Source organism: Micromonospora sp. HK10 (assembly GCF_000982955.1).
GTDB lineage: Bacteria > Actinomycetota > Actinomycetes > Mycobacteriales > Micromonosporaceae > Micromonospora.
The window spans coordinates 1-49761 of record NZ_KQ058860.1 but is presented as its reverse complement, the minus strand read 5'-3'; the positions used below and the strand labels follow the sequence as shown (position 1 = coordinate 49761).

Here is a 49761-nt window from a genome sequence, read left to right as displayed (position 1 = left end):
ACGGGGAACCGGGGGACGGGGAGACGGGGGAGACGGGGGGTTGGAGAGAGAGACGGGTGCGCGAGGCGGCGTTGGTACCGGTACTGACCTGGGCGGGTAGGCTCGCCGGTCGGGCACCCGCAACCCGGGACCCGTCCGCCGTCCCGGCCCCGGGGCGGCACCACTCGGTCCGCGCCCGCACGACGGGCGCGGCGGCGAGGAAGTGCAGCCATGATCAGTGTTTTCGACCTCTTCAGCGTCGGCATCGGGCCGTCCAGCTCGCACACAGTAGGGCCGATGCGGGCCGCCCGGACCTTCGTGACCGGGCTCAAGGCCGACGGGTTGCTCGCCGACGTGGCGGGCGTACGGGCCGAACTCTTCGGTTCGCTCGGCGCCACCGGTCACGGGCACGGCAGCGACCGGGCGGTGCTGCTCGGGCTGGAGGGGGAGGCCCCGGAGACCGTCGACACGGACACCGTCGGGCCCCGGGTGCAGCGGATCCGGGCCGAGCGACGGCTCGGCCTGCTCGGCGTCCAGGAGATCGACTTCGACCCGGACCGGGATCTGGTGCTGCACCGGCGCCGCTCGCTGCCGTACCACCCGAACGGGATGACTTTCGTGGCGCTGGACGCGGCCGGGAATGAGGTCCGGGCCCGGACCTACTACTCGGTGGGCGGCGGGTTCGTGGTGGACGAGGCGGCCGCCGGGGCCGACCGGATCAAGCCGGACGCCACCCGGGTCCGGTACCCGTTCCTCACCGGCGCGGACCTGCTCCGGGTCACCGCCGAGACCGGGCTGCCGATCAGCGAGGTGATGCTCGCCAACGAACTCTCCTGGCGCAGCGAGGCCGACGTCCGGGCCGGGCTGCTGGAGATCTGGCGGGTGATGCGGGAATGCGTGGCGCGCGGCTGTGAGCGCGACGGCGTGCTGCCCGGCGGGCTCAAGGTTCGCCGTCGGGCCGCCGAACTGGGCCGGAGCCTGGCGGCCGAGGCGAACGCCAGCGACCCGCTGCGCGCGATGGACTGGGTCACCCTGTTCGCCCTCGCGGTCAACGAGGAGAACGCGGCCGGCGGCCGGGTGGTGACCGCCCCGACGAACGGCGCAGCCGGGATCATTCCGGCCGTGCTGCACTACTACACCCGCTTCGTGCCGGACGCCTCCGAGGAGGGGGTGGTCCGGTTCCTGCTGGCCGCCGGCGCCATCGGCGTGCTGTTCAAGGAGAACGCCTCGATCTCCGGGGCCGAGGTGGGCTGTCAGGGCGAGGTCGGCTCGGCCTGCTCGATGGCCGCCGCCGGGCTGGCCGAGGCGCTGGGCGGCACCCCCGAGCAGGTGGAGAACGCGGCCGAGATCGGCATGGAACACAACCTGGGGCTCACCTGCGACCCGGTCGGCGGCCTGGTGCAGATCCCGTGCATCGAGCGGAACGCGGTGGCCAGCATCAAGGCGATCACCGCGGCCCGGTTGGCGCTGCGCGGCGACGGGGTGCACCACGTGTCGCTGGACAAGGTCATCAAGACCATGCGGGAGACCGGCGCGGACATGAAGGTCAAGTACAAGGAGACGGCGCGGGGCGGGCTCGCGGTCAACGTGATCGAGTGCTGAACCCGAAGGGGTGACGCGGCGGGTACCAGCGCCGGCGCCGGGTGCCGGCGGCGAGGATGGGACGGTGACGACAGGAGTCGCCGCGCTCTGGTCGGCCCGCCACTCGTTGCGCATCCTGGTCCGGCGGGACCTCGCGGTGAAGTACCAGCAGTCCGTGCTGGGCTACCTCTGGTCGCTGATCGAGCCGCTCGGCATGGGCCTGATCTACTGGTTCGTCTTCGGCGTGCTCTACTCCGGCGCCACCCGCCGGCACCTGGGTGACGCGGCCGGGTCGTACCCGCTGTTCCTGACCACCGGCATCTTCGCCTGGATGTGGGCCAGCTCGGCGCTGACCGAGGCGACCAACGCGCTGACCGGGCAGGCCCGGCTGATCACCACGATGAACGTGCCCCGCCAGGTCTTTCCGATCGGCCGGGTCGCGGGCCGGTTCGCCGAGTACCTCGCCGGCCTGCCCATCCTGATCGCCATCGCGGCGGTCTACGCGGCGCACGGCGAGGTCCACCCCGGCTGGTCGCTGCTGGCCCTGCCGCTGGCCGTCGCGGTGCAGTTCGTCCTGCTGGTGGGGGTGGCGCTGCTGCTCTCCGCGGCCAACGTGCTGATGCGGGACATCGAGCGGTTCATGCGGCTGATCATCCGGCTGCTCTTCTACGCCACCCCGATCATCTACCCGTTCGCCCTGGTCCGGGACTCCGGCATGCCGGCCTGGGTCAAGTTCGGGTACGAGCTGAACCCGCTGGTCGGCATCTTCCAGCTGCACCACGCGATCTGGTACCCGGACGAGTTCCCGGACGCCCGGCTGCTCGCGGTGACCGTGCTGGGCAGCCTGCTCGTGCTGGCGCTCGGCTGGTGGTCGTTCCGCCGGCTGGAACCGGCCGTGCTGAAGGAACTCTGACGTGGCGGCGATCATCGAGGCGGACGGGCTCGGCATCCGGTTCGTCCGCAACCGGCGCCGCCAGCTGCGGTTGCGTGAGCTGCTGATCCGCCGGGGCGCGCGGGACGGCGGGGCGGGCGACTTCTGGCCGCTACGGGACGTGTCGTTCCGGATCGAGCCGGGTGAGACGGTGGGGGTGATCGGGCGCAACGGCACCGGCAAGAGCACGCTGCTGCGGCTGATCGCCGGTGTGCTGATCCCCGACGAGGGCCGGATCCGGGTCCGCGGCGACGTGGCCCCGCTGCTGGAACTCTCCGCCGGCTTCTCCAACGACCTCACCGGCCGGGAGAACCTTTACCTGGTCGGCGGCCTGCACGGCCTCTCCGCCGGCTACCTGCGGCGGCACTTCGACGAGATCGTCGGGTTCGCCGGGGAGCAGATCGAACGCTCCATCGACACCTCGGTCCGGCACTACTCCTCCGGCATGAAGGTGCGGCTGGGTTTCGCGGTGATCGCCCAACTGCCCCACCCGATCCTACTGATGGACGAGGTGACCGCGGTCGGGGACGCGGAGTTCCGCGCGAAGTGCTATGCGACCATCGAGCGACTCCTCGCGGAAGGGCGCACGCTGGTGCTGGTGTCACACAACGAAAAGGACCTTACCCGGTTCTGTCGTCGGGGGCTCTACCTCGACGCGGGACGGTTGACCGTCGACGGGACCATCGACGAGGCGCTGCGGGCGTACGCCGGCCGGGCCAAGCGGTGACGCTCGCGATCGTGCTCGCCGCGGGGGCCGCGGCGGGCCTGACCACCGACGCCGGGGAGCGCCTGGCCGACCGGCTCGCCGGGCAGTGGCGGGACGCCGGGGCCGCCGACGTCCGGGTGGTCACCGACCTGTCCGAGCTGGCCGCGCTGGTCACCGGCGCCACCGGCCCGGTGCTGGTCAGCGGGGCCGACCTGGTCGCGCACACGGCCGTACTCCGGCACCTGGCCACCAGCCCGGTCGGCCCGACGGTGGCCCTGGTGCTGACCGACCCGCCGGCGCCCGGGCAGGCCACGGTCCGGGAGGAACGTGGCCAGGTCGTGGGCGTCGACGAACCGGCGGCGACCGGCGTGTTCGGTGGCGCGCTCAGGGTGGGGCCCCAGGACCTGCCGGCCCTGGCGGCGGCGGCCGGCAGGACGGCGGGCGAGGGCGGCACGGCAGCGGCCGCCGCCGGCACGGCGGCGGGTGAGGGCGGCACCGTGGACCGGCTCTTCGCCGCACTCGCGGCCGCCGGCACGCTGACCTTCGCCCACCGGGTACGCCTGCTCGTGGCGCACCGGGTCGGCACGGAGGCGGAGCTGCGGGCGGCCGGGGCGGCGGTGGCCGGGGTCGACGAGGACCGGGCGGAGCTGCGCCTGTCGGTGAAGGAACGGGACGACTTCTTCACCACCTTCTTCGTCAGCACCTGGTCCCCGTACGTGACGAAGGCCGCCGCCCGGCTGCGGTTGAGCCCGACCGTGGTGACCATGTTCTCGGTGGCCTTCGCGGTGGCCGCCGCGCTGCTCTTCGCGGCCGGTGGGCGACCCGCCCTGGTCGCCGGCGGGATCCTGCTCTACCTGGGCTTCGTGCTGGACTGCGTGGACGGGCAGGTGGCCCGCTACACCCGGCACTTCAGCGCCTGGGGTGGCTGGCTGGACACCATGGCGGACCGGGCCAAGGAGTACGTCGTCTACGCCGGCCTCGGCTACGGCGCCACGCACGCCGGCTTCCGCTACGGCTGGGCGCTGGCGATCGCGGCGATGACCCTGCAGACCGTGCGGCACATGACCGACGCCTGGTACGGCGTGCTGCACGACGAGGCGGCCCGGCGACCGCGCCCGGTGGCGGGAGAGTCCGACGGCATCGGCGGGAAGCTGAACGCGGCCTCGACGAAGGTGCAGGCGGACACCGGCTCGGTGTCGTACTGGCTGAAGCGGACGGTGGTCTTCCCGATCGGTGAGCGGTGGGCGCTGATCGCGCTGGCCGCCGCGTTCTTCGGCCCGCTGGTGGCGCTCTGTGCGGTGCTGGTCTGGGGCACGCTGGCGTTCGCGTACACCGGGGCGTTGCGGACCCTGCGCGCCTGGTGGATGAAGGTGCCGGTGCTGACCACGGTCGACGTGGCCCTGCACCGGGACGACGGGCCGCTGGTGCGGCGGTTCGCGGCGGTCCTGCCCGCGGGCCTGACCCGCGTCCTGCTGCGCGCCGCCCGCCCGGGGGTGGGCGTGCTGTGGCTGACCGTGCTGCCGGCGTTGGCGCCGCTGGCGTTGCTGCTGCTCGCCTGGCGGTGGGGCGCGGACACGCCCCGCTGGCTGGTGGGGGTGGCCGTGCTGGTCTGGCTGCTGGCCGCGCTGGGCGTGCGGGTCACGCCGGACGGGCCGCTGGACTGGCTGGTTCCCGCCGTCCTGCGGGCCGGGGAGTACCTGTTCGCGATCGCCGTCGGGGTGCTCGGCGGCGCGCCGGCCTGGCTGATCTTCGGGTACGTCTTCGTGTTGACCCTGCACCACTACGATCTGACCGCCCGGTTGGAGAAGCGGCAGGCCGCGCCGCCGCTGCACGCCGCCTCGCTGGGCTGGGAGGGGCGTTCCATCCTGCTGGCCGCTGCGGCAAACGCCGGAATCGTGAGCATTGCTCTGGCTACACTCGGTGCGTACCTTCTCGTGGTTTTTGTCGCGAGCGTGGCCCTCGCCTGGGTGGTCCTGCCGGCCCGCGCCCGCCGGACGCCGGCCCCGGTGCGCGGGGGTGAGCGCTTGCCGGGCTGACGGAGGGCCGGCCGGGATGACTCTGCTCAGCTTCGTCGTACCGGCCTACCGGGTGCAGGGCTACCTGCGGGAGTGCCTGGACTCGATCCTGGAGCAGCCCTACCGCGACCTCGAGGTGATCGGCATCGACGACGCCTCGCCGGACGGCAGCGGCGAGATCCTGCTCGAGTACGCGGACCGCGACCCCCGGGTCCGCCCGGTCCGCCTCGCCGAGAACGCCGGCCTCGGTCCGGCCCGCAACATCGGGCTGGACCGGGCCGTCGGCGAGTACGTCTGGTTCGTCGACGGGGACGACTGGCTGGTCCCCGGCTGCCTGCCGCACGTCGCCGACCGGCTGGTGGCGACCCGCCCGGACGTGCTGATCGTCGACCACGTCCGGGCCCACTGGAACAACACCGGCACCCGCAGCGCGCTGCGCGACGTCTTCCCCGAACCGGTGGGCGAGGAGACGTTCCGGCTGCGGGACCGGCCGGAGGCGGTCCGGCTGCTGCACACCGCCTGGAACCGGGTCCTGCGCCGGGAGTTCCTCCTCGACCGCGGGCTGCGCTTCGCACCGGGCTGGTACGAGGACGTCTCGTTCAGCTATCCGGCGCTGATGGCGGCCGACCGGATCGGGGTGCTCGACCGGGTCTGTGTCAACTACCGGCAGCGCCGTACCGGGGCGATCACCCGGACCCGGGGCGACCGGCACTTCGAGGTCTTCGCCCAGTGGCACCGGGTGTTCCGGCTGATGGACCGGTGGGGGCCGGCGGTCGCCCCGCTGCGCCCGGCCGTCTTCGAGCGGATGATCTGGCACTACCTGACGGTGCTGGGCAACGGCGAACGGATCGCCGCCGGGCTGCGGCCGGCGTTCTTCGCCCAGATCCACGCCGACCACGTCCGGTTCCGGCCGCCCGGGGGATATCCGGTGCCGGCCGGCGTGGAAGGGCTGAAGCACCGGCTGGTGGCGGCCGGGCGGTGGCGGACGTTCAGCGCGCTCCGCGACGCCAACCAGGTGGCCGAGACGGCCGCGCGGGTGGCCCGCCGGGCCCGGCGCCGGGTGCTGCCGAAGGCGCGGCGGGCCGCCCGCCGGGCCCGTGACGCGGCGCTGCGCGAGTACTACCGGGCCGAACTGCACCGGCCGCTGGACCCGAGCCTGGCCGTCTACGCCGCGTACTGGTACCGGGGGTACTCCTGCAACCCGGCCGCGATCTACGCGGCGGCCCGCCGGCTCGCGCCGCAGGTGCGCGGGGTGTGGATCGTGCGGCGGGACCGGGTGGCCAGCCTGCCGCCGGGCGTGGAGTACGTGGTGGCCGGCAGCCCGGGCTACTACCGGGTGCTGGCCCGGGCCCGGTGGCTGGTCAACAACGTCAACTTCCCGGACTTCGTGCGCAAGCGGCCCGGTTCGGTGCACCTGCAGACCCACCACGGCACCCCGGTCAAGGTGATGGGGCTGGACCAGCAGCGGTATCCGGTCGGCGCGATGGGGATGAACTTCGGGAAGCTGCTGCACCGGGTGGACCGCTGGGACTACAGCGTCAGCGCGAACAGCTTCTCCACCCAGATGTGGGAGCGGGCGTACCCGGCCGGGTACACCTCCCTGGAGGTGGGCTACCCCCGCAACGACCGGCTCGCCCTGGCCACCCCGCAGGAGTGCCGCCAGGTCCGCGCGGAGCTGGGCCTCGGCCCCGACGAGTACGTGGTGCTCTACGCCCCGACGCACCGGGAGCACCTGCCCGGCTGGCGGCCGCCGTTCGATCCGGACCGGATGCTGGACGCGCTCGGCCCGTCCGGCCGGCTGTTGATGCGCAGCCACTACTTCCACGACCGGGACCGGCGGCCTCGTGGCCCGGCGGCGGCCGGCGGGGTGCTCGACGTGAGCGGTCACGACTCGGTGGAGGACCTCTACCTCGCGGCCGACGTGCTGGTCACGGACTATTCGTCGGCGATGTTCGACTACGCCGTGCTGGACCGGCCGATCGTGGTGTACGCCCCGGACTGGGACGCCTACCGGGTGGCCCGGGGGGTCTACTTCGACCTGCTGGCCGAGCCGCCCGGGGCGGTGGCCCTGGACTTCCCGGCCCTGCTCGACGTCTTCCGCTCCGGCGCGGTACGCGGCCCGGCGGCCGAGGCGGCCCGGGAGCGGTTCCGGGTCCGGTTCTGCGCGCTGGACGACGGTCACGCGGCGGAGCGGGTGGTCCGGCGGGTCTTCCTCGGCGAGCTCGCCTGAACGGAGGTTACCGACCGGTCACCTTACTCATCGGTACAGACCGATTCCCTGTAATCGGTCTGTCACGGGGGGAACATGGAACGTTTACCCGATGTGCTGATCCGATGATCCTGGTCACAGTCATCTCCGGGTTCAGCCGAGCACTGGGGAGGAGACGGTGACCACCGTCGCGCTCAAGGATGTCACCAAGGTCTTCCAGGACGGAACGGTCGCGGTCGACACCATCAATCTGGACGTCAATGACGGCGAGTTCATGGTGCTGCTGGGCCCTTCGGGTTGCGGCAAGTCCACCGTGTTGCGAATGGTGGCCGGGTTGGAGGACCCCACCACCGGAGCGGTGATGCTCGACGGTGAGGTCGCCAACGACCTCCCGCCACGGGACCGGCGGATCGCCATGGTCTTCCAGGACTTCGCGCTGTACCCGCACATGACGGTCGGCGACAACATCGGCTTTCCGCTGCGGCTCGCCGGCATCGAACCGAACCCGCGCGGGGAGCGGATCCACGACGTGGCGAGCGCGCTCGGCATCGGCGACGTGCTCGGCCGCAAGCCCAGCCAGCTCTCCGGCGGCCAGCGGCAGCGGGTGGCCATGGGCCGGGCGATAGTACGCCGGCCCGGACTGTTCCTGATGGACGAGCCGCTCTCCAACCTGGACAGCGGTCTCCGCGCCGAGCTGCGCGCCGAGATCTCCGGCCTCACCCGCGAGCTGGGCGTCACCACCATCTACGTCACCCACGACCAGGCCGAGGCGCTGACCATGGCCGACCGGGTCGCCATCATGCGCAAGGGCGTGCTCCAGGACGTCGGCACCCCCACCCAGGTGTACGGCCGGCCGGCGACCCTGTACGTCGCCGCGTTCCTCGGCAGCCCCCGGATGAACCTGTTGGAGGCCTCGGTCTACGTCCACCTCGACCGGTACATCGCGCTGAACCTCGGGGAGCAGTCGCTCTACCTGCCCTGGGACGACATCCGGAGCCGGGCGGTCGCGCACTACCACGGCGAGCGGATCGTGGTCGGCATGCGGGCCGAGGCGCTCACCCCGGTCGCCCCGGACACCCCGGGTGACGTACTCCAGGGCCGGATCCGCTACCTGGAGCATCACGGCCACGAGTCGCTGGCCTTCCTCGACATCGGCGCCACGGCCATCGTGGTGGACGAGATGGGCACCCCGGTGGAGAACAACCTGCCCGGCCAGCGCGGCCTGCGCCGGTTCGGTCAGGTCATGCAGCGCCTCACCGGCCGGGCCGCCGAGGCGCCGGAGGTCGCCGCCCCGATCGGCGGCGGGAACCGGACCAGCGTGCTGCCCGACCCCGGCCGGCACCACCGCCGCCCGGCGGAGCTGGCCGTCCGGCTCGCCCCGTATCCGGCGGTGTCGGCGGGCCACCCGCTCTCCGTGCAGATCCGGATGGATGCGCTGCACTTCTTCGACGAGCGGGGTGACCGGATCGACGTCGGCTGGCGGTGATCTGCCCGTCTCATCCTGGGCTGGGCGGGCGGCGGTACGGGCCCCAGCCGACGAAGCGGGCGAACAGGTCGGCGGGGGCGGGCGCGTCGTCCGGGTTGAGCCGGTAGAGGTCGCGCGTCGCCTCGTAGAGCAGCCCACAGAGGTAGATCGACAAGCCGATCCGGTTGTCCTCGTATTCGCTGCGGAGCAGCAGGCGGGCCATCGGGCACGGCCACGGCCGGCCGCAGGCCCGGCAGCACCACATCGGACGCAGCGGCGTGTGCGGGGTGGCCTGCAACGGGTACGCGCGGGGGCGGTCCGCCGCCGGCCCGTCCGGCGGCTGCCCGAGCTGGTGACTGATCACGGGCACTCCTCGTGGTGGCCGCTTCCCGGGCGCTGCTGCGGGACGGACCAGCGACCGCCGTTGGCCCGCCACTGCTGCGCGGGGGTGAGGTTGCCGACCCGACCGGGGTCCATGGTCGGCAGCGGGCGGGTCGGCTGCCGCATCCACTCCGGCAGGTTGTCGCCCCGGACCCGTTGGGGCAGTGTCGCTGCCGACGCACCTCGGCAGCGAAACCAGCGCAGTCGCACGGCGTAACTCCTCTCGGCAACGGGAACCGGATGAGTTCGGCTCCACTGCGTGACAGTTTCGTCACCGCGCCGCTAGGGTCGGAAGGCGTTCCGCCCCCACCTTCCCGGCCGTCCGACCGGCCGACTTCCGTGTGCAGCCGTGTGCAGAGGTGTGCAGATGATCCGTGTGCCGTTGTGGGAACTCTTCGCCGGTGAGCTGCGCCGGCTGCGTACCGATGCGGGGTTGACCCAGGAGGCGCTCGGCGAGCGGGTGAGCTATTCAGCCTCGCTGGTGGCGGCGGTCGAGCAGTGCCGCCGCGCGCCGCGCGCCGAGTTCACCGAGCGCTGCGACGAGGTGCTGAACGGCGGCGGCCTGCTCATCCGCATCCGGGACGCGCTGATGCAGGAGGCGCTCCTGCCGTGGTTCCGCGAGTGGGTGAGCATCGAGCAGGAGGCGATGGCGCTGCGCAGCTTCCAACCGCTTGTGGTCCCCGGTCTGTTACAGACCGAGGGGTATGCCCGCGCGCTCTACGAGGGAGCCGCGCAGTTCGTCGGCGAGGCGATCGAACAGCAGGTGGCCGCCCGGCTTGCCCGGCAGGCGGTGCTGGACGGCCCTACGCCACCGCAGCTCGTGGTGGTGCTCGACCACTCTGTGCTTAGCCGCCCGGTCGGTGGGCCGAAGGTGATGCGGGAACAGTTGACGCACCTGGTCGAGATGGGCCGGCGACCCCGGGTGCACCTGCACCTGGTGCCGGAGACGGTCGGTGCCTATCCCGGGCTCAACGGCGCGTTCGTGCTTGCCACCCCGCCGGACGGCGACGACCTGGGCTACCTGGACAACCAGCTGCACGGCACAGTCGTGGAGCGAACGGCCGACGTAAACTCGCTGCGGCAGACCTGGGAGTCCGTCCGTGCGGAGGCGATGCCGCACGGGGCGACCCTGGCGGCGATCTCGGAGGCGGCGAAGCGATGGAGTTGACCGGGGCGATCTGGCGCAAGAGCACCCGTAGCAGCGGCAATGGCGGGGACTGCGTCGAGGTGGCGGACAATGTGCCCGGCGTGGTGGGGGTGCGGGACAGCAAGGACCGGCAGGGGCCGGTGCTGACGTTCACACCGTCGAGTTGGGCGGCCTTCGTGGCGCACACCAAGCGCACCTGAGGCGTCAGTCTGCTCGCGTCGCCCAGACCGGCCGTCGGGGCTCGTCGTTGTGCACGACGATGTCGGCGTGCTCGGTCGGGCGGATCGTGGCGAGTGGTCGAGCAAGGCTTACGGTCGGTCACCTGGCCCGGTCGTCCTGGCAGCCTCGGTCGCGAGAACGACCGGCATGGCCGGATAGGGATCCCTGATCGGCTTGCGCTGCGCGCGGACCCGTTCCCGCACCGCCACCAGCGTGGGGCCGGCGACGTAGTGCCGTCCCCGCCGCTCACCGCGTGCTTCCAGCAGGCCCTGCTCGACAAGGTTGGCCAGATCCCGGGATGCGGTCCGGTCCTCGACGCCGGCGAGTTTGACGTACCCGGAACGACGGATGCGATAGCCCAGAACTGCCTCGTAGAGCAGGTCGGTCACCCGCTCGGGCAGTCTTTTGTCGGCAACGATCGCGTCCAACTCCGACCAGATGCCGGACGCCTCCTCGAAGCGGCGAGCGACGGTCTGCGCCTGCATGTGGTGGGCGCGCAGGTTGAACGACACCCAGAGGTGCGCCGAACCTTCGGGGTTCCAACGGCCACGTCCAGTAGCCGCCAGCACCCGGTAGTAGTCCTCGGTGTTGCTGCCCAGCCATTCCTCGATGCTGGAGAAGGCCGGCTCAACGATCGCACGGCGGGAGAGCACCAGCGTCTGAAGTGCGCGCGCCATCCGCCCGTTGCCGTCGCGGAACGGGTGGATCATCACCAGGTTCAGATGCGCCATGGCAGCTTTGACGAGCGGGGAGGTGGTGATGTCGGACCGTAGATCTTCGGTCAGTTCCTCCATGAGGTGAGGCACGTGTTCCGCGTCCGCGCCCTCGTACACGCGCTCATCGGTCCGCTCGTCGTGCACGTAGATGGGGCCCTTGCGATATTGCCCCGGGCTCTTGCCCAGATCGTGCGAGAGCATCATGTAGTGCATGCTGCGGATCACGGACGTCTCGAAGCGGAAGTGCGGATCCCCGGCGGTTTGGAGCACGTATCCCAGGGCCTGCCGATAGCCCCGGATCTCGGCGAAGGTCCGGTCGTCGGCGCTCAGCGGCTCCTCGCCGTCGAGCGCGGCGGCGGCGTCGTCCTCGGCGACCACGTAGCCCTCGATGCTGTTGGAGCCGAGAATCGCACGGGCCAACATCGTGCGTCGGAGGCCGCCGGTCCACCGGCGAGGAGTGCGCAGGACATCGGCGAGCGTGCGGCGCATGTCGTGCACCTCGGCCAGCACGGTCTCGTCACGATCATTGAGCTCTGGGGTGGCGTAGATCATCTCACGTCTCAATGTCTCTTAATAAGAGACAAGGCTAGCCGTCGTTGGCTCTGATGTCACTTGGTAAGAGACAATGAGCCGTCGTGACTCGGTGCCTTGCCGTCGTCCCGCGCCGGCGGCGGGGTCGTCCCGCCGGCGGCGTCAGGGCGCGGTCCGCGCGTACCGGCGAGGCGGAGCCGCCGTCGGCGCTGGTCGCCGCACCATCCCCGGACCCGGACGCACCCTTGCCGGTTAGGTTACTGGCGAGTAGCGTTCGGGCATGACCGTGGACTCTCGCCAGGTCGCGGCCGGTCTGCTGGAGGCCGTGCCGTTCGCCCGCACGCTCGGAATCGAATTCGTCGAGGTCGCGCCCGAGGCCGAGGGCGGGGTACGCGCCGTCGTCCGCCTGCCCGACGACCCGGCCCACCACAACCACGTCGGCGGCCCGCACGCCGGCGCCGTGTTCACGCTCGGGGAGACCGCCTCCGGGGCGGTGGTGCTCGCCGCCTTCGGCACCGTGCTCGACCGGGCGGTGCCGCTGGCGGTGACCGCCACCATCCGCTACCAGAAGGTCGCCGTCGGGCCGGTGCGGGCCACCGCCCGGCTGGGCCGTGCCCCCGCCGACGTGCTCGCCGAGCTGGACGCCGGGCAGCGGCCCGAGTTCCCGGTCGAGGTGGAGATCGGCACCGAGGACGGCACCGTCACCTCGGCGCTCACCGTCGTCTGGACGCTGCGCCCGAACCGCTGACGGCCGAATGGGGTTTGCCCAGCGGGGCTGGTGGATAGATTCAGGCAATGCTGGGCCTACCCGCTCACGTGACCGCCTGCCTCTTCGACCTGGACGGCGTCCTGACCCAGACCGCCAAGGTGCACAACGCGGCCTGGACCCAGACCTTCGACGCCTTCCTGAAGCAACGGTCGGCCGCCACCGGCGAGCCGTTCCGCCCGTTCGACCCGGGCCCGGACTACAACCGGTACGTGGACGGAAAACCAAGAGCCGACGGCGTACGCTCCTTCCTCGCCTCGCGGGGGATCACCCTGCCCGAGGGCTCCCCCGACGACCCGCCCGAGGCGGACACCGTCAACGGGGTGGGCAACCGGAAGAACGCCATCCTGCTCAAGCGCATCGCCGACGGCGGCGTCGAGGTCTACCCGGGGTCGGTGCGCTACCTGGAGGCGGCCGCCGCCAGCGGGCTGCGCCGGGCGGTCGTCTCGGCCAGCGCCAACTGCGCCGCGGTGGTCGCCGCCGCCGGGCTGGACCGGCTGCTCGAGGCCCGGGTGGACGGCGTGGTGGCCCGCGAGCGCGGGCTGCGCGGCAAGCCGCACCCCGACACCTTCCTGGCCGGCGCGCAACTGCTCGGCGTGGCGCCCCGGCAGGCCGCGGTCTTCGAGGACGCCCTCGCCGGGGTGGCCGCCGGCCGGGCCGGCGGCTTCGGCTACGTGGTCGGCGTCGACCGGGTCGGCCAGGCCGACGAGCTGCGCGCGCACGGCGCCGACGTGGTGGTCACCGACCTCGCCGAGCTGATGACGGAGCCGGCCCGGTGATCCGCGAACGGGCCTATCCCGTCGAACCGTGGCACGTCCGGGAGACAAGGCTCGACATGGACGTGCTGGCCCAGTCCGAGTCGGTCTTCGCCCTCTCCAACGGGCACTTCGGGCTGCGCGGCAACCTCGACGAGGGCGAGCCGCACGGCCTGCCCGGCACCTACCTCAACTCCTTCTACGAGCTGCGGCCGCTGCCGTACGCCGAGGCCGGCTTCGGCTTCCCGGAGTCCGGGCAGACCGTCGTCAACGTCACCAACGGCAAGCTGATCCGGCTGCTGGTCGACGACGAGCCGCTCGACGTCCGGTACGGCGAGCTGCTGTCCCACGAGCGGGTCCTCGACCTGCGCGCCGGCACCCTGCACCGGGAGTTGCACTGGCGGTCACCGGCCGGCCGGGACGTCAAGGTCCGCACCACCCGGCTGGTGTCGTTCACCCAGCGGGCGGTCGCCGCGATCCACTACGAGGTGGAGGCGCTGGAGGGGCCGCTGCGGCTGATCCTCCAGTCCGAGCTGGTGGCCAACGAGGCCCTGCCGCCGCAGAGCCGCGACCCCCGGGTGGCCGCCGTGCTCGAGTCACCGTTGCAGGCCGAGGAGCAGCTGACCACCGACGACGGCGGCCTGCTCATCCACCGCACCAAGGTCAGCGGGCTGCGGGTCGCCGCCCAGATGGCGCACGACGTGGACGCCCCGGAACGCACCACCATGGAGTCAGAGGGCTACGAGGACTGGGTGCGGACCACCATCGGCTGCGTGCTCAAGCCCGGCCAGAAGCTGCGGGTGGTGAAGTACCTGACGTACGGCTGGTCCAGCCGGCGGTCGTTGCCCGCGCTGCGCGACCAGGTCGGGGCGGCGCTGGCCGCGGCCCGGCTGGACGGCTGGGACGGGCTGCGCCGCGAGCAGCGGGAATACCTGGACACGTTCTGGGACGCCGCCGACGTGCGGGTCGAGGGCGACCCGGAGGTGCAGCAGGCGGTCCGGTTCGGCCTCTACCACGTGCTCCAGGCCGGGGCGCGGGCCGAACGCCGGCCGATCGCCGCCAAGGGCCTCACCGGTCCCGGGTACGACGGGCACGCGTTCTGGGACACCGAGATGTTCGTGCTGCCGGTGCTCACCTACACCCAGCCGGGCGCGGTCCGGGACGCGCTGCACTGGCGCTACTCGACGCTCGCCCAGGCCCAGGAGCGGGCCCGGACGTTGAACCTGCACGGGGCCGCCTTCCCGTGGCGCACCATCGAAGGGCCGGAGTCGTCGGCGTACTGGCCGGCCGGGACGGCCGCCTTCCACATCGCCGCCGACGTGGCCGACGCGCTGCGCCGCTACGTGCTCGCCACCGGCGACCAGGCGCTGGAGGAGGAGATCGGGCTGGAGCTGCTCGTCGAGACCGCCCGGCTCTGGCGTTCGCTCGGCCACCACGACCGCAGCGGTCGGTTCCACATCGACGGGGTGACCGGCCCCGACGAGTACACCGCGGTCAAGAACGACAACGTCTACACCAACCTGATGGCGCAGCGGAACCTGCTCACCGCCGCCGACTGCGCGATGCGCCACCGCGACCAGGCCCTCGACCTGGGCGTCAGCGAGGAGGAGGCGGCCGCCTGGCGGGACGCCGCGCACTCCATGCACCTCCCGTACGACCCGGAGGCCCAGGTGCACGGGCAGGTGGAGGGCTTCACCCGGTTGCAGGAGTGGGACTTCGAGCACACCCCGCCGGAGAAGTACCCGCTGCTGCTGCACTACCCGTACTTCGACCTCTACCGCAAGCAGGTGGTCAAGCAGGCGGACCTGGTGCTGGCCATGCACTGGCGGGGGGACGCGTTCAGCGACGAGGAGAAGGTCCGCAACTTCAACTACTACGAGCGGCGCACCGTGCGGGACTCCTCGTTGAGCGCCTGCACCCAGGCGGTGATGGCGGTCGAGGTCGGCCACCCCGAACTGGCCCACCGCTACCTGCGCGAGGCCGCCCTGATGGACCTGCACGACCTGAGCGAGAACACCCGCGACGGGGTGCACATGGCCTCGCTGGCCGGCACCTGGCTGGCGCTGGTGGCGGGCTTCGGCGGCCTGCGCGACCACGACGGGACGCTCTCCTTCTCGCCCCGGCTCTCCAGCCGCCTCAGCCGGCTGGAGTTCGCGCTGCAGTGGCGGGGGATGCGACTGCGGGTGGACGTGCGGCCGCACCAGACCACGTACTCGCTGCGCAACGGGGGAGCGGACACCGTGCTGACCCTGCGCCACCACGGCGAGCCGGTCCGGGTCACCGCCGCCCAGCCGGTCACCGTGCCGGTGCCGCCGGCGCCACCGACCGGGCCGCCACCGGAGCAGCCACCGGGCCGGTCACCCCTGATGCACCTGCCGGAGAACCTGAGCTGAGGAGCCACCCCGGGCCGGGTCGCCGCAGCACCGGATCTGAGCCACCCGGCCGCGCCGGCACCGCACCTGAGCTGAGCCGCCCCGAACCGCGCCGTCGCGGTCCGGGGCGGCGCAGGCGTACGTCAGAACTGGCGGCCGTTGGACGGCCGGCCCCCGGCGTCCCGCGGCGCCGCCGCCTTCGGGTCGTCGGCGGTGCGCGCCAGCGAGGCGCGGTCCGCCCACTCCGACGAGCCCTTCAACTCCTCTTCGCGGCGCTTCTGCTCGGCGAGCTCCTGCTCCCGGGACCTGTCCTGTTTCGCCATGACGATCCTCGCGATCCGTCGGGGTCCGTGGTCACCCCGCGCCTTCCCGATCCCCGGCCGCTCAACCGTCCAGGTGCCGGGCGAAGCTCAGCCGCAGGTGGTTCTTGGGCCGGGACCCGACGATCGAGCCGACCACCTGTCCGTCCCGGAACGTCAGCAGTGTCGGCATCGACATCACCTGGTACGTGCGGGTGGTCTCGGGGTTCTCGTCCGTGTTGAGGGTGACGACGCGCAGCCGGTCACCGAACTCCTCCGCCAGCTCGGCCAGGTGGGTCGAGACGGCGCGGCAGGGCGGGCACCACTCCGCCCAGAAGTCGACCACCACGGGCCGGTCGGCGGCCAGCACGGTGGCGGCGAAGGTGGCGTCGGTGACCGGGGTCAGTCGCGCCTGCGTGTCCTGAGGCATGTTTCCTCCCGATGGGCGATGGCGCGGGCGAGCTGATCGTGCAGCTGCCGGCGGACCGCGCCGAGCCGGTCGAGGTAGTCGTCCACCTCGGCCAGCTTGCGCCGCAGCACCGCCACCGAGTCGGGGCACACGTCGCCGGAGCTGTTGCCGGCGCGTAGGCAGGCCACGAACGGGCGGATGTCGTCCAGCCCGAAGCCGACCGCCAGCAGTGCCCGGATCTCGTGCACGACGCGCAGCTCCGCCTCGTCGTAGACCCGGTAGCCGTTGGCCGAGCGGCCCGGCCGTACCAGCCCGTGGGACTCGTAGTAGCGCAGCGTCCGGGCGCTGGTCCCGGCTCGTTGCGCCAGCTCCCCGATCCGCATGCCGCCTCCCAGCTCACCTCGCCCATCCGACGCTAAACCTTGCCACCGGCGTCAACGCAACCCCGCGGTGGACGCTCCTGGCACCGGCTGGGTGAGTGCGGGGTCGCCGGGGGTATGCGGCGGGTGGGGAGGTGAGGGCATGTCGGGGTACGAGGTGACCGTGCCGGTGGTCGACGGTGGGCTGCCGGCCGACGTGATCGTGCCGCCCGGGGCGGTGGGCGTGGTGCTCTTCGCACACGGCAGCGGCAGCTCGCGGCACAGCCCGCGCAACGTGGCCGTGGCGCACCAGCTCAACGACCGCTCGCTGGGCACCGTGCTGGTGGATCTGCTGACCCCGGAGGAGGACGCCCGGGACGAGGTCACCGCCGAGCTGCGCTTCGACATCGGGCTGCTGGCCGAGCGGCTCGCGGCGATCGTCGACTGGATGGCCGCCGACGCGACGTTGGGGCGGCTGCCGATCGGGCTGTTCGGCGCCAGCACCGGCGCGGCCGCCGCCCTGGTCGCGGCGGCGGCCCGGCCGGAGCGGGTCGGTGCCGTGGTGTCCCGGGGCGGCCGTCCGGACCTGGCGGGCAGTTCGCTGGCCGCGGTGCGGGCCCCGACGTTGCTGCTGGTCGGCGGCCTGGACGAGCAGGTGATCGTGCTCAACGAGCAGGCCCGGGACCAGTTGGGGGAGGTGGCGGAGCTGCGCGTCGTGCCCGGCGCCACCCACCTGTTCGAGGAGCCCGGCACCCTCGACCAGGTGGCCGAGCAGGCTGGCGCCTGGTTCAGCACCCACCTCCGGCAGCCGCACCCCGCCTGATCCCGGCCGGGTCAGCCGGGCGCCGTGGCGGCCCGGTGGCGTTGGACGGTGTCGAGGACGCGCCAGGTGACCGCGGCGATCGGCACCGAGACGAAGGCCCCGGCGATGCCGGCGATCAGGGTGCCGGCGGTGACCACGACCAGGATGACCGCCGGGTGGAGCTGCACCTGCCGCTTCATCACCAGCGGCTCCAGCAGGTTGCCCTCGACCTGCTGGACGGCAATCACCAGGGCCAGGGTGAGCAGCGCGGTGGTCGGGCCGTTGGCGGCGAGGGCGACCAGCACGGCGATCGCCCCGGCCACCGTGGCGCCGATGATCGGCACGAACCCGCCCACGAAGGTGATCAGGGCGAGCGGCAGGGCCAGCGGCACGCGCAGCAGCACCAGCCCCAGGCCGATGCCGAGCGCGTCGATCGCCGCGATGATCATCGTGCCCCGGCTGTACGCGCCGAGCGTCCGCCAGCCGGCGCCGCCCGCCTCGGCGGTCAGTTCCCGACGCGGCCCGGCCATCCGGCGCAGCACCCAGCCCCACATCGCCCGGCCATCCTTGAGCAGGAAGAAGAGCAGCACCAGACCGAGCAGGAGCGAGCCCGCGACCTCGGCGGCGGTGCGCGCCCCGGCGACCGGGTCGGGGGCGCTGCCGCTCACTCCTTCGCGGACCTGCCGGACCAACCGGTCGAGCTGCTCGTCCGTCACCGGCAGGCTGGAGGTGACGAAGTCACGGCTGCGCTCCAACCCCTGGTCGAGCTGCTGGCTCAGCTCCCCGAACTGGCTCGCGGTCAGGTTCCACACCAGGACACCGACCCCCACCAGCACGCCGAGCAGCAGCAGGATGCTGAGCAGCGCCGCCAGGGCGTCCGGCACCCGGAGTCGGCGCAGCCGGAGCAGGACGGGGTCGAGCAGCGCGGCGAGGAAGAGCGTGCCGGCCAGCGCCACGGCCAGCGGCGCCAGCAGCACTGCGATCTTGCCGAGCAGCCAGAGGCCGGTGATCACCACCACCAGGCAGGCGCTCCACGTCACGGCCGTCCGTACCGGCCAGGGCAGACCGGCCCACGCCTGGCGTGGTCCCGACGCCGGCTGGTGAGGTCCTGCCGCCCGGCCGGTTTCCCGGTGCGGCGCGGCCGAGTGTCCTGCCGCCGGGCCGGGTTCCCGGTGCGGCGCGGCCGAGTGTCCGGCCGCCGTCCCGGCGCGCTCCGTCGCCTCGGGCCCGCGCCCGCGCTCATCCTCCACGTCGGCCCCTTCCTCGACCTTGGCCGTCCGGCGGCTCGGCGGGCGCGCCGACCGTCCACGACCGTGCCGTGACGTACCCGACGGCCGGGATTCCGACACCCGGGTGACATCCGGGCGGACGGCGTTTGTGCCCACCCCGCCAGGGAAGGCAGGAAGGCACCGAGAGGAGACCCGACATGAGCGACTTCATGGACAAGGCCAAGGACTTCGCCGACCAGCACGACAAGCAGGTCGACCAGGGCATCGACAAGGCCGGCGAGGCGGCCGACAAGCGCACCGAGGGCAAGTACGACCAGCAGATCGACAAGGGCGTCGACATGGCGCAGCAGCGGACGGGACAGGGCGACACCGACCGCTGACCGCGCTCACCGCTCCCGGGTCGTCCCCGCCGGACGGCCCGGGAGTGCCGTGTCCGGGTACCACCCGCTGGCCCTCATCGAGGAATTTCACTACTATGCGCAGTCGGTGCATGACTCATTGTCAAGGCGGGCGGGGTCGCTCGTCCGGTGTCCGCGCGAATGGAGGCAAGCCGGTGAGCGAGGGGACCGAGTGGCGGCTGTACATCGACCCGACCCGGTGCATCGGGTCCGGGATCTGCGCGGGCGTCGCCCCTGACCACTTCGTGCTGGTCGACGGGCTGTCCCGGCCGCGGGTGGAGCGGATCCCGGCCGCCGAGGCGGTGCTCGACGCGGCGGACTCCTGCCCGCTGGAGGCGATCATCGTGTCCGATGTGGCGGGTGCGCAGCGAATCGCGCCGGAGGAGTGATCACCAGCCGGGACAGCGCACGCCGTTGACGTTCACCCGCAGGCTGAACAGCGAGCTGGAGGCGCAGATGTAGAGCTGGTTGCGCTTCGGCCCGCCGAAGGTGAAGTTGGCGACGACCTCGGGCAGGTGCAGCTTGCCCAGCAGGGTGCCGTCCGGGTCGAAGCAGTGCAGCCCGTCGTGCGCGGCGGCCCAGATCCGCCCGGCGTCGTCGAGGCGTACCCCGTCGAACGAGCCGGCGTCGCAGCTCGCGAAGACCTCCCCGCCACGCAGCGTGCCGCCGTCGGTGACCTGGAACCGCCGTAGGTGTCTGGCCCGCGTGTCGACCACGTAGAGCTGGGACTCGTCAGGGCTGAACGCCAGGCCGTTGGGCTGCCCGAAGTCGTCGGCGACGAGGTGGACGGCGCCGTCGTGCGGGTCGACCCGGTAGACGTGATTGCCGCCGATCTCGCTCTCGGCCCGGTGCCCCTCGTAGTCGCTGTCGATGCCGTAGCTGGGATCGGTGAACCAGATCGACCCGTCGGAGCGCTCGACCACGTCGTTCGGGCTGTTCAGCCGCATGCCGCGCCAGCGTTCGGCCAGCACCGTGTCGGTGCCGTCCGGCTCGGTGCGGGTGACCCGCCGCCCACCCTGCTCGCAGCTCACCAGCCGCCCTCGCCGGTCAACGGTGTGCCCGTTGGAGTAGCCGGCCGGCTGGCGGAACACCCCGACCGCGCCGGTGGTCTCGTCCCAGCGCAGCAGCCGGTCGTTGGGGATGTCGCTGAAGACCAGGTACCGCCCGGCGGGGAACCACGCGGGCCCCTCCAGCCAGCGGCCGCCGGTCCAGAGGCACTCGGTCCACTCGTCGCCGTTCACCCGGCGGAACCGTTCGTCGCGCACCTCGAACCGGGTCCGGAACCGGTCCACCACCATGACCTCCACGTCTTGTGAATCAGGTTCACCAGCACGCTAACATGAGCGAATCAGAATCGGCCTTCTGGATGATCAGGCGAACAGGAGTTGGCGTGGTGGACGAGGTTGACCGGACGCTGCTCGCCGCACTGCAAACCGACGCCACCCAGTCGTACGCCACGCTGGCCGGGACGGTCGGGCTCTCCACCGGCGCCGTCCACGACCGGGTACGCAAGCTGCGCCAGCAGGGCGTGATCCGACGGACCACGGTGGACGTGGACCCGACCGCCGTCGGCCGGGCCGTGCTGGCGTTCGTGCTCGTGGAGGCGAACGCCTGGATGGGCGACGCCCCCACCCGCGAAGCGCTGGCCGCGCTCCCCGAGGTGGAGGAGGCGCACGTCATCGCGGGGCCCGCCTCGTTACTGGTGAAGATCCGGGTCGGCACGCCCGAACAGCTCCAGGCCAGCCTGCGGCGCCTGTTCCAGGTGGAGGGCGTCACGGGCACGCAGACCGTGGTGGTGCTGGAGAGCTTCTTCGAGCGACCCATCGACCCGTTCCCGCCAGGCCCATGACAGCGCGCGTCGGGTGCCGGCGCCGGTTGCCCCGGGCGACAAGAGTCCGAGCAGCCGCCGTCCTCCGTTAACCCGCAGGTCAGGCATTAGGCCGATGACTGCGGTTGCGTGATGGCCGCCAAGCGTTCCATCCGCCAGGAGGACCCCCGTGACCTTCCGTTCCCGCCGCCGGCTGCTCGCCCCGGTCGTCGCCGGCGCCGTCGCCGCCGCCGGACTGAGCCTCGCCAACCCGATCACCGCGGCCGACGCCGGCCCGGCCAAGGGCAAGGCGCGCAACGTCATCTTCATCAACGGCGACGGCATGTCCGCCGCCCACCGCGAGGCGGCCCGCCTCTACCTGGCCGGCCTCGACGGCCAGCTCGCCATGGACAAGCTGCCCTACTCCGGCCAGCTCACCACCAGCCCGCACGACCCGTCCACGCCGATCACCGACTCGGCCGCCGCGGCGACCGCCTGGGCCACCGGCGAGAAGACGTACAACGGCGCGATCAGCGTCGACGTGGACCGCAACCCGCTGCCCACCCTGGGCGCCCAGGCCAAGGCGGCCGGCAAGGCGACCGGCCTGGTCACCACCGCGCAGGTCACCGACGCCAGCCCGGCGGCCTTCTTCGCCAACACGGCCAACCGTTCCGCCCAGGACGAGATCGCCCGGCAGTACCTGGAGGTGACCCGGCCGGACGTGATCCTCGGCGGGGGCGAGGACTGGTGGCTGCCCGCCGGCGTACCGGGCGCATACCCGGACCAGCCGGCCGAGGACCCGAGCGAGGCCAGCAAGGGCACCAAGGGCAACCTGATCACCGAGGCCAAGGCCAAGGGATACCAGTACGTCTCCACCGCCGCCCAGCTCCAGGCCGCCAAGGGTGGCAAGCTGCTCGGGCTCTTCGGCAACGAGGAGCTGTTCCAGCAGCGCGTCGAGGGCGAGGGCGACCTCTACCACCCGCCGGCCAGCCTGGCCACCATGACCGAGAAGGCGCTGTCGGCCCTGTCCACGAACAAGAAGGGCTTCTTCCTCTTCGTCGAGGAGGAGGGCATTGACGAGTTCGCCCACGAGAACAACGGCACCCGGATGCTTCAGGCCCTCGGCGAGCTGGAGAAGGCCGTCGCCGTGGCCCGCAACTACGCGGCCAGCCACCCGGACACCCTGGTGGTGGTGACCGGTGACCACGAGTGCGGCGGCCTGACCGTCGAGGACACCGGCACCTCCGACGAGTCCGGCGACGGCATCTCCGCCGAGGACGGGCCCTTCCCGATCAAGGGCAGCAGCCTCAGCTTCAACCTGGACTGGACCACCAGCGGGCACACCGGCGCCGACGTGCCGGTCACCGCGTACGGCCCGCTCGCCGAGCAGTTCAGCGGCAAGCACCCCAACACCCGCGTGCACGACGTGCTGGCGCAGATCCTGACCCGCTGAGCCCGACCCGGCGTACACCGAAGGGCCGGCCTCCCGTGGGGGAGGCCGGCCCTTGTCGTCGCCGGGTCAGGAGCTGTAGCCGCGGCCGGCGATCCAGTTCGCCAGCTGGGTGACGTCCATCCAGTACGTCGGCTCGTTCGGGCTGGCCGGGTCGGCGATCAGCACCGTGTTGCCGTCGTTCTTGTACTCCACCACCGTCAGGTAGTGGCCGGGGTAGCTGTGCTCGACACCGTCGATGTCCAGCGCGCCGCCCAGGATGTTGGCGACCACCGGCCGGTCGGCGTCCACGGCGGCCTTGATGTCCGCGCGCAGCCGCTCCACCTGCTCGCGGGTGGCCACGTCGTCCCGGATCTCGGTGGTCTTGTACTTGCCACCGGTGTACTCGTTGAGCACCCGGGTCACGTCGATGGCCGAGTCGGTGCCGCTCTCGGTGGTGCCGAGCTTGGCGGCCAGCTCGTCCTGGCTGATCTCCTTGCCCTCGGCCGACAGGGCGATCCGGGTCGACGCCGGGCCGCAGTAGTAGAAGTTCGGCTGGGCCTGGTACTCGTAGCCGGCGCTGCGCTCGCCCTTGCCCTTGACCACGCTGGCGGGGGCGGCGGCGTGCGCGGCCACGGCCGGGCCCGCGATCACCCCACCGGAGGCGGCGAGGCAGGCGGCGGAGAGCAGACACTTCCGGACAATTGCGATCACGGTCGAGGCTCCATTCGGGGGTTGCCGTCCGCACGGGATCTCCGCCGGACGGAGCACCGGGAGTGGCGCTCGGCGGTCGTTCGGGAAGTGCAACGGCCTCCGGCTGCCCCTGATTCCGCAGGTGGCGGCGCTCACCGCCGAACCGGACAGACGGCATCAGCCGGCCCGACACCGGGCAGGCGTGGTCGGGTCGATCTGGGTGGTTGTCGCGCGGGTTGCGACATGTGGGGCCTTCCCCGGGTCGGGAAAGCACAACATGCGGTATCCCGAGTCGATCAAGGCAAGGCTGCGCGCTCAGCTCGCGCACCACCCGCCTCCGGGTCGTCGTCTTGACGCGGGCGGCACCCGCTGGCGGGTCGGGCCGGTCAGTCGGCGGGAAGGCTGCCGATCAGGCGGGTCACGGCGATCTCGATGACCACCCGCTGCGGGTTGGGACGCGGCTGGCGGTAGCGCTCCGCGTACCGGCGCTCGGCCTCGGCCACCGACTCCGGGTCGCGGCGCAGCACCGCCCGCCCCTCGACGGTCAGCCACCAGCGGCCGTCCACCTGGCAGACCGCGACCGGGGCGCCCGCCGGCCCGGCCGCCGCGACGTGCCGGGCCTTGGCCGAGGTGCCGGAGGTGATGACCCGGGCCAGGGCGGCGTCCGCGTCGAAGGTGACGCCCACCGGAACCACGTGCGGGGTGCCGTCGCGGCGCAGCGTGGTCAGCGTGGCGAGGTGCCGGTCCCGGAAGAATGCCGCGACCCGCGCGTCGTGCGGCTCCAGCCGGTGGTCGCCCGCCATGTCCCGTCCCCCGTCGCCGGCGGCCGAGTGGGCCGCGCCGATCTCCGTCGCCGGCGGCCGGGTGGGCCGCGCCGGGCCGGTCGCCGGCCCGGGGCAGATCATGACACGGGGCGGCGTGGGGGATCGGGCGGTGTGGGGAACCCCGGCCGGTCCGCCCCGCCGCGGTGCGCCGCCTGACCCCGCCCGCCGCGTTGCGCGGTGGCATCCGGCAGTCCGCGGTGCGCGGCCTGGCCCGGCAGTGCTCGTTGCGCGGCCCGGTGTCGGGCGGCCAGTCGCCCCAGATAGAACAGGGCACCGGCCAGCACACCCATGTCGTCCAGGTAGATCGGGTCGGGGAGCAGGTCGACCGGAAGGATCGTGTAGATCAGCGCGCCGTAGAAGGCGACCTTGCCGCCGGCGCCCAGGGCGCCGAGCAACCGGCGGGTGCGGACCACCCGGACGGCGAGCAGCACCGCGCCGACCAGCGTCGCCAGGGCGACCAGGCCGGCGAGCACCACCAGGAGCCACGTCTCGCGGGACACGGGGTCACGCTAGCCGAGCCCGGCCAGTGGCGCTCGACGATCAGTACGCGGGCACCGCCGCCCGACCCCGGGCGGCCGGCGCCGGGTCGCGTACGGGCAGCTCCCGGGTGGTCTCCGGGCCGGTCAGGTCGGCGAGGGAGAGCGCGGACCGCGGCTGGACGGCCGGGCGGGTCGCCGCGTACGCCTCCTCGCGCAGGCTGCGCGCGGCGGCCGCGGCGAGCTCGGCGTCCCGCCAGGCGGCCTGCTCCCGCGCCCGGGCGGTCTGCTGCCGGGCGTGGAGGTTGTCCCGGACCAGCCGGCGCAGCAGCAGCTCCTGCTCCACCGGGTGCCGGCGCGGGTCCCAGCCGCGGTGGCCGAGGATGTCGCTCAACTGCTCGACGGTGATCTCCTTGCGCCACTGCGCGTCCAGCGCCGCCCGGTGCAGCCAGCGCTCCCGGTCGGCGTACTCGGCCGGGGTCTGTGCCGTCCGTGGCAACGGCAGCGCGGCGGCGGCGGCCAGCCGGTGGACGTCCTCCTCCGCCGCCTCGTACGCGCGCCACGCCTCGTCCACCTCCTCCTGGGCGGCCAGCCACTCGGCGCGCCGCCGCTCGGCCGTCGCCGCCGCCCGGGCCGCCGCGACCTCCACCTCCTGGGCGTACCGGGCCCGCTCGCGGGCCTCCTCGGCCAGTTCCAGGCTGCTCGGCATGGCCGCCTCGCTGATCCGCCCGGCGAACACCGGACGGAGCCGGCCGGGCCGGATGATCAGAGCGGCGATCGCGATCGCCGGCACCGCGATCAGGGCCAGCCAGATCAGGGCGGCCCGGGGGACGTCGGGCAGGACGGTGGAGAAGACGGTCTGCATCACGAGCACCTCAAGGTGGGACATTCGGAAGTCACGGTCGGGGCCCGGTCGACGGGCGGGGTTCGTGCCACGGATCGCTGTGCGGCCGTGCCGCGGGATCGGTCGGGCCGCGCCAGGGCAGCCGGTCCGGGTCCTGCGGACCGTCGCAGCCGGTCCGGATCCGGTGGGCCACGGCGGCCGGTCGGGTTCCGGGGGCCACGGCAGCCGGTCGGGTTCCGGTCGGCCGCGGCGGATCAGGCGGCGCGGACGGGCACGGCGGCCGGCGGGGTCAGGCGTGCGGCGGGCCGCGGCGGGCGACGGTGCTCCGGCCCGGGTCGGTGGGTGGCACGGTCGGACCGGCCTGCGCCAGCGGCGAGGCGACCTCGGGCGCGGAGCGGTGGGACGGAACGCGGACCGCCGGCCCGGCCGGGGTCGCGCGCAGGTCCCGGGCGGCGGCGTTCACCCCGGGAACGAGGGCACCGGTGGCCGGCGTCGCGGTGCCGGGACCGGCGATTTCCACGGCGTACCGGATGGTGCGGAGGTCGGGCGCGGCCGGGGCGAGCCGGAACTCGGCGACCGGGCGGCTCGTCCCGGTCGGACGGGCCGGATCGGCCGGGGCGAGCCCGAGGTCGGCGACCGGGTGGCTCGTCGCGGCCGGACGGGCCGGATCAGCGGCGGCCGGCGCGGCGGCCAGACCGTTGAGCCCGACGGCGAGCACCAGTGCGGTGGTCGCCATCCGGGTGAGCCGGCGGAGGCTGCGCAGCGTCGCCGCCCAGAGGGGCGGAGGGAACGCTACGGACAGCACACACTCAACCTATCGGTCGGTTCCGTCTCCTGCATCCCGACGATCTTCCCCACGGACGTGACCCGCCCCACGCTGCGCTGTGGACGGAGCGGCCGGGTACGACGACGGCGCGGCGCCCCTCCGGAGGAGAGACGCCGCGCCGCGGGTCAGTCTGCGATCAGTCGGTGCCCAGCACGGGCGGGGCGGCCGACCGGCCGTCGCCCCAGACCATCTCGTCCTCGGTCAGCCAGGTGAACCGCTCGTCCGAATCGTCGTCGTGCTGGCCCTGCCGGCCCAGCACACCGTTGCGCCCGGCCAGCGGGGGACGCCCGCCGGAGCCGGCCTTCGCGCCGTTGCCGCGACCATCGGCGTCGACCACCATGCTGCGGCCGCCGGCGAGCCGGCCGTTGCCGGCGGCCGCCCGGGCCTCCAGGCCGCCGGGCCGGCTCGCGGCCGCGCCGCCGGTCGAACCGGCCAGCGCCCCGGTGCCCACCACGCCGCCGGAAAGCCCGAAGGGCGAGGTCCCGCCGCCGGTGGGGACGGTCGTGGACGCGCCGGCGATGGTGCTGCCGGGCAGGCCGGTCGTCGGGCCGGTGGTGGTCAACGGGGCGGCGCCGGCCAGCGAGGTGCCGGTCGGGTCGACGGTGCCGACCGTGCCGACGGTGCCCGGGCCGCCCACGCCACCCGTCCCGGTGCCGTTGCCCGGCCCGCCACTGCCCGGCGTGCCGCTGCCCGGGGCGGTGTGGTGCACCCCGGAGGTGGTCGCGGTGGCGCTGGCCCCCGGGCCGAACGTGCCGGAGGTCGGCCCGCTGTGCGGCGTGCCGACCGACGGGCCGTCCTTCAGCGACGAGCCGGGCGGGTCGGAGTGCCCCGGCAGCCGCTTGTCGGGCTCGTCGGGCACGACGATCCGGCCGTACGCGGAGAAGTCGTACCCCTCGGCCAGGTCGGCGACGACCTTGACCATCCGCTGGTGCGCCTTCTCCTGCTCGGCCTCGTCCTGCTTGTGGCCGACGACGCCGCCGATCACCGCGCCGGTCACGCCAGCGACCAGGAAACCCTTGGTGGCCCCGGACAGCATCTTGTCGTTGTCGTCGGTCTCCTCCGGGCTCTCCGCCTTGCCCTGGGCGGTGCGCAGCTCGGTGGCCATCATGTCGAGCCCCTGCCGGACGCCGGCCATCCCCTCGGCCAGGTTGCCCGAGTAGGTGGCGACCAGGCTCAGCCGCTGCTGGAACTCGTGCGACGCGGCGCCGGTCCAGGTCTTGCCGAGCGCCTCGAGGTCGTGGCGCAGGTCGCGGCCGAGCCCGTCCAGGGTGTCCTTCATGGAGCTCCACTGGGCGCTGAGCGCGTCGATCTGCGTCGGGTCGCCGGCGTTGACCGCCTGGTAGAGCTCCTTGTGGCTGACGTGCTCGTAGCGCTGGGTGTACTCAGACACGCGGATCCTCTCCCTTCGCCGGCTTCATCGCCTCGGACAACCCGGTGAGGGCGGCGACGATGTCGGCCGCGGCGGCGGCGTTGCGCGCCTCGGCGGTCCGGTAGTTGGTCATGATCGTCTTGGTCGCCTGCTTGGCCGCCACGATCGCCCGGTGCAGCCGCTCGGCGTGGTTGACGAAACTCTGGTACGTCTCGGAGTAGCGGCGAGCGTTGTCGGTCGCGTCGGTGAACGTGCCCAACGCGGGCGGCCGGCACTGCATCGCGGTGTTGAGCTTCCGCAACACCGCCTCAGCCTCGCTCAGCCGCCGCTCAAGCCGCTGGTGGAAATCCTCCAAGGACAGTACGTCAACTGTGGTGCGCCCGCTCATGGCTGCATCCCCGTAGTCATCGTCGAGAATCGTTGGCCACGCTCAGGTTAGTCGACCCGGGCCAGCCAGGGCGACCCGTGTCCGACCGCGGCTCCACATCGGACCGGTCGGCGGTCAGCCGCCCTGGGCCGGCGGGTTGCTGCCGGCCGCCGAATCGGCTCGGCCGTCCGGGCCGGCCGACGTCGCGCCCGGGTCGAAGTACGCCATCGCGTCCCGCCGTTGCAGGGCGGGCCCGGTGGGCACCAGGGCCAGCAGCGAGGCCGGCACCGCCACCGGCGCGACGTCGCCGTAGCCGAGCGCGACCCGGGCGTCACCCGAGTCGGCGCCGAGCGGGTAGCGCACGCCCTGGGCGGTGATCAGGTAGACGGTGGCACCGGCCGCCGCCTTCCCGGTCTCCCCGGCCGCGGCCTGCGCCAGCACGCCCTTGCCGCCGGGCAGCAGCACACCCTCGGCGGTCCGTACCGCGTCCCGGGCGCCCTGCCGCGCGGCGACCCCGGTCGTCGCGGTCAGCTCGGGCGGAGGCTGGTCGAAGACCTCCAGCGTGGTGGTCGGCGGTTGGCCCGCCCTGCTCGCCCGGTATGTGACGCAGAGCACGCTGTGCCCGGCCCGCACCTCGTGCAGGGCGGGCAGCCGCTGCGGCAGGCCGTCCGGCTCCAGCCGCTGGTCGGTCAGCAGCCGGCCGGCCTGGTCCGGCGTGATGTCGGTGACCTGACCGCCGTCGCCGAGCAGCAGCAGCGCCGTCACCTCCCGGACCGCCGCCAGCCCTTGGCGGGTCAGCACGTAGTACTGGTCGGCGGCCCGGAAGACCTGGCCCACCTTGGCCGGGCGGTCGGCCACCGCCAGCCCGCTCGCGCTGCCGTACCCCTCGATGTTCGGCTTGCGCAGCGCGGGCCCGACCGGCACCGCGTTGAGCAACTGCTGGCCCACGCCGAGGGCCGGCGCCCCGGCCATCTTCAACGCGACCAGCGCCTGCTCCTCGCCGACCACCCGCAGCCGCGCGCCGCCGGTGAGCAGGTACCGCGCCTCGTCGGTGCGGACCAGCACCGCCTCGTCGGTGAGCGGGGTGCCGCCGGCCAGCGGCCGGTCGATGACCAGCCGGGTGGTGGACCGCCGCGGGTCGACCGGGTCCGGTACGTCACACACCGACCAGGGGAAACCGACCAGGGACTTCCGGTCCGGCAGATCGTCCGGGGCACCCACGATGCCGACCGTGCGACCGCGCGGCCGGTCCTTGATGGAGGCCCGCGACATGGTCCGCACCGCCGGGTCGGCCTTGTCGAGGATGAGCCGGGCCGAGACGTAGTTGAGCGTCGGGTGCAGCTTCCCGTCGGTGAACACGTACGTGGCGCCGGTCTCCCGCTCGATCACCAGCGTGTCCGCCGCCAGCGGGGCCGCGTTGCCGGTGAGCTGCCCGTACGCCCCGGCGCCGCCGAGCACCACGGCGGCGGCGAGCACACTGCCGAAGACCGCCATGCCGAGCCGCCGCATCGGCAGGTCGCTGGTCTCCGGGTCGCCGGAGAGCAGCGCGGAGACGATGCGGCGGGTGACGAAGCGGTACGCCTGCACCTGATCGCGGCGGGTCCGCATGACTAACCTCCGGCGGGGGTGGGTCCGCGGCGATCAGGTCCGAACTCCGCCGCGGGCTTCCCTACGATAAGGGGCCGCCGGGGGTTCACCGGGACCCCGCCCGCCCTCCCGGCCCGCAATGATCCGGCGGATGCCCAGGATGTCCAGAAGGGACGCTACCGATGACGCAGGTCCAGGCGCCACCCGGTTGTACGGCCACCGCCCCCGCCGCCCCGGACGACCGTCCGGTCGCGCCCAGCGACCAGCGCCGGCGGGGCCGCCTCGGCCCGGTCGTCGTCGGCCAGCTGGTGGTGCTGGAGTGCGCCGCGCTCGCGGTCTGGTTCGCCACCGCCGGCCCCACCTGGGTGCTGCCGGCGGTGGGCGTACCTGCCCTGCTGGCGGTCGTCGCCGCCTTCGCCCGGCGCGGCGGCCGCTGGTGGTACGAGGACCTGGCGCTGCGCCGCCGGCTGCGCCGCCGCCGGGACCGGGCCCGGGGCGCGGTGCCGGCCGGCGATCCGCGGCTGGCCGCGCTCGCCCCGGAGCTGAACGTGGTCGAGCTGACCGAGCGCGGCACCCGGCTCGGCATCGGGCAGGACGAGCGGGGCTGGTTCGCCGCGGTCGCGCTGACCGGGCGGCCCGGCGCGCCGGCCGGCTCGGTCGAGGCCGCCGTGGTGGACCGGGCCCTCGCCGTGCTGGCCGACTTCGCCGGCCCGGTCACCCAGACCCAGGTCGTCTCGCACACCCTGGTCTGGTACCCGGCGCCCGGAGCGCCACCGGCCGCGCACCGGACGGTCTGGGTGGCGCTGCGGCTCTCCGTCGCCGACGCCCGCACCGAGGCGGTGAGCCGGGGCGGTGGCCTGCGCGGCGTGCACCGCACCGTGTCCGCCGGCATGGGCCGGCTGGGCAAGGCGCTCACCGCGGCCGGCCTCGGCCACCGGGTGCTCAGCCGGGACGAGCTGCACGCCGCGGTGGTCTCCGGGGCCGGGCTGGACCTGGCGCCGGAGTCGCCGGTGGAGAGCTGGACCAGCCTGCGCGGCGGCGGCTGGACCCAGCACTGCCTGGCCCTGCGGGTACGCCCCAACGGCTCGCTGGGCCCGCTGGTGGACGCGGTGACCGCCACCTCCGCGCCGTCACACACGGTCGCGGCGCTGGTGCTGCCCGGCGGCCGCCGGGTGCCGCCGCTGCTGCGGGTCGCCGCCATGGACGGGCACGCCGAGGCGCTGGTGAAGGTGGTCCGGGACGTGGCGAAGCGGTGTGGCGTGCCGGCCCGCCCGCTGGACGGCCAGCACGGGCCGGGCGTCTACGCCACCGCGCCGGTGGCCACCGCGATGGGCACCGTCACGGTCGAAGGTTGACGATCCAGCCGTAGAGGCCGCAGACCCAGACGGCCAGCGGCACCACCGCGATGATCAGCAGGATCTCGACGATGTCCAGGGTGCGACCCCAGACCGGTGAGATCCGCTTGCCGGCCACGGTCAGCCCGTAGATCAGGCTGATCACCGCGGCGAGCAGCAGCCCGCCCAGGATCAGGCCGAGCCGGACCGGCAGCGAGCCGGCGCCGAAGGTGGCCGCGGCGGCCAGCCCCAGCCCGCCGGTGCCGGCGAGCAGCACCGGCGTGCGCTGGGCGCGGCCGAGGAACGGCCGGGCCCGCAGCAGCGACAGCAGGGCCAGGACCAGGCAGAGCAGCACGGACGGCAGCCGGCCGTTGTCGGCCAGCACCAGCTCGCCGCCGAGGACCAACAGCGACACCGTCCACAGCAGACCGGTGAGGAAGGCGTCGGCGCGCTCGCTGTTGCGCAGCACCTGCGGGCCGTCCACCGCCTCGGTGTCGGTCTTCAGGTCGTCCGGGCCGGTCGGGATCGACGGGACCGGCAGCCGGGCCAGCCGGTAGGCGATCATCGGCAGCGCGGGCAGCGCGGCGAACGCGACGGTCGCGACCACCGCCGCGGCGGCCGCCGCGCCGATGCCGAAGGCCAGGCAGAGCGCCGCGCCGATCGCGACCGCCACGCCGACCGCGACCGCGCCGAGAAACAGCGGCAGCCGGTCACCGACGGCCAGCGCCGCCACCGCGCCGAAGAGCACCGCCGCGGTCGCGGCCATCAGCACGTGCGGGCTGGCCAGCTCGGTGAGCTTCCGGTCGCCGGCGAGCACCAGCAGGCCGCCGATCGCCGCGTACCCCAGCCCCACCATGGCCAGCACGGCGCCGGTGCGGCTGTCGCCGGCCGCCCGGGACAGCACCGCGGCGGTCACCAGCAGGGTCACCGCGACGACCAGCGCGGCCAGCGCGCCGGGCAGCTGCGGCGGCCCGGTGAGCAGCGCCGCCACCGCGCCGGCGGCGAGCGCCGCGCCGGCGAAGAACACGGCGAACGACCGGGTGGTCCCGACCTGCCACGTCCCGGGCCGCTGGTTGGTCGCGGTGGCCACCGCGTCCACCACGTCGTCGAAGACGATCTCGGGGGCGGCCGTGGCCCGCGGGTTGAAGTAGAGCACCTCGCCGTCGCGGACCCCCAGCTGCGCGGCGGTGCGGCCGCCGTCCAGCGGCGGACCGCCGAGCCGGGACAGGCTCCACCCGCCGTGCCGTACGCCCTCGTCGGCCAGGTCCTCGCCGGCGTACCGGAGCAGGGTGGGCAGCAGGTCGGCCAGCGGAACGTCGGACGGCAATGCCAGATCCATCCTGGTCCGCGGCGCCACGATGGTGATCCGGCTGAGCCCGCCGGTCGCCGTCTTCGTCGCCACTGTTGGCCTCCTCGTGCTCGCCTACGATCCACCTCGGCCGGTGACGTCGCCCCCACGGGTCCACGACGCCTCCGGGAGATTACCTACGATGGCGGTCGCACAGGTTGCCCACCCGACGTCTCGGGCCGTCAGCAGACCACGATCAGGGCAGCTTCTGGGGAGGAGAGCCGTGAGTACGGTGGTGTTCCGCCGGCTTCCGCGTCAACCGGGGCCCGCGTTGCCGCGGGGCGAGGTGTTGCTGGAGTCCCCGCCCGAGCTGCCCGAGCCGCAGTCCAAGGGCATGGGTCAGGTGCTGATGATCCTGCCGATGCTCTGCGGAGCGGGCGCGATGGCCTTCCTCTACGCCGGTCGCGGCGGCGGCATGATGACGTACGTCGTCGGCGGCCTGTTCGGCGTGTCCATGCTCGGCATGGCCATCGGCACGATGGGCGGCGGCGGCAACGACAAGGCGGAGCTGAACGCCCAGCGGCGCGACTACATGCGCTACCTGGCGCAGATGCGCAAGCGCACCCGGCGGGCCGCCGAGCAGCAGCGGGCCGCGATGACCTGGCGGCACCCGGAGCCGGACGCGCTCTGGTCGATCGCCGCCTCCCGCCGGCTCTGGGAGCGGCGGATCACCGAGGACGACTTCGGCGAGGTCCGGATCGCGCTCGGCCCGCAGCGGCTGGCCGTGGAGATCGTGCCGCCGGAGACCAAGCCGGTCGAGGACCTGGAGCCGATGAGCGCCATCGCGCTGCGCCGGTTCGTCCGGGCGCACAGCAGCGTGCCGGAGCTGCCCACCGCGCTGTCCCTGCGGGCGTTCAGCCGGGTGGCCCTGCGCGGCGACCGGACGGCCGTGCTCGACCTGGCCCGGGCCGCCGTGGGCCAACTGGTCACCTTCCACGCCCCGGACGACCTGATCGTGGCGGTGGTGGCCGCGCCGGACCGGCAGCCGGCCTGGGACTGGGTGAAGTGGCTGCCGCACGCCCAGCACCCCGGGCGGACCGACGCGGCGGGGGCACGCCGGATGGTCTTCACCAGCCTCGCCGAGGCGGAGGTGGCCCTCGGCAACGAACTCGGTGGCCGGCCCCGGTTCGCGCCGGAGGCGAAGCCGCTCACCACCGCGCCGCACGTGGTGGTGCTGCTCGACGGCGGCGAGGTCTCGCCGACCTGCGCGCTGATGGGCGCCGGCCTGCTCGGCGCCACGGTCATCGACCTCTCCGGCACGGTCCCGCGGGACGCCGGCCGGTGGCTGCTCTGCCTGGACGCCGGCGACGGCACCGGGCTGGACCTGGTACGCGGCACCACGACCTCCCGGCTGGGCCGCCCGGACCGGCTGAGCGCGACGGCCGCCGAGGGGCTGGCCCGGCAGATCGCCCCCTTCCGGCTCTCCCAACAGCAGGGTGCCACCGCGGAGGAGCCGCTGGCCCGCAGCATGGAGCTGCCGGACCTGCTCGGGATCGGCGACGCGGCCACCGTGGACACCCAGCAGACCTGGCGGCCGCGCGGGCACCGGGACCGGCTGCGGATCCCGCTCGGGGTGGGGCCGGACGGCAACGTGGTGGAGCTGGACTTCAAGGAGTCCGCGCACGAGGGCATGGGGCCGCACGGCCTGGTCATCGGCGCGACCGGTTCCGGCAAGAGCGAGCTGCTGCGTACGGTGGTGGCCGCGCTCGCCGTGACGCACTCCTCGGAGGAGCTCAACTTCGTCCTGGTGGACTTCAAGGGCGGCGCCACCTTCGCCTCGCTGGACGCGCTGCCGCACACCAGCGCGGTGATCACCAACCTCTCCGACGAGCTGCCGCTGGTCGACCGGATGCGGGACGCCCTGGCCGGCGAGATGAACCGCCGCCAGGAGGTGCTGCGGGCGGCCGGCAACTACGTCTCCCGGTACGACTACGAGAAGGCCCGGGCGGCCGGCGAGCCGCTGGACCCGATGCCCAGCCTGCTGATCATCTGTGACGAGTTCAGCGAGCTGCTGGCCGCCAAGCCGGACTTCATCGACCTCTTCGTGATGATCGGCCGGCTCGGCCGGTCGCTCGGCGTGCACCTGCTGCTGGCCAGCCAGCGGCTGGAGGAGGGAAAGCTGCGCGGGCTGGACACCCACCTGTCGTACCGGATCGGTCTGCGGACCTTCTCGGCGGTGGAGAGCCGGATCGTGCTCGGGGTGCCGGACGCCTACGAGCTGCCCAGCGCGCCGGGCCACGGCTACCTGAAGACCGACACCAGCACGATGCTGCGGTTCCGCGCCGCGTACGTCTCCGGCCCGTACCGGGCGCCGGGGCAGGTGCAGCGGTCGGTCCGGGCGCAGGTGCAGCGCCGGATCGTCCCGTACGGCATCGACTACGTGCCGGCGCCGGCCCTGCCCACGCCGACGGAGGTCGTGCCGGAGCCGGAGCAGAGCGGCGACGGCAAGGCCGTGGCGATGCTCGACGTGCTGATCGACCAGCTCAAGGGGCGGGGCCGCCCGGCGCACCAGGTCTGGCTGCCGCCACTGGCCGAGCCGCCGGGGCTGGCCGAGCTGCTGCCGCCGCTGAGCGTGCACCCGGCCTTCGGGCTGACCACCGCCGACTGGCCGGGCCGCGGCCGGCTCACCGTCCCGGTGGGCATCGTGGACCGGCCGTACGAGCAGCGGCGCGACCCGATGATGGTGGACCTGGCCGGCGCGGGCGGCAACGTGGTCATCGTCGGCGCCTCGCTGAGCGGCAAGAGCACCATGCTGCGTTCGATGCTGGCCTCGCTGGCGCTCACCCACACCCCCCGCGAGGTGCAGTTCTTCTGCCTCGACTTCGGCGGTGGCGCGCTGCGCAGCCTGGAAGGGCTGCCGCACACCTCGGGGGTGGCCGGCCGGCGGGACACCGAGGCGGTCCGCCGGACCGTGGCCGAGGTGGTCGCGATCATCGACGAGCGGGAGCTGCGCTTCACCCAGCACGGCATCGACTCGGTGGCCAGCTACCGGCGGCGCCGCGCCGCCGGGGAGTTCGCCGACGACCCGTTCGGCGACATCTTCCTGGTCGTCGACGGCTGGAACACCCTGCGCCAGGAGTACGAGGAGCTGGAGCAGACCATCACCAACCTGGCCAACCGGGGCCTGGGTTTCGGCGTACATGTGGTGGTCACCGCCGTGCGGTGGGCGGAGATCCGGATCAACATGCGCGACCTGCTCGGCACCAAGCTGGAGCTGCGGCTCGGCGACCCGGCCGAGTCGGAGATCGACCGGCGGGCGGCGCAGAACGTGCCGGTCGGTACGCCGGGTCGCGGTCTGACCCGGGACAAGCTGCACTTCCTCACCGCGATCTCGCGGATCGACGGCAAGCGTGAGACGGAGGACCTGGCCGAGGCGTCGGTGGCGCTGGCCGGGCACGTGGCGACGAACTGGCCGGGCCGGCCGGCGCCGAAGGTGCGGCTGCTGCCGCGCAAGCTGGCGGTCGCCGAGCTGGCCAAGGTGGTCGACCGGGCGGCGCCGGGCATCCCGATCGGCGTCAACGAGTCGGCGCTCGCCCCGGTCTATCTGGACCTGGCGGGTGAACCGCACCTGACCGTCTTCGGCGACGCCGAGTGCGGCAAGACCAACCTGCTGCGGCTGATCGCCCGGGGCATCGCCGAGCGCTACACCCCGGCCCAGGCCCGGCTGGTCATCGCCGACTACCGGCGTGGCCTGCTCGGCGCGGTGGAGGGCGATCACCTGCTGGACTACGCGCCGTCGAACCAGGTGTTCAGCCAGGGCCTCGCCTCGATCCGCAGCGCCCTGCAGAACCGGTTGCCCGGCCCGGACGTGACCACCGCGCAGCTGCGTGACCGGAGCTGGTGGAAGGGACCCGACCTCTACATCCTGGTCGACGACTACGACCTGGTCGCCTCCGGCGGCAACAACCCGCTCAGCGCGCTGCACGAGCTGCTGCCGCAGGCCCGCGACATCGGCCTGCATCTGATCATCACGCGTCGGGTGGGCGGCGTGGCACGCGCCCTCTACGAGCCGGTGCTGCAACGCCTGCGCGAGCTGGACTCGCCGGGTCTGTTGATGTCCGGCAGCCGGGAGGAGGGGGCCGTCTTCGGCAACCTGCGGCCGAGCCCGCAGCCGCCGGGTCGGGGCACCCTGGTGCGCCGTCGGGACGGCCAGCAGCTGATCCAGACGGCGTGGACGGAGCCGGCCTGAGCGGACCGCCGGCGGCCGGGGCCCTGACCTGGTCAACGACCGTCCAACTCGTACGGTGCGGGGCGGAATGCGTTGTGGATCCTGCCGTGTCGGAAGACGACGATGGGAAGGCAGGGCTGCGCGGGTTGGACGTCGTCCGCTACGGTTCGGTTGAAGTGTCCGTCGGTGGGGTGTGTACGCCTTGCCGCGGGGGAGGGCGCGGCGGATCCGCCGCCACAGAGATGACGGAAGGGTGTGAAGCATGGCGTTCGAGGTCAGTGCAGCGACTCTGCACACCGCCGCGAGTGACGTGCGGTCCACGCGCAGCGACGTCGACGGTGAGCTGAAGAAGCTGTGGAACGTGGTCGACGACCTGGCGATGGCCTGGAAGGGCCAGGCCTCCACGGGTTTCCAGAACCTGATGCAGCGCTGGAACGAGGACACGGCCAAGCTGCTCCAGGCCATGGACAACATCGCGGACCTGCTCGACAAGTCGGGCACGACGCACCAGGTCAACGACGAAGAGCAGCAGCAGATGCTGGACAAGTTCCACTCTGCTCTCAACCCGTGATCCGCGAAGACAGGCAGAGGAGGAACTGATGAGCATCAAGGTTGACTACGCTGTCCTCGAGAGCAGCAACCAGCAGATGCAGGCCATCTCGCGGACCATCGACGAGAAGCTGGACACGCTGCGCTCGATGCTGACCAAGCTCGAGTGGGAGGGCCAGGACCGGGTTGCCTACGAGCAGCACCAGGCCCAGTGGGACGCCGCCGTGCGGGACATCAACAAGGTCCTGAACGAGATCGGTGGCGCGGTCGGCATCGCCCGCGAGAACTACATGACCACCGAGATGAGCAACTCGAAGGTCTGGGGCTGACCCGGACCGGTCGACCGCGGCCCCGCACCCGGCTCTGCCGGGGCGGGGCCGCGGTGCATTCCGGCCGCGACTGACCGCCGCCGCGGCGCCGCTGCGGCGGGAGACCGCACGGCGCCCCGGTCCCGGCGGGGGTCAGCTGTCCTGGTGGGCCGGCCGGCGTCCCGGGCGCCAGCCGCGCCGCCGGCCGAGGGCCAGCACCGGGCGCAGCGTCAGCAGCGCGCCGGCCAGCAGCGCGCCCACCACGGCCACCCAGATCGCCACGGTGCGCTGCCAGGCCAGTGGGTCGGCCTGCGGCGCGGGGGCCGGCATCGCGCCGAGCGGCGGGTCCTGCCGGGTGCCGAGCAGGTTGGTCACCGCCCGGTACGGGTCGACCGTGCCGTAGCCGACCGAGGCGTTGTGCCCGTCGGGCGGGTTGTCGGCGGTGCGGGTCAGCCGGTAGGCCACCTCGTCGGGGGTGAGGTCGCGGTGCGCGGCGAGGATCAGCGCGGCCACGCCGGAGACGTACGCGGCGGCGAAGCTGGTGCCGCCCTGCGGCTCGGCGAGGTATCCGGAGCCCTGCGGCGCCGGGCCGATGATGTTCAGGCCGGGTGCGGCGATGTCGACGTAGTCGCCGCTGACCGAGCTGCCGACGTGCTGGCCCTGCTCGTCGACGCCGGCCACGGCGATCACCCCGGGGTAGGCGGCCGGGTAGGCGGGCCGGTCCTCCTGGTTCTCCTGCCGGTTGCCGGCGGCGGCCACCAGGACCACCCCCTTGTCGAGGGCGTAGTCGACGGCCGACTTGAGGGCCGGGTCGTCCAGTGTGACGAGCGACAGGTTGATGACGTCGGCGTCGTGGTTGGCGGCCCAGCGGATGGCGCGTCCGATCTCGCCCGGCACCGCCGGGTCGAAGTTCTCCCGGTTCTCGGCGAGCACCCGGATCGGCAGGATCCGCGCCTCCGGCGCGATCCCGCTGTACGGCACGCCGGTGCCCTCCCGGCCGGCGATGATGCCGGCGATCAGGGTGCCGTGGCCGACCAGGTCGCACTGCCCGCGCAGCTTCACCAGGCCGTTGAAGTCCTCGCCGGGCAGGACCCCGCCGCGCAGCAGCGGGTGACTGGCCGAGACGCCGGAGTCGATGACGGCGACGGTCACCCCGCCGCCCTTGGTCACCCGCCACGCCGAGGCGGGGGCGAGCCGGTCCAGTGCCCAGGGCTGCGCGGTCGGCGCGGGGTTGCCCGTCGGGCCGCAGCGGGGGGCCGCGGCGGCGGGGGCGGGGGCCACCAGGACCGTGCCGAGCAGCGCCGCGACCGTTCCACAGAGGACAGGTCGGATCCGGTGCCCGATCCGGGCGCTCACCGTCGTTTCGTCCGGCTGCAGGCTCTCGCGCACGCGGTGAGACTACCGCCGCCGGCCGGGTCGTGCGGTGACGGGAGTGGGGTGGGGCGGCGGCCGCCGTGGCGGGTCAGGCCCCGGTGGACTTGTCGTCGGGTCCGGCGCTGAAGAGGGCGAGCAGGGCGCCGACCTGCTGGTCGGCCTCGGCCGGATGCCGGAAGTGGCCGCTCGGGTTGATGGTGTACTCGTTGCGCCGGCCCACCCGGGTGCGGCGCAGGTAGCCGCCGGCCTCCAGGTCGGTGACGATCGCCTGGGCGGCCCGTTCGGTCACCCCCACCTCGTCGGCGACGTCGCGGAGCCGGGCGGTGGGGTTGCGCGCGATGGCCAGCAGGACGTGCCCGTGATTGGTGAGGAAGGTCCAGTTCCGGGCGCTCCCGGGCACGCCAGGTGTGGTCGACATGGTGGTCATGGTAGGGCCCGGCGGCGCCGTTCCGGGCCGTCGGGCGACCGGGCCGGCTGGCGTGGACGCGTCGCGGCGGCCAGTCAAGTACCTCCGGACGTATGAAGTCTGGATCACGTATACCTTGACGGGCGTTCGGCTGCGTGTGACTGTGGTCGGCGAGGCCGCCTCCGCCGCCGGCCGGGCTGACCAGGTCTTTTGCGCCGAGGACGAGGTGAGTGTATTGACGCCGACCACTCCTGAGCGAGCGCTCGCCGAGCTGCAGGCCGGGAACATCCGGTTCGTCACCGGTGCCCCCCGCCACCCGAACCAGGACGCCGACCACCGGGCCGCCGTCGCCGACGGGCAGCACCCCTTCGCGGTGATCGTCGGCTGCTCCGACTCCCGGCTCGCCGCCGAGATCATCTTCGATCGCGGGCTCGGCGACCTCTTCGTGGTCCGGACCGCCGGTCACACCACCGGTCCCGAGGTCCTCGGCAGCGTCGAGTACGCGGTCACCGTGCTGGGCACGCCGCTGGTGGTGGTGCTCGGCCACGACTCCTGCGGTGCGGTGCAGGCCGCCCGGGAGGCCACGGCCACCGGCGCCACCCCGCCCGGTCACCTCGGTGCCGTGGTGGACGCGGTGGTGCCGAGCCTGGGCCGGGCCCAGCGGGAGGGCGTGACGGACATCGACGGGATCGTCGACATCCACATCGCGCAGACCGTCGAGGCCCTGGTCGCCAACTCGGCGGTGCTCGCCGAGCGGGTGGCCGCCGGGAGCTGCGCGGTGGTCGGCATGTCGTACCGGCTCGGCGCGGGCGAGGTGCGCACCGTGGCGGAGGTGCCGGCGGGCGCTCCGGGCCGGACCGTGCCCGCACCGGCCGGCGCCGCGGAGCCGGCGCCCACCGCCGTCTCCGGCTGACCCTTTCCGAACGCACGAACGGGCCGTCCCGCGTGATCGCGGGGACGGCCCGTTCGGCGTACGGACTCAGAGCAGCGACATGTGCACGTGGTCGGTGTGGTTGGACGGCCCGCTGTACGACTTCCAGCCCGTCGCCGGGAACCAGATCTGCCGGTTCCAGATGACGTAGTAGATGCCGAGCCGGTCGGCGTTGCGGATCAGGAACGCGGCGACGTTGTTGCCGTACATCCGCATGTCATTGTTGTGCCAGGAGGCGAAGCCGCTCTTCTGCAGCGACCAGTCGCAGGCCCGGCCCTTGGGGTGCTCCCACGGCCCGCCGGAGCGGTAGCAGCCCACGAAGCGGTTGAAGCCGGCCTTCTTGACCTCCTTGTAGGCGTGCAAGGTGCGCGGGGTGATGCAGCCGGAGGTGGTCGGGTCGTTCTCGCTGCACGACTCGGCCTTCCAGTCGCCGTCGGCGGTCCGGCCGGGGCCGATCGCGGCCACCCGGGAGGTGGCCGAGACCAGGCCGCCGGTGAAGTCGAGCCCGCCGACCAGCTTCAGCGCCTTCTCCGTCGCGGCCTTCTCCCGGGCCATCGCGTTGGTGAGCCGCTGCTGCTCGCGTACCTCGGCGTCGAGCGCCAGCTTGGCCTGCTCGGCCCGGGTCTTGGCCGCGTTGATCTCGGCGAGCTTCTGCCCGTTGACCAGGTTCAGCTCGTCCAGGCCGGCGGCGCGCTGCACGAACGAGTCCGGCGACCGGCTCTCCAGCAGCACCGCCATGGCGCCGATCCGGCCGGTCCGGTAGGACTGCGCGGCGATGGCGCTGACCTGGGGGCGCAGCGCGTCGAGCTGCCGCTGCGCCGCCCGCACCTCCTCGGCTCGCTGGCGCTGGCGTTGCTGCGACTTGACCAGTTTCGCCTTCGCCTGGACGTACTGCCGGTTCGCCGACTCGATCGCCTTGGTGATGAGCGGTGGGTCGTCGTCCTCCTCGTGCCCCGAGGGGGTGGGGGTGGCGGGCGCGGCCAGGGCCGGGGTGGGGCCGGCGACGATGGCGAGCGCGGCGAGCGCGACCACCAGCGGTGTGATCCAGCGGCGCAGGGGTGCCGTCACAGTCTTCCCTTCCGTCGGCCGCCGACCGGGTTAGCTGACGGGTTCGGGACGGAAGTGGTCCCTACCGCTGACGCGGACTCACCCCAGGTACCTGGTTCCCCGGCTCGCCCGCGGGCGATTGGGCGGCGGTACCGCCAGGCGCCGGTGCGCGCCTCCAGCGGTGACCGGCAGCGAGGTTACCTGAGAGTCCGCCCGGGGATCTACGTCCGGAAGCCGACCAGAAGCCCTATTTCGTCGTGGCCCTGCGTGACCAGCGTCGCGTTTAACCTGCGCCGTCACGCTACGGAGTGTCGCCGTGCCGGCCGGTGTTCCACCGCGCCGCGCGGGGCGTGCGGCACCGGAGCGGGGCGGGCGTCAGGCGAGGCCGGTACGACGCCGGTGGTACTCCTCCTCGTCGATCTCGCCCCGGGCGTACCGCTCGTCGAGGATGCGCCGCGCGGCCGAGGAGGCGTGCCCGGCGCCGGTCGGATCGGTGAGCCGGAACACGAGCCACACCAGCGCGCCGAGCACCACCAGCCCCAGCAGGGACCAGCTCCACATCCAGCCCATCATCGGGCCCTGCCACATCATCTGGCCGCCCTCCCGTCCGTGTCCGAGGGTCGGCCGGTCCGGCGCGGTGACGCCGGCTCCGGTCGCCACCTCGACGGTACGGCGGGTCCGGCCCTCGGCGGTCGGGCCGGGCGGCCCGGGATCGGGGCCGGAAGTCCCGACTCAGCCCCGCTTCATGAGGCGGCCGACGGCCGCCATCATCTCGGTCGCCATCTCGTCGGCGCGCCCCTCGGCGGCGCCCTCGTGCATGCAGTGCCGGGCGTGGCCGTCGAGCAGGCCGAGGCCGACCTTGTCCAGGGCGGCCTGGATCGCCGAGATCTGGGTCAGCACGTCGATGCAGTAGCGGTCGTCCTCGACCATCTTCTCGATGCCGCGGACCTGGCCCTCGATGCGGCGGAGCCGCGCGAGCAGCTGATCCTTGCTGGCGGTGTAGCCCCGGGTCGGGGTCGTCGGTGCGGTCATGACGTCCAGGATAGCGCGTACCCCTCGGGGGTATGGTACGGTCCGGATGCGGGGATACCCACACCGGGTATCGGTACCCGGAAGGGCGTCGTCCATCCCCCTCCTACCCCTGGGGGGTATAGGATGGGAATGCGGGAAGGAGTTTTCGACATGGTCACCACCACGTACCAGGTGCAGGGCATGACCTGCGGGCACTGCGTCAACTCGGTCAGCACCGAGGTGGGCGCGATCCCGGGCGTCACCGACGTCCAGGTCGACCTGGCCACCGGCCGGGTCACCGTCAGCAGCGAGAGCCCGTTGGACCCGGACGCCGTCCGTGCCGCCGTGGACGAGGCCGGCTACGACCTCGTCCCGGCGTGACGGTCGGCGGACCCCGAGAAACCGAGGTACCCCGATGAACACGGTGACGAAGCTGGGCGGCTTCGCCCTCGGCCTCGTGGCGGTGTTCGGCGCGGCGTACGGGGTCGGTCAGCTGACCGACCCCGTCGCGCCCGCCGCCGAGACCCGCCACGACGCCACCGACCCCGCGCACGACCCCACCGCGGCCGACCATGGTGACGGCCACGCCGACCCGGCCACCGACCACCTGCCCGGCGGGCTGCTCGTCGCCGACCGCGGCTACACGCTGCAACCGGTGAGCGCCCCCACCGGCGAATTCGCCTTCCGGATCATCGGCCCGGACGGCCGGCCGGTCACCCGCTACGACGTCGCCCACGACAAGCGGATGCACCTGATCGTCGCCCGCCGCGACCTCTCCGGCTTCCGGCACGTGCACCCCGAGTTGACCGGCGACGGCACCTGGCGGGTCGCCTCGCCGCTGGCCGGACCCGGCGTCTGGCGGGCCTTCGCGGACTTCACCCCGACCGGCGGCGAGCCGCTGACGCTCGGCGTCGACGTGACCGTCCCCGGCCCGCTGGTGGAGCACCCGCTGCCCGCCCCCGCGACCACCAGCACCGTCGACGGCTACACCGTCACACTGGCCGGCACGCCACAGCCCGGCCAGGCCGGCCGGCTCACCCTGACCGTGACCCGGGACGGCCGCCCGGTCACCGACCTCCAGCCCTACCTCGGGGCGTACGGGCACCTGGTGGCGCTGCGCCAGGGCGACCTGGCGTACCTGCACGTGCATCCGGAGGGCACACCCGGCGACGGGAAGACCCCGGCCGGGCCGGCGGTGAGCTTCACCACCGAGCTGCCCTCGATCGGCACGTACCGTCTCTACCTGGACTTCCGGCACGACGACGCGGTGCACACCGCCGAGTTCACGGTCGTGGCCGGTGACGTCCCGCCGCCGGCCGCGCCGGCCACCACGCCCACAGCCACCCCGGACGCCGGACACGGCGCCCCCGGTCACGGACACAGCTGACAGGAGGTGCCGCGATGACCTCGACCGCGAAGTCGCTGCCGGTCGCGCCGAACCGGATCGAGCTGGCGATCGGCGGGATGACGTGCGCCTCCTGCGCCGCCCGGATCGAGAAGAAGCTCAACCGGATGGACGGCGTCGAGGCGACGGTCAACTACGCCACCGAGAAGGCCACCGTCCGGTACGCCGACCAGGTCACCCCGGCGGACCTGATCGCCACCGTGGAACAGACCGGCTACACGGCCGTCGTGCCGCCGCCGCCCGCGCAGGCCGCCGCCCAGGCGTCCACGCCGGTGGTCGAGCTGCGCGGGCTGCGTACCCGGCTCTGGGTGTCGGCCGTGCTGACCGTGCCGGTGATCGTGCTCGCCATGGTCCCGGCCTGGCAGTTCGACTACTGGCAGTGGCTGTCGCTGACCCTGGCCGCCCCGGTCGTGGTCTACGGTGGGCTGCCGTTCCACCGGGCCGCCGCGATCAACCTCCGGCACGGCGCGGCGACCATGGACACCCTGGTCTCGCTCGGCACGCTCGCCGCGTTCGGCTGGTCGCTCTGGGCGCTCTTCCTCGGCGACGCCGGGATGCCCGGAATGGTGCACCCGTTCGAGTTCGACATCAGCCGCGGCGGCGGGGCCGGCAACATCTACCTGGAGGCGGCGGCCGGCGTCACGGTCTTCCTCCTCGCCGGCCGCTACTTCGAGGCCCGCTCGAAGCGGACCGCCGGGGCGGCGCTGCGCGCCCTGCTGGAGCTGGGCGTCAAGGACGTCGCGGTGCTGCGCGGCGACCGGGAGACCCGGATCCCGGTGGACCAGCTCGCCGTCGGGGACCGGTTCGTGGTCCGCCCGGGCGAGAAGGTCGCCACCGACGGCGTGGTCGAGGACGGCACCTCCGCCGTCGACGCGAGCATGCTCACCGGCGAGTCGGTGCCGGTGGAGGTCGGGCCGGGCGACGCCGTCGTGGGCGCCACCGTCAACGCCGGGGGCCGGCTGGTGGTCCGGGCCACCCGGGTCGGCGCGGACACTCAGCTGGCCCAGATGGCCCGGCTCGTGGAGCAGGCGCAGACCGGCAAGGCCGCCGTGCAGCGGCTCGCCGACCGGATCTCCGGGGTCTTCGTGCCGATCGTGATCGCCCTGGCGGTGGGCACCCTCGGCTGGTGGCTCGGCACCGGCGGCGGGGCGACCGCCGCGTTCACCGCCGCGGTGGCCGTGCTGATCATCGCCTGCCCATGCGCCCTCGGCCTGGCCACCCCGACCGCGCTGCTGGTCGGCACCGGGCGTGGCGCCCAGCTCGGCATCCTGATCAAGGGGCCGGAGGTGCTGGAGTCGACCCGCCGGGTGGACACCGTGGTGCTGGACAAGACCGGCACCGTCACCACCGGCCGGATGACCCTGGTCGACGTGCTGCCGGCGACCGGCCAGGACGCCGACGAACTGCTCCGGCTGGCCGGGGCACTGGAGGCCGCCTCCGAGCACCCGATCGCCCAGGCCGTCGCCGACGCCGCCGCCGAGCGGGGCGCCCTGCCCACCGTCGGCGGCTTCGCCAACACGGAAGGGCTCGGCGTCACCGGGACCGTCGAGGGCCGGGAGGTGGTGGTCGGCCGGCTGCGGCTGCTGCGGGAGCGCGGACTCGACGTACCCGGGGAGATCGCGCGGGCGGTGACCGACGCGGCGGCCGCCGGGCGGACGGCGGTCCTGGCCGGCTGGGACGGCCGGGCCCGCGGCGTGCTCGCGGTGGCCGACGCGGTCAAGCCGACCAGCCGCGCGGCGATCGCCCGGCTGCGCGAACTCGGGCTGACGCCGGTGCTGCTCACCGGCGACAACGCCACCGTGGCGCAGGCGGTGGCGGCGGAGGTCGGCATCGACCAGGTGATCGCCGAGGTGCTGCCCGCCGACAAGGTCGACGCGGTACGGCGGCTCCAGGCGCAGGGGCGGACGGTGGCCATGGTCGGTGACGGCGTCAACGACGCCGCCGCGCTCGCCCAGGCCGACCTCGGCCTGGCCATGGGCACCGGCACCGACGTGGCGATCGAGGCGTCCGACCTGACCCTGGTCCGCGGTGACCTGCTGGCCGCGGTGGACGCCATCCGGCTCTCCCGGCGCACGCTCGGCATCATCCGGGGCAACCTGTTCTGGGCCTTCGCCTACAACGTGGCCGCCCTGCCGCTGGCCGCCGCCGGCCTGCTCAACCCGATGATCGCCGGCGCCGCGATGGCCTTCTCGTCGGTCTTCGTGGTGGCCAACAGCCTCCGGCTGCGCGGCTTCCGGCCGGTCGGCTGAGCCCGGCCGTTCACCCTCGGTGAGCGGGCGTGGTTGAGCCGACCGCCGGCGGGGTACCTCCCCTGTCGTCAGGACGTAATGCTGAGTGGAGGTTCCGATGGGTTACGACGACAAGATCGGCAACGCGACCGAGAACACCGCCGGCAAGGTGAAGGAGGGCGTCGGCCGGGCGACGGACAACGAGCGCCTCGAGGCCGAGGGCCGCAACGACCAGGTCAAGGCCGACCTCAAGCAGGCCGGTGAGAAGATCAAGGACGCCTTCAAGAGCTGACCAACGCCACTACCGCGACGCCGGGCCGGCACCTCGCCGGCCCGGCGCGCTGCGCGCGGACCGCCAGTCCGGCGCCCGCGCCGCCCGCTTGGCACACTCGGTGCCACGCCGCCCGATCCGTCCGGGCCCCGGAGGGCGGCACCGCGAGGATGCCCGGCCCGACCACCGGCCGTGACCGACGGCCGACGACCGTACGGGGAGAAGGATGTCCGCCAGCACCGCCCTGCGCGCCGCCGCCCTGGTGACCCTGACCGCCCTCGCCGGCGCCTGCCAGGCCGACGGAAGCCCCGATGCCGCGGCCCCCGCAGGCGGCCCGACCGCCGCGCCGACCACCGTCGAACCCGCCCCGGCCACCGCCACGCCGTCCCCGCCGACCGCGGCGAACACCGTCGAGGTCTGCGCCGAGGTGGACAAATTGATCATCGCCAAGAGCAAGGAGATCGCCGCCGACGCCGCGGCGGCGACCCGCCGGCAGCTCACCCCCGAGCAGATCAACGCCCAGGTCAAGGCCGACCTCGCCGACCTGGCCGACGACGTACGCACGCAGGCCGCCAGGGCCGCCGACCCGGAGATCAAGACGCTGGTCGGCCGGACCGCGCAGCAACTCGACGCCGGGGCCCGGTCGGCCACCCCGGTGAAGTGGCTCAACTCGACGTTCGTGACGATCCCGCCCCGGCTGACCCGCGACTGCCGGGCCTGACCCGGCCGGTCACCCGAGCCGGGGCCGGTGGACCGCGCGCCCGGTCGGACTCACCGGTCGGCGGCCAGCCGGGCGGCGCGTACCTCCAGGTAACGCTGCTCGGGGCGGCTCGTGGTGGCCCGCGCGGCGGCCAGGTACGCCGCCCGGGCCGCCGTCCGCTCGCCGGCCAGCTCCAGCAGATGGGCACGGACCGCGGCGAGCCGATGGTGCCCGGCGGTGCGCTCGTCGGCGTCCAGCGACGCCAACAGGGCCAGCCCGGCCCGCGGGCCGTCGACCATGGCCACCGCGGCGGCCTGGTTCAACGTGACCATCGGGTTCGGCGCGATCCGGGCCAGCACCCGGTACAGCGCGACGATCTGCGGCCAGTCCGTCTCCGCGGCCGACGGTGCCTCGGCGTGCACCGCCGCGATGGCCGCCTGCACCTGGTAGGGGCCCGGCGCCGACCAGGTCAGCGCCTCGGTCACCAGGGCGACGCCCGCCGCGATCTCCGCCCGGTCCCACCGGCTGCGGTCCTGCTCGGCCAGCGGGATCAGCTCCCCGCCCGGCCCGGTCCGGGCCGCCCGGTGCGAGTCGGTGAGCAGCATCAACGCCAGCAGCCCGGCCACCTCGCCGTCGTCCGGCAGCAGCCGGTGCAGCTCCCGGGCCAGCCGGATCGCCTCCCCGGTCAACTCCGCCCGGTGCAGCTCGTCGCCGCTGGAGGCGGTGTACCCCTCGTTGAAGATCAGGTAGAGCACCCGCAGCACGGCCCGGAGCCGGTCGTCCCGGTCCGCCGGCGAAGGCAGCACGAAGCGGGCCCCGGCCGCCTCGATCCGCTGCTTGGCCCGGCGGATCCGCTGGCTCATGGTCGCCTCCGGCACCAGGTACGCCCGGGCGATCTCCGCGGTGCTCAGGCCGCCCACCGCGCGCAGGGTGAGTGCCACCTGGGCGGAGCCGGTCAGCGCCGGATGGCAGCAGAGGAAGAGCAGCTTCAACGTGTCGTCCCCGGCGGGCGGCTCCTCGTCGGCGGCCGGGGCCACCGCCGGGTACGCCGGCTCCCGGGCCGCCACCGCGACCTCCCGGTCCCGACGGGCCCGCTCGCTGCGCCACTCGTCGGTGAGCCGGCGGGTCGCCACGGTGACCAGCCACGACCGGGGATGCTCCGGCACCCCCTGCGCCGGCCACTGGGTGGCGGCGGCGAGCAGGGCCTCCTGCACCGCGTCCTCACAGGCGTAGAACTGGCCGTGCCGGCGGACGAGCACACCGAGGACCTGCGGCGCGAGGGTACGCAGCAGGTCCTCGACGGCCCGGTCGGTCACATCTCCGTCCCGGCCTGGTCCATCACCGGGCGCACCTCCAGTACGCCCACCCCGTGCGTCACGTCCGGCCAGCTCGCCGCGATCTCGGCGGCCCGCTCCGGGGTCTCGCAGTCCACCATCAGGTAACCGGCGAACTGCTCCTTGCTCTCCACGAACGGCCCGTCGGTGACCTCGACGGCACCGGCGTGGGCGCCCGCCCGGACCGTACGGGTCTGCGACGGGTGGGCCAGCGCGTCGCCGCCCACCAGCTCACCGGAGGCGGTCAGCTCCGCCATGATCCGGTCGACGTCGCCGAAGATCGCGTTGCGCTCCTCCTCGGAGAGCTCCTCGACGAAGCCGGGACGGTTCCAGATCAGCAGCATGTACTTCACGGTCCACTCCTCAGGTACGGGCCACCGACGGTGGCGCCTCTCGCAGACGGGTCGGAGCCGGGACCTCCGATCCGACATCCTGCCGGAGAAAAAACTCAGCGACCGCGTACCGGCCGGCGGTCCGGCGCGCCGGCAGCCAGCGAGGCCCGGTCGGCGGCCGAGGTGCCGGAGGCCCAGCCGTCCCGGTCCCGGACCTGGAGCCGGTGCCGGGTGACCCCCGGAAAGAGCTGGTCGAGGCGCTCGCGCACGGCATCGGTACGGGCGGCGAGCACCGGGAGCAGCCGCTCGCCGGCCCGCTCCCCGGTGGCCGCCCGCTCCTCGGCCACGGTGGCCGCCCGCAGCCGCTCGCCGATACGCAGGGCGAACGCGTTCAGGAACGACTCGTCGTAGCCCTTGGTGCGCCGGCCGCTGCCCGGCCGGCGCTCGCCCCGGCCACGCAGCATCGCGGCGGTGGCCTGCACCAGCAGCGAGGTGTGCAGCAACTCGACCGCGGCCAGGTCGGTGGGGAAGCCGAGCACGGTGGCGAAGCCCAGGTCGTCGGACCACACCGACTCGCACCGGTTCGCCCCGGCCACCTCCTGGATGAGCAGTGCCTTCGCGGCCGCGTACGGGGCGTCGGTGCCGAGCCGGATGCCGCTGGGCCGGTCCGGCCGCTCGGCCGTGGCGTCGAGCAGGGCGGCGTCGATGCTGTGCCGGGCCATCAGCTCCTGCGCCTTGCCGGTGAGCGCCTCCGCCTCCGCCGGGAAGGTGGTCGACTCGGCCTTGGCCAGCAGGGCACGGACCCGGTCCAGCAGCCGCGAGGCGGTGGCCGGCGGGCCGGCGTCCCGCTCGGCACCCGGGCCGCCGGAGCCCCGGACGGCACCCGGACCGCCGGAGCCCTGGGCGGCACCCGGGCCGCCCGGTGGCGGGCGCAGCGTGGCGATCGGCGGCAGCCCTTCCACCAGCACCAGCGCCTCCACCGCGTCCCGCAGCGTGCTGATCCGGTCGCCCTCGGCCCGGCGGTCCAACCAGCCCGGGGCGGCGTCCCACTCCGCGCCCAGCTCGGCGAGCTGACCGTCGAACCAGCCGGGGACCGGGCCGGGCTGCTCGCGGCGCTGGGCGGCCAACACGTCGCGAAGCAGCCGCGCGCCCCGGGGCGCCAGCCGCCGTAGCGCGATCCGGTCCAGGTCGGCCGGCTGCCAGCCGCGGGGCCAGAGCCGGCCCACCGCGCGGACCAGGCGGGCCAGCAGCGCCGCGTCCACCGCCGGGCCGTCGCCGACCACCAGCCGGTCCAGCGCGCGCTCGGCCTCGCGTACGTCGGTGCCGCGCGCCCCCGCGAGGGCGTCGGCGAGCAGCCGGTCGGCGTCGGACACGGGTGGCCCCTCCTCTGGTCAGGGTCGTCCGGCGACGCCTGCGGATCCGCGGGGACCGCGACCCCGCGGTCCCCGGACAGGAACGGTACCGGCGGCCGGGCCGCCGCCGCTGGTGAGCGCCCTCACCTCGGCCGCCCGCCGGCCGCCCCGG

51 protein-coding genes and 1 riboswitch are annotated in these 49761 nt (G+C 73.7%); of the genes, 26 read left to right on the top strand and 25 right to left on the bottom strand.

Features of this window, described 5'->3' with window-relative positions:
* Positions 1–210: 210 nt before the first annotated feature.
* The 6 genes from LQ51_RS23040 (at position 211) to LQ51_RS23015 (ending at position 8907) form a co-directional block, all read left to right on the top strand.
* Positions 211–1581 carry an L-serine ammonia-lyase gene (locus LQ51_RS23040; RefSeq protein ID WP_046568999.1) on the top strand — a complete coding sequence of 457 codons (1371 nt, stop codon included), beginning with the start codon at positions 211–213 and terminating at the stop codon, positions 1579–1581.
* 64 nt (positions 1582–1645) lie between these two features.
* On the top strand, positions 1646–2473 hold the full coding sequence (locus LQ51_RS23035) for an ABC transporter permease (RefSeq protein ID WP_046568997.1): 828 nt from the start codon (positions 1646–1648) through the stop codon (positions 2471–2473).
* A gap of 1 nt (position 2474) precedes the next feature.
* Positions 2475–3218: an ABC transporter ATP-binding protein gene (locus tag LQ51_RS23030; RefSeq protein ID WP_046568995.1), complete on the top strand. Its 744-nt coding sequence runs from the start codon at positions 2475–2477 to the stop codon at positions 3216–3218.
* Complete coding sequence (locus LQ51_RS23025; RefSeq protein ID WP_046568994.1) at positions 3215–5233, top strand: DUF5941 domain-containing protein; 2019 nt, start codon at positions 3215–3217, stop codon at positions 5231–5233. Before LQ51_RS23030 ends, LQ51_RS23025 begins: the two co-directional genes overlap by 4 nt.
* Positions 5234–5249: 16 nt before the next feature.
* Positions 5250–7442, top strand: a complete 2193-nt coding sequence (locus LQ51_RS23020) for a bifunctional glycosyltransferase/CDP-glycerol:glycerophosphate glycerophosphotransferase (protein WP_046568992.1) — start codon at positions 5250–5252, stop codon at positions 7440–7442.
* 157 nt (positions 7443–7599) lie between these two features.
* Positions 7600–8907, top strand: a complete 1308-nt coding sequence (locus LQ51_RS23015) for an ABC transporter ATP-binding protein (RefSeq protein ID WP_046568990.1) — start codon at positions 7600–7602, stop codon at positions 8905–8907.
* A 10-nt stretch (positions 8908–8917) separates the two neighbouring features.
* Here the strand turns inward: LQ51_RS23015 and LQ51_RS23010 are convergent, their stop codons facing one another.
* Together LQ51_RS23010 and LQ51_RS34070 are read right to left on the bottom strand one after the other, a co-directional pair.
* The gene (locus tag LQ51_RS23010; protein WP_046569022.1) at positions 8918–9250 is read right to left on the bottom strand and encodes a hypothetical protein; all 333 of its coding nucleotides are present in this window, start codon (positions 9248–9250) and stop codon (positions 8918–8920) included.
* Positions 9247–9393, bottom strand: coding sequence for a hypothetical protein (locus LQ51_RS34070; protein ID WP_231605841.1), 147 nt, complete (start codon positions 9391–9393; stop codon positions 9247–9249). Before LQ51_RS34070 ends, LQ51_RS23010 begins: the two co-directional genes overlap by 4 nt.
* Before the next feature lie 241 nt (positions 9394–9634).
* Here LQ51_RS34070 and LQ51_RS23000 point away from each other — a divergent pair, with 241 nt between their 5' ends.
* Together LQ51_RS23000 and LQ51_RS22995 are read left to right on the top strand one after the other, a co-directional pair.
* A complete protein-coding gene (locus LQ51_RS23000; protein ID WP_046569018.1) occupies positions 9635–10435 on the top strand; it encodes a helix-turn-helix domain-containing protein in 801 nt (266 codons plus the stop codon).
* On the top strand, positions 10426–10614 hold the full coding sequence (locus tag LQ51_RS22995) for a DUF397 domain-containing protein (RefSeq protein WP_046568984.1): 189 nt from the start codon (positions 10426–10428) through the stop codon (positions 10612–10614). The genes LQ51_RS23000 and LQ51_RS22995 overlap by 10 nt, the downstream gene beginning before the upstream one ends.
* Before the next feature lie 108 nt (positions 10615–10722).
* Here the strand turns inward: LQ51_RS22995 and LQ51_RS22990 are convergent, their stop codons facing one another.
* On the bottom strand, positions 10723–11901 hold the full coding sequence (locus tag LQ51_RS22990; RefSeq protein WP_046568982.1) for a Fic family protein: 1179 nt from the start codon (positions 11899–11901) through the stop codon (positions 10723–10725).
* Positions 11902–12160: 259 nt separating this feature from the next.
* On the opposite strand from LQ51_RS22990, the gene LQ51_RS22985 reads away from it, so the two are divergent.
* The 3 genes from LQ51_RS22985 to LQ51_RS22975 are packed head-to-tail and all read left to right on the top strand — an operon-like array spanning position 12161 to position 15794.
* Positions 12161–12628 (top strand): DUF4442 domain-containing protein, encoded by a 468-nt coding sequence (locus tag LQ51_RS22985; protein ID WP_046568980.1) that lies wholly within the window; start codon positions 12161–12163, stop codon positions 12626–12628.
* 47 nt (positions 12629–12675) lie between these two features.
* On the top strand, positions 12676–13425 hold the full coding sequence (locus tag LQ51_RS22980; RefSeq protein ID WP_046568978.1) for a beta-phosphoglucomutase family hydrolase: 750 nt from the start codon (positions 12676–12678) through the stop codon (positions 13423–13425).
* Complete coding sequence (locus tag LQ51_RS22975) at positions 13422–15794, top strand: glycoside hydrolase family 65 protein (protein WP_046568977.1); 2373 nt, start codon at positions 13422–13424, stop codon at positions 15792–15794. The genes LQ51_RS22980 and LQ51_RS22975 overlap by 4 nt, the downstream gene beginning before the upstream one ends.
* A gap of 122 nt (positions 15795–15916) precedes the next feature.
* Here the strand turns inward: LQ51_RS22975 and LQ51_RS22970 are convergent, their stop codons facing one another.
* The 3 genes from LQ51_RS22970 to LQ51_RS22960 form a co-directional block, all read right to left on the bottom strand.
* Entirely contained in the window at positions 15917–16096 is a 180-nt protein-coding gene (locus LQ51_RS22970) for a hypothetical protein (RefSeq protein WP_046568975.1), read from the bottom strand.
* Positions 16097–16157: 61 nt separating this feature from the next.
* A complete protein-coding gene (trxA, locus tag LQ51_RS22965) occupies positions 16158–16502 on the bottom strand; it encodes a thioredoxin (RefSeq protein ID WP_046568972.1) in 345 nt (114 codons plus the stop codon).
* Positions 16475–16864, bottom strand: coding sequence for a MerR family transcriptional regulator (locus tag LQ51_RS22960; RefSeq protein ID WP_046568970.1), 390 nt, complete (start codon positions 16862–16864; stop codon positions 16475–16477). Before LQ51_RS22960 ends, trxA begins: the two co-directional genes overlap by 28 nt.
* Before the next feature lie 139 nt (positions 16865–17003).
* Here LQ51_RS22960 and LQ51_RS22955 point away from each other — a divergent pair, with 139 nt between their 5' ends.
* Positions 17004–17663: a dienelactone hydrolase family protein gene (locus LQ51_RS22955; RefSeq protein ID WP_046568968.1), complete on the top strand. Its 660-nt coding sequence runs from the start codon at positions 17004–17006 to the stop codon at positions 17661–17663.
* A gap of 11 nt (positions 17664–17674) precedes the next feature.
* On the opposite strand, the gene LQ51_RS22950 is transcribed toward LQ51_RS22955, so the two are convergent.
* The gene (locus LQ51_RS22950) at positions 17675–18682 is read right to left on the bottom strand and encodes an AI-2E family transporter (RefSeq protein ID WP_231605840.1); all 1008 of its coding nucleotides are present in this window, start codon (positions 18680–18682) and stop codon (positions 17675–17677) included.
* A gap of 386 nt (positions 18683–19068) precedes the next feature.
* On the opposite strand from LQ51_RS22950, the gene LQ51_RS22945 reads away from it, so the two are divergent.
* Together LQ51_RS22945 and LQ51_RS22940 are read left to right on the top strand one after the other, a co-directional pair.
* Positions 19069–19251, top strand: a complete 183-nt coding sequence (locus tag LQ51_RS22945) for an antitoxin (protein ID WP_046568967.1) — start codon at positions 19069–19071, stop codon at positions 19249–19251.
* A 173-nt stretch (positions 19252–19424) separates the two neighbouring features.
* The gene (locus LQ51_RS22940; protein WP_046568965.1) at positions 19425–19658 is read left to right on the top strand and encodes a ferredoxin; all 234 of its coding nucleotides are present in this window, start codon (positions 19425–19427) and stop codon (positions 19656–19658) included.
* On the opposite strand, the gene LQ51_RS22935 is transcribed toward LQ51_RS22940, so the two are convergent.
* Positions 19659–20564: an SMP-30/gluconolactonase/LRE family protein gene (locus tag LQ51_RS22935; RefSeq protein ID WP_369799885.1), complete on the bottom strand. Its 906-nt coding sequence runs from the start codon at positions 20562–20564 to the stop codon at positions 19659–19661.
* A 95-nt stretch (positions 20565–20659) separates the two neighbouring features.
* Here LQ51_RS22935 and LQ51_RS22930 point away from each other — a divergent pair, with 95 nt between their 5' ends.
* Complete coding sequence (locus LQ51_RS22930; protein ID WP_046568963.1) at positions 20660–21118, top strand: Lrp/AsnC family transcriptional regulator; 459 nt, start codon at positions 20660–20662, stop codon at positions 21116–21118.
* 148 nt (positions 21119–21266) lie between these two features.
* Positions 21267–22529, top strand: a complete 1263-nt coding sequence (locus LQ51_RS22925) for an alkaline phosphatase (protein ID WP_082159597.1) — start codon at positions 21267–21269, stop codon at positions 22527–22529.
* A gap of 66 nt (positions 22530–22595) precedes the next feature.
* On the opposite strand, the gene LQ51_RS22920 is transcribed toward LQ51_RS22925, so the two are convergent.
* The 8 genes from LQ51_RS22920 to eccB all read right to left on the bottom strand — a co-directional run bounded on the left by LQ51_RS22920 (position 22596) and on the right by eccB (position 29512).
* Positions 22596–23219, bottom strand: coding sequence for a C39 family peptidase (locus tag LQ51_RS22920; protein ID WP_046568961.1), 624 nt, complete (start codon positions 23217–23219; stop codon positions 22596–22598).
* 365 nt (positions 23220–23584) lie between these two features.
* Entirely contained in the window at positions 23585–24001 is a 417-nt protein-coding gene (locus tag LQ51_RS22915) for a pyridoxamine 5'-phosphate oxidase family protein (protein WP_046569009.1), read from the bottom strand.
* Between the two features lie 98 nt (positions 24002–24099).
* Positions 24100–24522 carry a YkvA family protein gene (locus LQ51_RS22910; protein WP_156313202.1) on the bottom strand — a complete coding sequence of 141 codons (423 nt, stop codon included), beginning with the start codon at positions 24520–24522 and terminating at the stop codon, positions 24100–24102.
* 40 nt (positions 24523–24562) lie between these two features.
* Positions 24563–25387: a hypothetical protein gene (locus LQ51_RS22905; RefSeq protein ID WP_197087882.1), complete on the bottom strand. Its 825-nt coding sequence runs from the start codon at positions 25385–25387 to the stop codon at positions 24563–24565.
* Between the two features lie 244 nt (positions 25388–25631).
* Complete coding sequence (locus LQ51_RS22900) at positions 25632–26147, bottom strand: RodZ family helix-turn-helix domain-containing protein (RefSeq protein WP_046568959.1); 516 nt, start codon at positions 26145–26147, stop codon at positions 25632–25634.
* A gap of 157 nt (positions 26148–26304) precedes the next feature.
* Positions 26305–27558 (bottom strand): WXG100 family type VII secretion target, encoded by a 1254-nt coding sequence (locus LQ51_RS22895; protein ID WP_046568958.1) that lies wholly within the window; start codon positions 27556–27558, stop codon positions 26305–26307.
* Positions 27551–27925, bottom strand: coding sequence for a hypothetical protein (locus tag LQ51_RS22890; RefSeq protein WP_046568957.1), 375 nt, complete (start codon positions 27923–27925; stop codon positions 27551–27553). The genes LQ51_RS22895 and LQ51_RS22890 overlap by 8 nt, the downstream gene beginning before the upstream one ends.
* Before the next feature lie 114 nt (positions 27926–28039).
* Positions 28040–29512, bottom strand: a complete 1473-nt coding sequence (eccB, locus tag LQ51_RS22885; protein WP_046568954.1) for a type VII secretion protein EccB — start codon at positions 29510–29512, stop codon at positions 28040–28042.
* A 161-nt stretch (positions 29513–29673) separates the two neighbouring features.
* Between eccB and LQ51_RS22880 the strand changes: the two genes are divergently transcribed.
* On the top strand, positions 29674–30846 hold the full coding sequence (locus LQ51_RS22880) for a type VII secretion protein EccE (RefSeq protein WP_046568953.1): 1173 nt from the start codon (positions 29674–29676) through the stop codon (positions 30844–30846).
* Here the strand turns inward: LQ51_RS22880 and eccD are convergent.
* Positions 30830–32227, bottom strand: coding sequence for a type VII secretion integral membrane protein EccD (eccD, locus tag LQ51_RS22875; RefSeq protein ID WP_046568951.1), 1398 nt, complete (start codon positions 32225–32227; stop codon positions 30830–30832). The genes LQ51_RS22880 and eccD overlap by 17 nt on opposite strands.
* A gap of 169 nt (positions 32228–32396) precedes the next feature.
* On the opposite strand from eccD, the gene eccCa reads away from it, so the two are divergent.
* The 3 genes from eccCa to LQ51_RS22860 all read left to right on the top strand — a co-directional run bounded on the left by eccCa (position 32397) and on the right by LQ51_RS22860 (position 37219).
* A complete protein-coding gene (gene eccCa / locus LQ51_RS22870) occupies positions 32397–36362 on the top strand; it encodes a type VII secretion protein EccCa (RefSeq protein WP_046568950.1) in 3966 nt (1321 codons plus the stop codon).
* Between the two features lie 241 nt (positions 36363–36603).
* Positions 36604–36912, top strand: coding sequence for a WXG100 family type VII secretion target (locus LQ51_RS22865; RefSeq protein ID WP_046568948.1), 309 nt, complete (start codon positions 36604–36606; stop codon positions 36910–36912).
* Positions 36913–36940: 28 nt separating this feature from the next.
* Positions 36941–37219: a WXG100 family type VII secretion target gene (locus tag LQ51_RS22860; protein ID WP_046568947.1), complete on the top strand. Its 279-nt coding sequence runs from the start codon at positions 36941–36943 to the stop codon at positions 37217–37219.
* 132 nt (positions 37220–37351) lie between these two features.
* Here LQ51_RS22860 and mycP read toward each other — a convergent pair whose 3' ends face one another.
* Both mycP and LQ51_RS22850 read right to left on the bottom strand, forming a co-directional pair.
* Positions 37352–38587: a type VII secretion-associated serine protease mycosin gene (gene mycP, locus LQ51_RS22855; RefSeq protein ID WP_231605838.1), complete on the bottom strand. Its 1236-nt coding sequence runs from the start codon at positions 38585–38587 to the stop codon at positions 37352–37354.
* A gap of 73 nt (positions 38588–38660) precedes the next feature.
* The gene (locus LQ51_RS22850) at positions 38661–38999 is read right to left on the bottom strand and encodes a helix-turn-helix transcriptional regulator (RefSeq protein WP_046568945.1); all 339 of its coding nucleotides are present in this window, start codon (positions 38997–38999) and stop codon (positions 38661–38663) included.
* Between the two features lie 214 nt (positions 39000–39213).
* Between LQ51_RS22850 and LQ51_RS22845 the strand changes: the two genes are divergently transcribed.
* Entirely contained in the window at positions 39214–39891 is a 678-nt protein-coding gene (locus LQ51_RS22845; protein ID WP_046569003.1) for a carbonic anhydrase, read from the top strand.
* Positions 39892–39957: 66 nt separating this feature from the next.
* Here LQ51_RS22845 and LQ51_RS22840 read toward each other — a convergent pair whose 3' ends face one another.
* From LQ51_RS22840 to LQ51_RS22830, 3 genes are all read right to left on the bottom strand, one after another.
* A complete protein-coding gene (locus LQ51_RS22840) occupies positions 39958–40977 on the bottom strand; it encodes a coiled-coil domain-containing protein (RefSeq protein WP_046568944.1) in 1020 nt (339 codons plus the stop codon).
* A 3-nt stretch (positions 40978–40980) separates the two neighbouring features.
* Positions 40981–41112, bottom strand: a riboswitch (cyclic di-AMP (ydaO/yuaA leader).
* 219 nt (positions 41113–41331) lie between these two features.
* On the bottom strand, positions 41332–41616 hold the full coding sequence (locus LQ51_RS22835) for an SHOCT domain-containing protein (protein ID WP_231605837.1): 285 nt from the start codon (positions 41614–41616) through the stop codon (positions 41332–41334).
* A gap of 72 nt (positions 41617–41688) precedes the next feature.
* On the bottom strand, positions 41689–41988 hold the full coding sequence (locus LQ51_RS22830) for a metal-sensitive transcriptional regulator (RefSeq protein ID WP_046568942.1): 300 nt from the start codon (positions 41986–41988) through the stop codon (positions 41689–41691).
* A gap of 150 nt (positions 41989–42138) precedes the next feature.
* Here LQ51_RS22830 and LQ51_RS22825 point away from each other — a divergent pair, with 150 nt between their 5' ends.
* The 5 genes from LQ51_RS22825 to LQ51_RS22805 all read left to right on the top strand — a co-directional run bounded on the left by LQ51_RS22825 (position 42139) and on the right by LQ51_RS22805 (position 46592).
* The gene (locus LQ51_RS22825; protein ID WP_046568941.1) at positions 42139–42348 is read left to right on the top strand and encodes a heavy-metal-associated domain-containing protein; all 210 of its coding nucleotides are present in this window, start codon (positions 42139–42141) and stop codon (positions 42346–42348) included.
* A 34-nt stretch (positions 42349–42382) separates the two neighbouring features.
* A complete protein-coding gene (locus LQ51_RS22820) occupies positions 42383–43354 on the top strand; it encodes a hypothetical protein (protein ID WP_046568939.1) in 972 nt (323 codons plus the stop codon).
* A gap of 14 nt (positions 43355–43368) precedes the next feature.
* Positions 43369–45621 (top strand): heavy metal translocating P-type ATPase, encoded by a 2253-nt coding sequence (locus LQ51_RS22815; protein ID WP_046568938.1) that lies wholly within the window; start codon positions 43369–43371, stop codon positions 45619–45621.
* Positions 45622–45718: 97 nt separating this feature from the next.
* A complete protein-coding gene (locus LQ51_RS22810) occupies positions 45719–45892 on the top strand; it encodes a CsbD family protein (RefSeq protein ID WP_046568936.1) in 174 nt (57 codons plus the stop codon).
* Between the two features lie 205 nt (positions 45893–46097).
* Positions 46098–46592, top strand: a complete 495-nt coding sequence (locus LQ51_RS22805; RefSeq protein ID WP_046568935.1) for a hypothetical protein — start codon at positions 46098–46100, stop codon at positions 46590–46592.
* Between the two features lie 50 nt (positions 46593–46642).
* On the opposite strand, the gene LQ51_RS22800 is transcribed toward LQ51_RS22805, so the two are convergent.
* The 3 genes from LQ51_RS22800 to LQ51_RS22790 all read right to left on the bottom strand — a co-directional run bounded on the left by LQ51_RS22800 (position 46643) and on the right by LQ51_RS22790 (position 49610).
* On the bottom strand, positions 46643–47887 hold the full coding sequence (locus LQ51_RS22800; protein ID WP_046568934.1) for an RNA polymerase sigma factor: 1245 nt from the start codon (positions 47885–47887) through the stop codon (positions 46643–46645).
* Entirely contained in the window at positions 47884–48249 is a 366-nt protein-coding gene (locus LQ51_RS22795) for a YciI family protein (protein WP_231605842.1), read from the bottom strand. Before LQ51_RS22795 ends, LQ51_RS22800 begins: the two co-directional genes overlap by 4 nt.
* 104 nt (positions 48250–48353) lie before the next feature.
* Positions 48354–49610 (bottom strand): DUF2786 domain-containing protein, encoded by a 1257-nt coding sequence (locus LQ51_RS22790; protein ID WP_046568931.1) that lies wholly within the window; start codon positions 49608–49610, stop codon positions 48354–48356.
* Between the last annotated feature and the right edge of the window lie 151 nt (positions 49611–49761).

Bases quoted from the DNA above. Each gene is read 5' to 3' on its own strand.
- trxA (WP_046568972.1), bottom strand. From the start codon at position 16,502: ATGCCTCAGGACACGCAGGCGCGACTGACCCCGGTCACCGACGCCACC.
- LQ51_RS34070 (WP_231605841.1), bottom strand. From the start codon at position 9,393: ATGCGGCAGCCGACCCGCCCGCTGCCGACCATGGACCCCGGTCGGGTC.
- LQ51_RS22980 (WP_046568978.1), top strand. From the start codon at position 12,676: ATGCTGGGCCTACCCGCTCACGTGACCGCCTGCCTCTTCGACCTGGAC.
- LQ51_RS23000 (WP_046569018.1), top strand. From the start codon at position 9,635: ATGATCCGTGTGCCGTTGTGGGAACTCTTCGCCGGTGAGCTGCGCCGG.
- LQ51_RS22880 (WP_046568953.1), top strand. From the start codon at position 29,674: ATGACGCAGGTCCAGGCGCCACCCGGTTGTACGGCCACCGCCCCCGCC.
- LQ51_RS22960 (WP_046568970.1), bottom strand. From the start codon at position 16,864: ATGCGGATCGGGGAGCTGGCGCAACGAGCCGGGACCAGCGCCCGGACG.
- LQ51_RS22820 (WP_046568939.1), top strand. From the start codon at position 42,383: ATGAACACGGTGACGAAGCTGGGCGGCTTCGCCCTCGGCCTCGTGGCG.
- LQ51_RS22865 (WP_046568948.1), top strand. From the start codon at position 36,604: ATGGCGTTCGAGGTCAGTGCAGCGACTCTGCACACCGCCGCGAGTGAC.
- LQ51_RS22825 (WP_046568941.1), top strand. From the start codon at position 42,139: ATGGTCACCACCACGTACCAGGTGCAGGGCATGACCTGCGGGCACTGC.
- LQ51_RS22990 (WP_046568982.1), bottom strand. From the start codon at position 11,901: ATGATCTACGCCACCCCAGAGCTCAATGATCGTGACGAGACCGTGCTG.
- LQ51_RS22995 (WP_046568984.1), top strand. From the start codon at position 10,426: ATGGAGTTGACCGGGGCGATCTGGCGCAAGAGCACCCGTAGCAGCGGC.
- LQ51_RS22810 (WP_046568936.1), top strand. From the start codon at position 45,719: ATGGGTTACGACGACAAGATCGGCAACGCGACCGAGAACACCGCCGGC.
- LQ51_RS22905 (WP_197087882.1), bottom strand. From the start codon at position 25,387: ATGTCCCACCTTGAGGTGCTCGTGATGCAGACCGTCTTCTCCACCGTC.
- LQ51_RS22945 (WP_046568967.1), top strand. From the start codon at position 19,069: ATGAGCGACTTCATGGACAAGGCCAAGGACTTCGCCGACCAGCACGAC.
- eccB (WP_046568954.1), bottom strand. From the start codon at position 29,512: ATGCGGACCCGCCGCGATCAGGTGCAGGCGTACCGCTTCGTCACCCGC.
- LQ51_RS22795 (WP_231605842.1), bottom strand. From the start codon at position 48,249: ATGCTGCTGATCTGGAACCGTCCCGGCTTCGTCGAGGAGCTCTCCGAG.
- LQ51_RS22890 (WP_046568957.1), bottom strand. From the start codon at position 27,925: ATGAGCGGGCGCACCACAGTTGACGTACTGTCCTTGGAGGATTTCCAC.
- LQ51_RS22985 (WP_046568980.1), top strand. From the start codon at position 12,161: ATGACCGTGGACTCTCGCCAGGTCGCGGCCGGTCTGCTGGAGGCCGTG.
- LQ51_RS23020 (WP_046568992.1), top strand. From the start codon at position 5,250: ATGACTCTGCTCAGCTTCGTCGTACCGGCCTACCGGGTGCAGGGCTAC.
- LQ51_RS23040 (WP_046568999.1), top strand. From the start codon at position 211: ATGATCAGTGTTTTCGACCTCTTCAGCGTCGGCATCGGGCCGTCCAGC.
- LQ51_RS22815 (WP_046568938.1), top strand. From the start codon at position 43,369: ATGACCTCGACCGCGAAGTCGCTGCCGGTCGCGCCGAACCGGATCGAG.
- LQ51_RS22830 (WP_046568942.1), bottom strand. From the start codon at position 41,988: ATGACCGCACCGACGACCCCGACCCGGGGCTACACCGCCAGCAAGGAT.
- LQ51_RS22805 (WP_046568935.1), top strand. From the start codon at position 46,098: ATGTCCGCCAGCACCGCCCTGCGCGCCGCCGCCCTGGTGACCCTGACC.
- LQ51_RS22850 (WP_046568945.1), bottom strand. From the start codon at position 38,999: ATGACCACCATGTCGACCACACCTGGCGTGCCCGGGAGCGCCCGGAAC.
- LQ51_RS22955 (WP_046568968.1), top strand. From the start codon at position 17,004: ATGTCGGGGTACGAGGTGACCGTGCCGGTGGTCGACGGTGGGCTGCCG.
- LQ51_RS22915 (WP_046569009.1), bottom strand. From the start codon at position 24,001: ATGGCGGGCGACCACCGGCTGGAGCCGCACGACGCGCGGGTCGCGGCA.
- LQ51_RS22970 (WP_046568975.1), bottom strand. From the start codon at position 16,096: ATGGCGAAACAGGACAGGTCCCGGGAGCAGGAGCTCGCCGAGCAGAAG.
- LQ51_RS22860 (WP_046568947.1), top strand. From the start codon at position 36,941: ATGAGCATCAAGGTTGACTACGCTGTCCTCGAGAGCAGCAACCAGCAG.